This window comes from Streptomyces sp. NPDC051136, assembly GCF_044455745.1.
Lineage (GTDB): Bacteria > Actinomycetota > Actinomycetes > Streptomycetales > Streptomycetaceae > Streptomyces.
Window position 1 is genome coordinate 1 of the sequence record NZ_JBITFE010000012.1, and the last position, 57671, is coordinate 57671.

General features: G+C 73.5%; 48 protein-coding genes and 1 rRNA gene (1 of these 49 running past the window's edge). 38 read left to right on the plus strand and 11 right to left on the minus strand.

All coding sequences use genetic code 11. From position 1 onward, the window contains the following. From rrf to ACIBCJ_RS30165, 3 genes are all read left to right on the plus strand, one after another. Positions 1–86: ribosomal RNA gene (gene rrf / locus ACIBCJ_RS30155) — 5S ribosomal RNA — on the plus strand; the annotation flags it as partial. Positions 87–508: 422 nt separating this feature from the next. Then, entirely contained in the window at positions 509–1456 is a 948-nt protein-coding gene (locus ACIBCJ_RS30160; protein ID WP_365980679.1) for a hypothetical protein, read from the plus strand. Further along, the gene (locus ACIBCJ_RS30165) at positions 1348–2133 is read left to right on the plus strand and encodes a hypothetical protein (protein WP_365980677.1); all 786 of its coding nucleotides are present in this window, start codon (positions 1348–1350) and stop codon (positions 2131–2133) included. The genes ACIBCJ_RS30160 and ACIBCJ_RS30165 overlap by 109 nt, the downstream gene beginning before the upstream one ends. Before the next feature lie 68 nt (positions 2134–2201). On the opposite strand, the gene ACIBCJ_RS30170 is transcribed toward ACIBCJ_RS30165, so the two are convergent. Beyond that, positions 2202–3494, minus strand: a complete 1293-nt coding sequence (locus ACIBCJ_RS30170; protein ID WP_365980667.1) for a DUF1015 domain-containing protein — start codon at positions 3492–3494, stop codon at positions 2202–2204. A 72-nt stretch (positions 3495–3566) separates the two neighbouring features. Here ACIBCJ_RS30170 and ACIBCJ_RS30175 point away from each other — a divergent pair, with 72 nt between their 5' ends. From ACIBCJ_RS30175 to ACIBCJ_RS30190, 4 genes are all read left to right on the plus strand, one after another. Next, a complete protein-coding gene (locus tag ACIBCJ_RS30175; protein ID WP_365980666.1) occupies positions 3567–4598 on the plus strand; it encodes an HAD hydrolase-like protein in 1032 nt (343 codons plus the stop codon). Positions 4599–4718: 120 nt separating this feature from the next. After that, a complete protein-coding gene (locus tag ACIBCJ_RS30180; protein WP_133887886.1) occupies positions 4719–5765 on the plus strand; it encodes an iron ABC transporter permease in 1047 nt (348 codons plus the stop codon). 5 nt (positions 5766–5770) lie between these two features. After that, on the plus strand, positions 5771–6808 hold the full coding sequence (locus ACIBCJ_RS30185; protein WP_362107402.1) for an iron chelate uptake ABC transporter family permease subunit: 1038 nt from the start codon (positions 5771–5773) through the stop codon (positions 6806–6808). Further along, positions 6805–7680 (plus strand): ABC transporter ATP-binding protein, encoded by an 876-nt coding sequence (locus ACIBCJ_RS30190; RefSeq protein ID WP_365980665.1) that lies wholly within the window; start codon positions 6805–6807, stop codon positions 7678–7680. Before ACIBCJ_RS30185 ends, ACIBCJ_RS30190 begins: the two co-directional genes overlap by 4 nt. On the opposite strand, the gene ACIBCJ_RS30195 is transcribed toward ACIBCJ_RS30190, so the two are convergent. Then, on the minus strand, positions 7664–8011 hold the full coding sequence (locus tag ACIBCJ_RS30195; RefSeq protein ID WP_133887888.1) for a sterol-binding protein: 348 nt from the start codon (positions 8009–8011) through the stop codon (positions 7664–7666). The two genes, ACIBCJ_RS30190 and ACIBCJ_RS30195, sit on opposite strands and share 17 nt — an antisense overlap. A 42-nt stretch (positions 8012–8053) precedes the next feature. Here ACIBCJ_RS30195 and ACIBCJ_RS30200 point away from each other — a divergent pair, with 42 nt between their 5' ends. From ACIBCJ_RS30200 to ACIBCJ_RS30220, 5 genes are all read left to right on the plus strand, one after another. Beyond that, positions 8054–8365, plus strand: a complete 312-nt coding sequence (locus tag ACIBCJ_RS30200) for a hypothetical protein (protein ID WP_362107387.1) — start codon at positions 8054–8056, stop codon at positions 8363–8365. 7 nt (positions 8366–8372) lie between these two features. After that, complete coding sequence (locus ACIBCJ_RS30205; protein WP_362107384.1) at positions 8373–9188, plus strand: hemolysin; 816 nt, start codon at positions 8373–8375, stop codon at positions 9186–9188. Continuing rightward, positions 9185–10090: an NAD kinase gene (locus ACIBCJ_RS30210; RefSeq protein WP_362107381.1), complete on the plus strand. Its 906-nt coding sequence runs from the start codon at positions 9185–9187 to the stop codon at positions 10088–10090. Before ACIBCJ_RS30205 ends, ACIBCJ_RS30210 begins: the two co-directional genes overlap by 4 nt. A 188-nt stretch (positions 10091–10278) precedes the next feature. Further along, positions 10279–11997 (plus strand): DNA repair protein RecN, encoded by a 1719-nt coding sequence (recN, locus tag ACIBCJ_RS30215; RefSeq protein ID WP_133888208.1) that lies wholly within the window; start codon positions 10279–10281, stop codon positions 11995–11997. Between the two features lie 624 nt (positions 11998–12621). Next, positions 12622–13770, plus strand: coding sequence for a glycosyltransferase family 4 protein (locus tag ACIBCJ_RS30220; RefSeq protein ID WP_365980664.1), 1149 nt, complete (start codon positions 12622–12624; stop codon positions 13768–13770). A 32-nt stretch (positions 13771–13802) separates the two neighbouring features. Here ACIBCJ_RS30220 and ACIBCJ_RS30225 read toward each other — a convergent pair whose 3' ends face one another. Beyond that, on the minus strand, positions 13803–15449 hold the full coding sequence (locus ACIBCJ_RS30225) for a PucR family transcriptional regulator (RefSeq protein ID WP_365980663.1): 1647 nt from the start codon (positions 15447–15449) through the stop codon (positions 13803–13805). Between the two features lie 135 nt (positions 15450–15584). Next, complete coding sequence (locus ACIBCJ_RS30230; protein ID WP_362107372.1) at positions 15585–17411, minus strand: glycoside hydrolase family 15 protein; 1827 nt, start codon at positions 17409–17411, stop codon at positions 15585–15587. Between the two features lie 575 nt (positions 17412–17986). Between ACIBCJ_RS30230 and ACIBCJ_RS30235 the strand changes: the two genes are divergently transcribed. The 11 genes from ACIBCJ_RS30235 (at position 17987) to ACIBCJ_RS30285 (ending at position 30998) form a co-directional block, all read left to right on the plus strand. Next, positions 17987–19636: a CTP synthase gene (locus ACIBCJ_RS30235; RefSeq protein WP_362107369.1), complete on the plus strand. Its 1650-nt coding sequence runs from the start codon at positions 17987–17989 to the stop codon at positions 19634–19636. 86 nt (positions 19637–19722) lie between these two features. Beyond that, positions 19723–20358: an NUDIX hydrolase gene (locus ACIBCJ_RS30240; RefSeq protein WP_133887894.1), complete on the plus strand. Its 636-nt coding sequence runs from the start codon at positions 19723–19725 to the stop codon at positions 20356–20358. 166 nt (positions 20359–20524) lie between these two features. Continuing rightward, positions 20525–22552, plus strand: coding sequence for a tetratricopeptide repeat protein (locus tag ACIBCJ_RS30245; RefSeq protein ID WP_365980662.1), 2028 nt, complete (start codon positions 20525–20527; stop codon positions 22550–22552). 133 nt (positions 22553–22685) lie between these two features. Continuing rightward, a complete protein-coding gene (gene ald, locus ACIBCJ_RS30250; RefSeq protein WP_362107363.1) occupies positions 22686–23810 on the plus strand; it encodes an alanine dehydrogenase in 1125 nt (374 codons plus the stop codon). 438 nt (positions 23811–24248) lie between these two features. Then, positions 24249–25379: a ParA family protein gene (locus tag ACIBCJ_RS30255; protein ID WP_166661864.1), complete on the plus strand. Its 1131-nt coding sequence runs from the start codon at positions 24249–24251 to the stop codon at positions 25377–25379. Beyond that, complete coding sequence (locus ACIBCJ_RS30260; RefSeq protein ID WP_362107358.1) at positions 25364–25942, plus strand: hypothetical protein; 579 nt, start codon at positions 25364–25366, stop codon at positions 25940–25942. Before ACIBCJ_RS30255 ends, ACIBCJ_RS30260 begins: the two co-directional genes overlap by 16 nt. Positions 25943–25960: 18 nt before the next feature. After that, entirely contained in the window at positions 25961–27352 is a 1392-nt protein-coding gene (locus tag ACIBCJ_RS30265) for a segregation/condensation protein A (protein WP_399283819.1), read from the plus strand. Between the two features lie 134 nt (positions 27353–27486). Then, a complete protein-coding gene (scpB, locus tag ACIBCJ_RS30270; RefSeq protein WP_243860100.1) occupies positions 27487–28056 on the plus strand; it encodes an SMC-Scp complex subunit ScpB in 570 nt (189 codons plus the stop codon). Then, positions 28056–29171, plus strand: coding sequence for a pseudouridine synthase (locus tag ACIBCJ_RS30275; RefSeq protein ID WP_365980661.1), 1116 nt, complete (start codon positions 28056–28058; stop codon positions 29169–29171). Before scpB ends, ACIBCJ_RS30275 begins: the two co-directional genes overlap by 1 nt. Positions 29172–29259: 88 nt before the next feature. Continuing rightward, positions 29260–29979 (plus strand): NUDIX domain-containing protein, encoded by a 720-nt coding sequence (locus tag ACIBCJ_RS30280; protein ID WP_362107349.1) that lies wholly within the window; start codon positions 29260–29262, stop codon positions 29977–29979. Continuing rightward, complete coding sequence (locus ACIBCJ_RS30285) at positions 29976–30998, plus strand: ADP-ribosylglycohydrolase family protein (protein ID WP_365980660.1); 1023 nt, start codon at positions 29976–29978, stop codon at positions 30996–30998. The genes ACIBCJ_RS30280 and ACIBCJ_RS30285 overlap by 4 nt, the downstream gene beginning before the upstream one ends. A 13-nt stretch (positions 30999–31011) precedes the next feature. Here ACIBCJ_RS30285 and ACIBCJ_RS30290 read toward each other — a convergent pair whose 3' ends face one another. Next, on the minus strand, positions 31012–31755 hold the full coding sequence (locus ACIBCJ_RS30290) for a DNA polymerase beta superfamily protein (RefSeq protein ID WP_365980659.1): 744 nt from the start codon (positions 31753–31755) through the stop codon (positions 31012–31014). A 152-nt stretch (positions 31756–31907) separates the two neighbouring features. Here ACIBCJ_RS30290 and aroH point away from each other — a divergent pair, with 152 nt between their 5' ends. The 5 genes from aroH to der all read left to right on the plus strand — a co-directional run bounded on the left by aroH (position 31908) and on the right by der (position 36436). Next, positions 31908–32270 carry a chorismate mutase gene (gene aroH / locus ACIBCJ_RS30295; protein ID WP_061445536.1) on the plus strand — a complete coding sequence of 121 codons (363 nt, stop codon included), beginning with the start codon at positions 31908–31910 and terminating at the stop codon, positions 32268–32270. After that, positions 32267–33352: a prephenate dehydrogenase gene (locus ACIBCJ_RS30300; RefSeq protein WP_133887901.1), complete on the plus strand. Its 1086-nt coding sequence runs from the start codon at positions 32267–32269 to the stop codon at positions 33350–33352. Before aroH ends, ACIBCJ_RS30300 begins: the two co-directional genes overlap by 4 nt. Before the next feature lie 176 nt (positions 33353–33528). Beyond that, entirely contained in the window at positions 33529–34224 is a 696-nt protein-coding gene (gene cmk / locus ACIBCJ_RS30305) for a (d)CMP kinase (protein ID WP_133887902.1), read from the plus strand. Continuing rightward, entirely contained in the window at positions 34221–34883 is a 663-nt protein-coding gene (locus ACIBCJ_RS30310) for a lysophospholipid acyltransferase family protein (RefSeq protein WP_362511788.1), read from the plus strand. Before cmk ends, ACIBCJ_RS30310 begins: the two co-directional genes overlap by 4 nt. A 74-nt stretch (positions 34884–34957) precedes the next feature. Then, positions 34958–36436, plus strand: a complete 1479-nt coding sequence (gene der, locus ACIBCJ_RS30315) for a ribosome biogenesis GTPase Der (RefSeq protein WP_362107333.1) — start codon at positions 34958–34960, stop codon at positions 36434–36436. A 66-nt stretch (positions 36437–36502) separates the two neighbouring features. On the opposite strand, the gene ACIBCJ_RS30320 is transcribed toward der, so the two are convergent. Together ACIBCJ_RS30320 and ACIBCJ_RS30325 are read right to left on the minus strand one after the other, a co-directional pair. Beyond that, positions 36503–36796 (minus strand): hypothetical protein, encoded by a 294-nt coding sequence (locus tag ACIBCJ_RS30320; protein ID WP_362104233.1) that lies wholly within the window; start codon positions 36794–36796, stop codon positions 36503–36505. 73 nt (positions 36797–36869) lie between these two features. Beyond that, complete coding sequence (locus ACIBCJ_RS30325; RefSeq protein WP_362104235.1) at positions 36870–37667, minus strand: hypothetical protein; 798 nt, start codon at positions 37665–37667, stop codon at positions 36870–36872. A gap of 409 nt (positions 37668–38076) precedes the next feature. Between ACIBCJ_RS30325 and ACIBCJ_RS30330 the strand changes: the two genes are divergently transcribed. Beyond that, entirely contained in the window at positions 38077–38910 is an 834-nt protein-coding gene (locus tag ACIBCJ_RS30330) for a hypothetical protein (protein WP_362512196.1), read from the plus strand. 346 nt (positions 38911–39256) lie between these two features. Further along, the gene (locus ACIBCJ_RS30335) at positions 39257–39472 is read left to right on the plus strand and encodes an I78 family peptidase inhibitor (protein ID WP_362104239.1); all 216 of its coding nucleotides are present in this window, start codon (positions 39257–39259) and stop codon (positions 39470–39472) included. A 9-nt stretch (positions 39473–39481) separates the two neighbouring features. Here the strand turns inward: ACIBCJ_RS30335 and ACIBCJ_RS30340 are convergent, their stop codons facing one another. Further along, the gene (locus ACIBCJ_RS30340; RefSeq protein ID WP_362512199.1) at positions 39482–40501 is read right to left on the minus strand and encodes a phosphatase PAP2 family protein; all 1020 of its coding nucleotides are present in this window, start codon (positions 40499–40501) and stop codon (positions 39482–39484) included. 274 nt (positions 40502–40775) lie between these two features. Further along, positions 40776–41957: a mannosyltransferase family protein gene (locus tag ACIBCJ_RS30345; RefSeq protein WP_365980658.1), complete on the minus strand. Its 1182-nt coding sequence runs from the start codon at positions 41955–41957 to the stop codon at positions 40776–40778. A gap of 259 nt (positions 41958–42216) precedes the next feature. On the opposite strand from ACIBCJ_RS30345, the gene ACIBCJ_RS30350 reads away from it, so the two are divergent. Together ACIBCJ_RS30350 and ACIBCJ_RS30355 are read left to right on the plus strand one after the other, a co-directional pair. Continuing rightward, positions 42217–43821: an MFS transporter gene (locus ACIBCJ_RS30350; protein WP_362512205.1), complete on the plus strand. Its 1605-nt coding sequence runs from the start codon at positions 42217–42219 to the stop codon at positions 43819–43821. 167 nt (positions 43822–43988) lie between these two features. Further along, the gene (locus ACIBCJ_RS30355) at positions 43989–45182 is read left to right on the plus strand and encodes an acyl-CoA dehydrogenase family protein (RefSeq protein ID WP_362104248.1); all 1194 of its coding nucleotides are present in this window, start codon (positions 43989–43991) and stop codon (positions 45180–45182) included. Positions 45183–45229: 47 nt separating this feature from the next. Here the strand turns inward: ACIBCJ_RS30355 and ACIBCJ_RS30360 are convergent, their stop codons facing one another. Continuing rightward, the gene (locus ACIBCJ_RS30360; RefSeq protein WP_365980657.1) at positions 45230–45667 is read right to left on the minus strand and encodes a cell division protein SepF; all 438 of its coding nucleotides are present in this window, start codon (positions 45665–45667) and stop codon (positions 45230–45232) included. 289 nt (positions 45668–45956) lie between these two features. On the opposite strand from ACIBCJ_RS30360, the gene ACIBCJ_RS30365 reads away from it, so the two are divergent. The 5 genes from ACIBCJ_RS30365 to ACIBCJ_RS30385 all read left to right on the plus strand — a co-directional run bounded on the left by ACIBCJ_RS30365 (position 45957) and on the right by ACIBCJ_RS30385 (position 53407). Further along, complete coding sequence (locus ACIBCJ_RS30365; RefSeq protein ID WP_365980656.1) at positions 45957–47141, plus strand: DUF5685 family protein; 1185 nt, start codon at positions 45957–45959, stop codon at positions 47139–47141. Between the two features lie 929 nt (positions 47142–48070). After that, positions 48071–49150 (plus strand): LLM class flavin-dependent oxidoreductase, encoded by a 1080-nt coding sequence (locus ACIBCJ_RS30370; protein WP_362512215.1) that lies wholly within the window; start codon positions 48071–48073, stop codon positions 49148–49150. Positions 49151–49248: 98 nt separating this feature from the next. Beyond that, on the plus strand, positions 49249–50622 hold the full coding sequence (locus tag ACIBCJ_RS30375) for an NtaA/DmoA family FMN-dependent monooxygenase (protein WP_365980674.1): 1374 nt from the start codon (positions 49249–49251) through the stop codon (positions 50620–50622). A gap of 514 nt (positions 50623–51136) precedes the next feature. Further along, positions 51137–52039: a S1 family peptidase gene (locus ACIBCJ_RS30380; protein WP_362104255.1), complete on the plus strand. Its 903-nt coding sequence runs from the start codon at positions 51137–51139 to the stop codon at positions 52037–52039. Between the two features lie 285 nt (positions 52040–52324). Beyond that, positions 52325–53407: a S1 family peptidase gene (locus ACIBCJ_RS30385; RefSeq protein ID WP_362512221.1), complete on the plus strand. Its 1083-nt coding sequence runs from the start codon at positions 52325–52327 to the stop codon at positions 53405–53407. Positions 53408–53497: 90 nt separating this feature from the next. Here the strand turns inward: ACIBCJ_RS30385 and ACIBCJ_RS30390 are convergent, their stop codons facing one another. Next, positions 53498–54562, minus strand: coding sequence for a DUF3533 domain-containing protein (locus ACIBCJ_RS30390; protein ID WP_362512224.1), 1065 nt, complete (start codon positions 54560–54562; stop codon positions 53498–53500). 173 nt (positions 54563–54735) lie between these two features. On the opposite strand from ACIBCJ_RS30390, the gene ACIBCJ_RS30395 reads away from it, so the two are divergent. Continuing rightward, positions 54736–57671, plus strand: partial view of a DNA polymerase III subunit alpha gene (locus ACIBCJ_RS30395; RefSeq protein WP_365980654.1) — the 5' portion only. It continues 613 nt past the right edge of the window; 2936 of the gene's 3549 nt are visible here — the first part of the coding sequence; its start codon is at positions 54736–54738; its stop codon lies off the right edge, out of view.

The following is a 57671-nucleotide window of genomic DNA, read 5'->3' on the forward strand; positions in this document are numbered from 1 at the left end:
GTTACATTTCGAACCCGGAAGCTAAGCCTTACAGCGCCGATGGTACTGCAGGGGGGACCCTGTGGGAGAGTAGGACGCCGCCGAACAATCTTTGGGAAGGACCCCTGGTCCCCAGCGTTCAGCTGGGGACCAGGGGTCCTTTCGTTTTTCCAAGGCGCACCGGGTACCCGGCTGCGTGAGAATGACTTGCGGTACCGAAGACAGGAGTCACCGATGTCCACCAACTCTCCCGACGATCGACCGGAGCGCGACCAGCGGCGACGGGACAGTGGCGACCGCGGGGGTCAGCGCGGGGACCGTGGTGGGTTCCGACGCGACGACCGCCGGGGCGATGACCGGGGCGGACCGCGTGGTGGCTTCCGCCGGGACGACCGCGACCGCGGGCCCCGTCGGGACGACCGCGATCGCGGTGGTGACCGGGGCTTCCGTCGGGACGACCGGGGCGGCGACCGTCCTTCGTTCCGTCGCGACGATCGTGGCGACCGCGGTGACCGGCCGTCCTTCCGCCGTGACGACCGCGGTGACCGTCCCGCGTACCGCCGTGACGACCGTCCCTCCTTCCGTCGCGACGACCGTCGTGACGACCGGCGTGACGATCGCGGTGGATTCGGGCGTCGTGATGACAGCCGGCGCGACGACAGCCGTCGTGACGACCGGGGTGGGCAGCGCGGTGGTTTCCGTCGGGACGACCGGCGGGATGACCGGCGTGACGGTCGTCGCGAGGACAACCGCGGTGCCGGTTACGGGCGTCGGGACGATCGTGGCGATGACCGGGGCTTCCGTCGGGACGACCGGGGCGGCGACCGTCCTTCGTTCCGTCGCGACGATCGTGGCGACCGCGGTGACCGGCCGTCCTTCCGCCGTGACGACCGCGGTGACCGTCCCGCGTACCGCCGTGACGACCGTCCCCCCTTCCGTCGCGACGACCGCCGTGACGACCGCCGTGACGACCGTCCCTCGTTCCGGCGTGACGAGCGTCGGGACGACCGACGCGACGACCGCCGTGACGACCGTCCCCCCTTCCGCCGTGACGACCGTCGTGACGACAACCGCGGTGATCGTGGCGGGTTCCGTCGTGACGACCGCGGTGATCGTGGTGGGTTCCGCCGTGACGACAACCGTGGCGAGCGGGGCGGGTTCGGTCGGCGTGACGACCGGCGCGACGACGGCCGGGGCGGCGACCGCGGTGGGTTCCGTGGGCGTGACGACCGCGGGGGCCGTGGTCCCCGGCGCGACGACCGGGGTGGGCGGCCCGGTGGCTTCCGTGGACGTGACGACCGGAACGCCGGCGGTGGCCGCTTCCGTGACGAGCGGGACCGTGACCGCGACCGCGAGCCGATCAAGCGTCTGCCGATCCCCGAGGAGGTCACGGGCGACGAGATCGACAAGGACGTACGGCAGGAGCTGCAGAGCCTGCCCAAGACGCTCGCGGAGGACGTCGCCAGGAACCTGGTGATGGTCGCGCGCCTGCTCGACGAGGACCCGGAGGCCGCGTACGGCTACTCCAGGGTGGCTCTGCGTCTCGCGTCCCGTGTCGCTGCCGTACGGGAGGCGGCCGGGTTCGCCGCGTACGCCAGCCAGAAGTACAGCGAGGCGCTGGCGGAGTTCCGGGCCGCGCGGCGCATGACCGGGTCGGTGGAGCTGTGGCCGGTGATGGCCGACTGCGAGCGTGGGCTCGGCCGGCCGGAGAAGGCGCTGGACATGGCCGGTGCCCCCGAGGTGCACAAGCTGGACAAGGCCGGCCAGGTCGAGATGCGCCTCGTCGCGGCCGGCGCCCGGCGGGACATGGGGCAGCTGGACGCGGCGATCGTGACGCTGCAGAGCCCCGAGCTGGCCTCCAACTCCGTGCAGCCGTGGACCGCGCGACTGCGGTACGCCTACGCCGACGCGCTGCTGGCCGCGGGCCGGGAGCGGGAGGCGCGGGAGTGGTTCGCGAAGGCCGTCGAGTCGGACCGGGACGGCAGCACGGACGCTTCCGACCGGCTCGCCGAGCTGGACGGTGTGGAGTTCATGGACGCCCTGGACGAGCACGAGGGCGAGGCCGGGTCCGGCGGTGACGTGGAGAGCGCGTCCACCGAGGACGGCGACAAGGACCGCGACAACGACCGCGACCAGGACGGCGACGAGGACTGACGCGTCGCGCACGGCGAGGGGGCGGGCCCGTGGACAGGGCCCGCCCCCTCGCCGTGTCGTGGGCCGGGTCAGGTGTCGAGGGCGCGCAGTACCAGGCCGGTGGCGGGTTTCGGGCCGAAGGACGTCGACTTGCGGGGCATCGTGACGCCCTGTCGGGCCAGGTCGCGCACGACCTCCTCACGGACCGGGTGCATGAGCACCGCCGTACCGCCGTCGCGTTCGGCCTTCTCGACGGTGGCCGCCGTGTCGTGGATGTAGGAGATGTGGGCCGCCGAGTCGTCGGGGACGTGCCAGACGTGGGCGAGGAGCGTGGCGTGCAGGACGGTGGCGTCCAGGGTGCGCCAGGCCTCGGGCCGGTCGGTGGGGACCGTGCGGGCCAGCAGTACGGGGTCCGGCAGGTCGACGAGATGGAAGGCGCCGTCGCCGGCGAGGAGGAAGGCGTTGCCCGCCTCGGCCGCCTTCGCCAGCGTCTTCAGGGACTCGGACAGCGGGGTGTCCAGGCGGCGCACGCGGAAGTGCCCGTCCAGGGCGGCGATCGCGTCGTGCACCGGGACGCCGTGCAGCAGACGGTGGATGGCGCGGACCCGGAGCGGATAGCGGGCCGTGTCGACCAGAAGGACGAGGCCATGGTCCCAGGGGCTGGGGGAGGGGTGCTCCGCGCGGAGCGTGCGGTACGTGGCCCAGCGGTGGTGGCCGTCGGCGATGAGGGCCTGCTGCCGTGACAGTTCGGCTTGGACGCGGGCCACGGCGGCCTGGTCGGTGACCGACCACAGGCGGTGACGGAAACCGTCCTCCGTGGTCGTCGCGAGCAGCGGCGGCTGGGCGGCGGTGCATTCCACGAGCTCGCTGGTGGCCGGGGTCTCGCCGTCGCCGCGGTAGGTCAGGAGCAGGGGTTCGAGGTTGGCCCAGGTGGCCCGCATCAGTGCGGCGCGGTCGGCGACGACGTGGGGCATGACGTCCTCGTGCGGCAGGACCACCCGCTCCGCGGGGTCCGTCACCCGCAGGGCGCCGATGACGCCGCGCTGGAGCAGGCCGGCGTCGTCGCGTTGCTCATAGACGTACAGGCCCGGTTCGGGGTCGGTGGTCAGGACGCCCTCCGCCGTCCAGCGGCGCAGGGTGCGGGCCGCCTGCTCGTTGCGTGCCTCGGGGGTGGCGGCCTGGGGCAGGATCAGCCGGACGATGTTGTGCGGGTCGGCGGACTCGAGGTGGAGCAGGCCGTCGGGGCGGACCACGACGTCGTAGGGCGGGGAGGTCACGGCGGCCAGGCTGCCGACCCGGTCGGGGTCGTAGCGGAGGCCTCGGAACGGGGTGAGTTCCAGGCCCCGGCGCGCCGTTGCTTCCGGGTGACCTGCAGTATTCATCCCGGCATCGTACGTGTGTCAGCGGCATGGGGGATGATCGGGGGAAAGGCGACGAACGAGGAGCGATGCGCGATGAGCCGGAGCGTCAGGACAAGGCCCGAGGGCAGTGGGCAGGGCCTGAACGAGGCCTATGACACGGCGCTGCTCGACCTGGACGGCGTGGTGTACACCGGGGGGAACGCGATCGCTCACGCCGTCGAGTCCCTCGGCGCCGCCCGCGACGGGGGCATGCACCTGGCGTACGTCACCAACAACGCGCTGCGGACCCCGGAGACGGTGGCCGCGCACCTGACCGAGCTGGGGATAGCGACGGACGGCGCCGACGTCATCACCTCGGCGCAGGCGGTGGCCCGGCTGATCGCCGAGCAGGTGCCCGCGGGTGCGCGGGTGCTGGTGATCGGCGGTGAGGGGCTGCGGGTGGCGCTGCGCGAGCGCGGTCTCGAGCCCGTGGAGTCGGCCGAGGACGATCCGGCGGCCGTCGTGCAGGGGTTCGGCGGTCCCGAGCTGCCGTGGGGCCGGTTCGCCGAAGCCTGTTACGCCATCGCGCGGGGCGTGCCCTGGTACGCCTCCAACACCGACCTGACCATCCCGAGCGCCCGGGGGATCGCCCCGGGCAACGGCGCCGCGGTGGAGGTCGTGCGCATCGCGACCGGCGCCGACCCGCAGGTCGCGGGGAAGCCGCTGCCCCCCATGCACCGGGAGACGATCCTGCGGACCGGCGCCGAGCGGCCGTTGGTGGTGGGCGACCGGCTGGACACGGACATCGAGGGGGCGTTCAACGGGGAGGTCGACTCGCTGCTCGTGCTGACCGGCGTGACCGACGGCGCGCAGCTGCTGGCGGCGCCGCCGCAGCACCGGCCGACGTACGTGGACGCCGACCTGCGCGGGCTGCTCACCGGCCAGCCGGACGTCACCGGCGATGCGGAGGGAGGCTTCCGCTGCGGCGGCTGGACGGCGACGGCCGGCCGGGAGCGGCTGGAGCTGGCGGGTGACGGCGCGGCGCTGGACGGGCTCCGTGCCCTGTGCGCGGCGGCCTGGACGGCGGGCGGGGAGCAGGGCTGCGGGCTGGACTCGGGGAAGGCGCTGGCGCGGCTTGGGTTGTGAGGCGACGCACCGGGAAGGCGCCCCTTCGCGGAGCGGAGCGTTCCGGGGTGTGCCGGACCGGGAGGCTCCCGGGCACCTCGGGGATCGTGATCGGTTAGCAGGGTAGGCTAACCTAACTGCGTGTTGGTCGACAGTCCCCCCGAACAGCGCGCGGAGACCGCTCCCGCGCCGCCCTCCAAGCGCCGCGTCCTGCGTGCCGCGGGGCTGCCCGTCGCCGTGGCGGTCCTGGTGCTCGTCGCGATGGCGAGCATCGCGATCGGCGCCAAGGACCTTTCCCTGGGGGAGGTCTGGCACGGCCTCTTCCACGACTCGGGCACCTACGGCGACGTCGTCGTGGGCGAGCGGCTGTCGCGGACCGCGCTCGGCCTGCTGGCCGGGGCCGCCCTCGGACTCGCGGGGGCGGTACTGCAGGCGCTCACCCGCAACCCGCTGGCCGATCCCGGGCTGCTCGGCATCAACGCGGGCGCCTCGGCGGCCGTCGTCACGGGCATCACCTTCTTCGGCGTCACCTCGCTGACCGGGTACGTCTGGTTCGCCTTCGCCGGTGCGGCGGGGGTCGGCGCGCTCGTCTGGTTCCTGGGCGGCAGCCGGGGGGCCACACCGGTGCGGCTGGTGCTGGCCGGCACGGCGATCAGCGCCGCGCTCTTCGGCTACCTCCAGGCCGTGATGATCATGGACGACGCGGCGCTGGGCCGGATGCGCTTCTGGACGGTCGGTTCACTGGCCTCGGCGACGAACGGCACCATCCGCGAAGTGCTGCCCTTCTTCGTGACGGGCACCGTCCTCGCCCTCGCGCTCGCCCGGCCGCTCAACGCCATGGAGATGGGCGACGACACCGCCAGGGCCCTCGGCGCCAACCTGAACCGCACCCGGGCGCTGTCCATGCTCGCGGCGACCGTGCTGTGCGGGGCCGCGACCGCCGCCTGCGGTCCGATCGTGTTCGTCGGGCTGATGATCCCGCACATCGTCCGCTCCTTCACCGGGCCCGACATGCGCTGGATCCTGCCCTACGCGGCGATCCTGTCGCCGGTGCTGCTGCTCGGCGCGGACGTGCTCGGCCGGATCGTCGCACGGCCCTCGGAACTCCAGGTCGGCATCGTCACCGCCGTCCTGGGCGGGCCGGTCTTCATCTTTCTCGTACGACGGCGGAGGACGGCCCAGCTGTGAAGACCGTGAAGACCAACCGTGCCGTGCGCAGCCGGGGCGGGCTGTCCTTCCGCCTGGACGTGCGGGCCGCCGTCGTGGTCGCCCTGCTGCTGGTCCTCGCGCTCGCCGCGAGCGTGCTGCTGATCGGCACCGGCGACTTCGACATACCGCCCGCCGACGTGCTGAGGACCCTGTTCGGCCAGGGCGACGCGGGCCAGGAGTTCATCGTCAACGAACTGCGGCTGCCGCGGGTCCTGGTCGGGCTGCTGGTCGGCGGCGCGCTCGGTGTCGGCGGCGCCCTCTTCCAGGCCATCTCCCGCAACCCGCTGGGCAGTCCCGACGTCCTCGGCCTCGGGCAAGGGGCGACGGCCGGTGCGCTCATCATGATCGTGCTGTTCTCCGGCAGCTCGGCCCAGGTCACCGTCGGCGCGCTCGTCGGCGGCCTGGTGACCGGGCTTGCCATCTATCTGCTCGCCTGGAAGCGGGGCGTGCACGGATACCGGCTGGTCCTGGTCGGTATCGGCGTGTCCGCGATCGTCACGGCGGTCAACGGCTACCTGCTCACCCGCGCCGACATCGTCGACGCGTCCCGCGCCGTCGTCTGGATGACCGGTTCCCTCAACGGCCGCGACTGGGACCAGGTCTGGCCCCTGCTCGCGCTGTGCGCCGTACTCGTCCCGCTCGTGCTCACCAACGGCCGGGCGCTGCGGATGATGGAGATGGGCGACGACGTCTCGTACGCCCTCGGGGTGCGCGTAGAGCGGGTGCGGGCGCTGCTGATGGTCGCCGCCGTCCTGCTCACCGCCGCCGCGACCGCCGCCGCGGGACCGGTCAGCTTCGTCGCCCTCACGGCACCGCAGCTCGCCCGGCGCCTGACCCGTTCGCCCGGCCCCAACCTCGTGCCGTCCCTGTGCATGGGCGCCGCCCTGCTGGTCGGCGCGGACTGGATCTCGCAGCGGGTCTTCGGCGCCGACCAGCTGCCCGTGGGCGTCGTCACCGGCGTCCTGGGCGGCGTCTACCTGCTGTGGCTGCTGGTCACCGAGCGCAAGGCGGGCCGGATATGAGGGCCGGCACCGGTGACCACAGCGGGCTGAACAACCGAAGGAGCAACGTGAACCGCCTGACCGCCGAGAACGTCACCCTCGCCTACGACCAGCGGGTCATCGCTGAGAAGCTGTCGGTGGCGATACCCGACAACTCCTTCACGGTGATCGTCGGTCCGAACGCGTGCGGCAAGTCCACCCTGCTGCGGGCCCTGTCACGGATGCTCAAGCCCAGCGAGGGCCGGGTGCTGCTCGACGGGTCGGTCATCCAGTCGATGCCCGCCAAGCAGGTCGCCCGGACCCTCGGCCTGCTGCCGCAGTCGTCCATCGCGCCCGACGGCATCACCGTCGGCGACCTCGTCGGCCGCGGCCGCTACCCGCACCAGGGCATCCTGCGGCAGTGGTCGGCCGAGGACGAACGGGTGGTCCAGGAGTCGATGGCCCAGACCGGCATCGCCGAGCTGGCCGACCGCTACGTCGACGAACTCTCCGGCGGACAGCGCCAGCGCGTGTGGATCGCCATGGCGCTCGCCCAGCAGACCCCGCTGCTGCTCCTGGACGAGCCGACGACGTACCTGGACATCCAGCACCAGATCGACGTCCTCGACCTGTGCGCGGAGCTGCACGAGGAGCAGGGCCGCACCCTGGTGGCCGTGCTGCACGACCTCAACCACGCCGCCCGCTACGCCACCCACCTCATCGCGCTGCGCGGCGGGGAGGTCGTCGCCGAGGGCGCGCCGAAGGACATCGTCACCGCCGACCTCGTCGAGCGGGTATTCGGGCTGCGCTGCCAGGTCATCGACGACCCGGAGACGGGCACACCGCTGGTGGTGCCGGCCGCGCGCAAGCGGCGTACCGAGCCGGTGAAGACGGCCGCTACAGGAGCTTCCTGAGCCGGAACAGGTCGCGCAGCCCCGCCTCCAGCCTCACCCGACCCGAGCCCCAGGCCCTGGCGAAGTTCAGCTCGCCCGCCACCAGGGCCACCAGGTCGTCCCCGGTCATCGCCAGCCTGATCTCGGCCCTCTCGCGCGGCGGGCCCTCCAGGGTCTCGCGCACGTCGATGCGGCCGTCCGTCATGCGTCCGGCGAAGGTGACGTCCAGGTCGGTGATGTGGCAGCTCACCGAGCGGTCCAGCTCCGTGGCCGCCCGCACGTCCCCTTCGGCGCCGCGCATGCTGTCCGAAAGCTTGTCGAGTGCGGCACGGCACTCCTCAGTCGTCGCCATCGGGACCGACCGTACCCCAGTGCCACGCGGTAGCGTCGGGGCATGAGCGACGCAGCACCCGAGCCGGAGCCCCGGCCGGGACCCGAAGAGGCGCAGCACGGGGACCGTCCGGAGCCGGGGCACGAGCCGGCCGCCCCCGCCCCGCTGGAGGTCCCCCGCGCGCCCACCGGGAACGCCGAGGTCGACGCCCGGCTGGCGCGGCTGGCCGATGCCGACCACCTGGCCACCGACGGACACGTCGAGGTGTACGAGGATGTACACCGGGGGCTGCGCGACGCGCTCACCGCGCTGGACGCCCGCCCGGGACCACCGGCGCCCCCGCCGCCGCCATCACCGTACGACCGCAGGAGCTGAACCGAACGTGGCAGGAGTCGCACGCCGCCGTCTCGACGCGGAGCTGGTGCGCCGCAAGCTGGCGCGCTCGCGCGAGCACGCGAGCCAGCTGATCGCCGCCGGGCGGGTCACCGTCGGCAAGACCGTCGCGACCAAACCCGCCACGCAGGTCGAGACCGCCGCCGCGATCGTGGTGACCGCCGACGACGACGACCCCGACTACGTCTCGCGCGGCGGCCACAAGCTCGCCGGCGCCCTCGCCGCCTTCGGGCCGCAGGGCCTCGTCGTCGAGGGCCGCCGGGCCCTGGACGCGGGCGCCTCCACCGGGGGCTTCACCGACGTACTGCTGCGGGCGGGCGCCGCGCACGTCGTCGCCGTGGACGTCGGGTACGGACAGCTCGCGTGGAGTCTCCGGCAGGATGAACGCGTCACCGTCAAGGACCGTACGAACGTACGCGAGTTGACGCCGGAAGCGATCGATGGGGAGCCCGTGGACCTGGTCGTGGGGGATCTGTCCTTCATCCCGCTCGGGCTGGTACTGCCCGCACTGGTGCGGTGCACCCGGCCGGACGCCGATCTGGTGATGATGGTGAAGCCGCAGTTCGAGGTGGGGAAGGAACGGCTGGGCAGCGGGGGAGTGGTACGCAGTGCGCAGCTGCGCGCCGAGGCGGTGCGCGGCGTCGCGCAGAAGGCCTGGGAACTGGGGCTCGGCGTGAAGGGGGTCACCGCCAGTCCGCTGCCGGGTCCCTCCGGGAACGTCGAGTACTTTCTGTGGCTGCGGGCCGGGGCCGGTGCACTGGACCCGGCCGATGTCGATCGTGCAGTGGCGGAGGGGCCGCGTTGACACAGAACCGAGCGCGAACTGTTTTCCTGCTCGCCCACACCGGGCGTCCGGCGGCCATCCGCAGCGCGGAGCTGGTCGTCAAGGGGCTGCTGCGGGCCGGGATCGGCGTGCGGGTCCTGGAGGCCGAGGCGCGGGACCTGCCGCTGCCGAGCGAGGTGCAGCTGGTCGGCGAGGCCACCCCGCAGTGCCTCGACGGATGCGAGCTGCTGATCGTCCTCGGCGGTGACGGCACGCTGCTGCGCGGCGCCGAGTTCGCCCGCGCCTCCGGGGTGCCGATGCTCGGCGTCAACCTCGGGCGGGTCGGCTTCCTCGCCGAGGCCGAGCGGGACGACCTCGACAAGGTCGTCGACCGGGTGGTGAACCGGGCGTACGAGGTCGAGGAGCGGATGACCGTCGACGTCGTCGTGCACCGCAACGGCGACATCGTGCACACCGACTGGGCGCTGAACGAGGCCGCCGTGCAGAAGGCCGGTGCCGAGAAGCTGCTGGAAGTCGTCCTGGAGATCGACGGGCGACCGGTGACCGGGTTCGGCTGCGACGGCATCGTGCTGTCCACGCCGACCGGGTCGACGGCGTACGCTTTCTCGGCCGGCGGGCCGGTGGTGTGGCCCGAGGTGGAGGCGCTGCTGATGGTGCCGATCAGCGCGCACGCGCTGTTCGCCAAGCCCCTGGTGACCTCGCCGGACTCGGTGCTCGCGGTGGAGGTGCTGCCGCACGTCCCGCCGGGGGTGCTGTGGTGCGACGGGCGCCGGACGGTGGAGCTGCCGCCGGGCGCGCGGGTCGAGGTGCGGCGGGGGGCGGTGCCGGTGCGGCTGGCCCGGTTGCACCACGCTTCGTTCACCGACCGGTTGGTCGCGAAGTTCGCGTTGCCGGTTTCCGGATGGCGCGGGGCGCCGCACTAGAGGTCTCGAAGGGGTGGTTCTGGTCGTGACCAGGCCGCGGGCGGTCCGTGGCTGGTCGCGCCCCGCGGCGCAGCCGCCACCAGCACAGTCCCGCCCCCCTGAGGGACGTGCGCTCCCCGGTGTCGCACGGGCGGCCTGTGTGCGCTTCCCGCCCTCGACCTCGTAAGGTCGTGTCCGTGCTTGAGGAGATGCGGATACGGTCGCTCGGGGTCATCGACGACGCGGTGGTCGAGCTGTCGCCCGGGTTCACCGCTGTCACCGGTGAGACGGGTGCGGGCAAGACCATGGTGGTCACCAGCCTCGGGCTGCTCCTGGGCGGCCGCGCGGACGCGGCGCTGGTGCGGATCGGGGCGAAGAACGCGGTCGTCGAGGGGCGCATCGCGGTGCCCGGCGACGCCGCGGCAGCCGTCCGGGCCGAGGAGGCCGGGGCCGAGCTGGACGACGGGGCGCTGCTGATCAGCCGTACCGTTTCCGCCGAGGGGCGCTCGCGGGCGCACCTGGGCGGGCGGTCGGTGCCGGTGGGGATGCTCGCCGAGCTGGCCGACGAGCTGGTGGCGGTGCACGGGCAGACCGACCAGCAGGGGCTGCTCAAGCTGTCCCGGCAGCGGCAGGCCCTCGACCGCTACGCGGGCGACGCGGTCGCCGGGCCGCTCGCCAAGTACACCGAGGCCTACCGGAGGCTGCGGGCCGTCGCCGCCGAGCTGGACGAGATCACCACCCGCGCGCGGGAACGCGCCCAGGAGGCCGACCTGCTGCGCTACGGCCTCGACGAGATCGCCGCGGTCGAGCCGCGCGCCGGGGAGGACGCCGAGCTGGCGGAGGAGGCGGAGCGGCTGGGCCACGCCGAGGCGCTCGCGTCGGCCGCCACGGCCGCCCATGCCGCCCTCGCGGGCAACCCGGAGGACCCCGAGGGCGTGGACGGTGCGACGCTCGTCGCGGGCGCCCAGCGGGCCCTGGACGCCGTACGGTCGCACGACCCGGCGCTGGCCGGGCTCGCCGAGCGGATCGGTGAGGTCGGCATCCTGCTGCGCGACGTGGCCGGGGAGCTAGCCGGGTACGCCGACGACCTGGACGCCGACCCGCTGCGGCTGGCGGCGGTCGAGGAGCGCCGGGCCGCGCTCACCGCGCTGACCCGGAAGTACGGCGAGGACATCGACGCCGTGCTGAGCTGGGCCGAGCAGAGCGCGGCGCGGCTGACCGAGCTGGACGGCGACGACGAGCGGATCGGCGAGCTGACCGCCGAGCGGGACGCGCTGCGGGCGGAACTGGGCGGCCTCGCCCAGGCGCTGACCGACGCGCGCACCGAGGCGGCCGAGCGGTTCGCCGCCGCCGTGACCGCCGAGCTGGCGTCGCTCGCCATGCCCCACGCGCGCGTGTCGTTCGAGATCCGGCAGACCGAGGACCCCGAGGGCGTCGAGGTCGGCGGGCGGACGGTCGCCTACGGGTCGTCGGGCGCCGACGAGGTGGAGCTGCTGCTGGCCCCGCACCCCGGCGCGCCGCCCCGCCCGATCGCCAAGGGCGCGTCCGGCGGTGAGCTGTCGCGTGTGATGCTGGCCGTGGAGGTCGTCTTCGCGGGCACGGATCCGGTGCCGACGTACCTCTTCGACGAGGTCGACGCGGGGGTCGGCGGCAAGGCGGCGGTGGAGATCGGCCGTCGTCTCGCCCGACTGGCGAAGAAGGCGCAGGTCGTGGTCGTCACGCACCTGCCGCAGGTGGCGGCGTTCGCCGACCGGCAGCTGCTGGTGGAGAAGACGAACGACGGCTCCGTGACCCGCTCCGGCGTGAAGGTCCTGGAGGGCGAGGACCGCGTCCGGGAGCTGTCCCGGATGCTCGCCGGCCAGGAGGACTCGGAGACGGCCCGCGCCCACGCTGAGGAACTCCTGGAGACGGCCCGGTCGGACCAGTAGCAGCACACGGCCGCCCGCCCCCGGAACGCGGGGAACGCGCCCGGCCCGGTGACGGACCGCGCAGGCGGCCCGGCCCCTGCCCTTGCCTTTGCCTTTGCCGCCGGCAGCGGCGTGCCGGAGCCGCCCGGCGTCCCGGTGGGGCGTGCCGGAGGACGGCCTCGGTGGCCTGCCGGGACGGGTGCCGGGTGGCTGCCGGGCGGGTGGGGTCTGGGCGGGCGGCGTCCGTGGGCGCACGAGGGGGTGACGTCCGGGCGGCCGGGGGTGTCGCGGGGCGGTATCGGGGCATGCGCGGAGTTGGAGTCGTCCGGTGGTCCGGTGCCGGGCAGCGTGCGCCGGAGGCGCCCCGGATCTCCGCGGGAGGTCCGGCCGCGGGCGTGGTGTCGGAGGGCCGGTGCGTCGGCCCGCCCGGGGTGTACGCGTCGCATTCACTCGTACGAGTGAGGTGGTTCGGTGTCGTTGTCCCGTCGGTCCGCCGTTCGTGGCGCTCGTCGTTCCCGGAACACCCGTGCGGCCTGGCATCCTTGACGGAGCGGCGCACGGGAATCCGCCCGGCGCACCCCGTCCGCACCATCCTTCTGTACGTTCTTCGTGACCGTCCCCGCCGAACCCAGGAGCCCCGGCCAGGTGACCCCCGTGAGCAGCCACTCACCGCACGGCCAGTCGCCCCTGCGCACCGTGCAGGTGCTGGGCGGCGGCAACGCCCGCAGCAGCACGCACGTGCGCTCGCTGGCCGCGGGGCTCGTCGCGCGGGGCGTGAAGGTGACGGTGTGCGCCCCCTCCGAGGCGGAGCGCACCTACGACTTCACGGGTGCCGGAGCCGACCACGTCCACGTGCCGCGCAGCAGCGACCCCGTGTCGGTGGCCGCGCTGCGGACGGTGTGCGCGGACGCCGACCTGGTGCACGCGCACGGACTGCACGCCTCCTTCCGGGCCGTACTGGCCCTCGGCGGGCGGCGCGTGCGGACGCCGCTCGTCGTCACCTGGCACGACCGGGTGCACGCCGAGGGAGCCCGCGCCCAACTGCTGCGCGTGCTGGAGCGGCGGGTGATGAAGGCCGCCACCGTGGTGCTCGGCGCCACCTCGGAGCTGGTCGACGGGGCACGGCGGGCCGGCGCGCGGGACGCCCGGCTCGGCCCCGTCGCCCTCCCCGCCCGGCCGGCCCGCCCGCCCGGGCCGGAGGACCCCGACCGGCTGCGCGCCAAGGTACGGGCCGAACTCGGCGCCGTCGAACGGCCGTTGCTGATCGCCGTCGGTTCCCTCGACCGGCACCGGGGATACGACGTCCTGCTCGACGCGGCCCGCGCGTGGCGCCGCCTCGACCCGGCGCCGCTGGTCGTCGTCGCCGGACAGGGGCCGCTGCGCGGGGAGTTGCAGACGCGGATCGAGGACGAGGAACTGCCGGTGCTGCTCCTCGGCAGCCGCGACGACGTGCCCGACCTGCTGGCGGCGGCCGACCTCGCGCTGCTGCCGAGCCGCCGGGAGCCGGGACGGTCCGTCCTCGCCCAGGAGGCCCTCCACGCGCGCGTGCCGCTCGTCGCGGGCGCCGTCGGCGGCATCCCCGAACTCGTCGGCGACGCCGCCGAACTCGTGCCGCCCGGGAACGCGAAGGCGCTCGCCGACGCCGTCGTCCGCCTGCTCGGCGACCCGGTACGGCGGGCCGGGCTGCGCGAGCGCGGCGTACGGCAGGCGGCCGGCTGGCCGACCGAGGACGAGACCGTCGCCCAGGTGCTGAGCGTCTACGACGAGTTGACGCAGCCCACGCCGTTGCTCTAGGCACCCGCCCGCGGGCGAGGGCCGGGCCGCGGCTACGGCACGTGGCGGCGGGCGCGCAGGGCGAGGCTCAACGCCAGCACGGTCTGCGGGTCGTCGAGGTCCGTGCCGAGCAACTCCCCGATCCGGGCCAGCCGGTTGTAGAGCGTCTGCCGGTTCAGATGGAGTTCCCGCGCCGTCTCCGCCTTGCGCCCGGCGTGCGCCAAGTACGTCTGGAGCGTGGGCAGCAGGGGTGGCTTCGAGCGGTCGTCGTGCTCACGCAGCGGCCCGATCGCCCGGTCGACGAACGCCGCCAGGTCCGGGTGGTCGCGCAACCGCCACAGCAGCAGGTCGATGTCCAGGCGCCGGGCGTCGTACCAGAGTCGGCCGGTCAGGCCCTGCGCCGCGGTCGCCGTCTCCGCCGCGTGCCTGAGACCCGCCGACGCCGCCGCCCAGCCGCCGGACACCCCGACGACCACCACCGGCGGCTGCGCCCCCGGACGCTGCATCCCGGCCCGCTCCGCGCCCGTCCGCAGCGCAGCCGCGACCCGGTCCGCGACGGTCGTCCGCTCGGACTCCGCGCGCAGCCCCAGCAGCAGCGGCACCCGGCCCTCCACCGGACGTACGCCCAGCAGCACCGGAACCCCCACCGACGCCAGCTCCTCGGCGACCGCGCGCGCCAGCACCGCCCAGCCGCCGCCCGCCGGGGACAGGGCGTCGCCGAGCCGCATCACCACCGGCAGCAGCGGTCCCGAGCCCGGCTTGAAGCCCAGGACCCGGGCCTGCGCCGGCGCGTCCTCGGCGGTGATCCGGCCCTCGGCGAGGTCGGTGAGGAAGTCGCCCCGCCCGCGCGCCGCCAGCTCCTCCTCCTGCCGCGCCTGCATCAGCACCACGGCGAGGATGCCGGCCGCCCGCTCCGCCGCCATCCGGTGCACCGGCGCCAGCGGGGACCGCACCGGCAGCAGCACGAGGCGGGCCCGGACCGACCCGGCACCGGGCCCGCCGCCGGGCACGTCCACCAGGACCGAGCCCGCCGGAGGCGGCGCGTCCTTGTGCGGGCCCCGCAGCCCTTCCCAGACCTGGAGGGGATCGGCGCCCTCGGGCCCGGAACCGGCGGCGTACAGCAGGCGGCCGTCGGTGGTCTCGAGGAAGACCGGGTTGCCGGCGAAGTCGGCCAGGATCCCCAGCACCTGGGGCACCCCGCCGCCGCCCAGCAGGGCCTCGGTGCAGCGGCGGTGCACCTCCTCGGCCCGCTGGAGCAGCGCGTAGTGACCGTTGACGATCTCGGTGTGGATCTCCTCGGTGACCGTCACGAACGGCACCTCGCGATGCAGCTGGACCAGCGGCAGACCGGCCGCGCGGGCCGTGTCGACCAAGGCGGCCGGCAGCCGGGCGAAGCGCGGCCCCAGCTCCATCACGAGGGCCGCGATGCCCCGCTCGGCCAGCGTGCGGACGAACGCCCGCTGCTCGGCGGGGCGGGTGCCCAGGCCGTACCCCGTGGTCAGCAGCAGCTCTCCGCCCTTGAGGAGCGAGGCGATGTTGGGCACCTCACCGGCGTGCACCCAGCGCACCGTGCGGTGCAGCCGGTCGACGCCCGCGAGGATCTCCGGCAGACCACTGCGCAGCCCGGGCAGCTCCAGTGCCCGCCGCACCGTGATCCCGGCGCCCTGGGTGTCGAATCCGCTGTTCATGCCGCTGTCCATGAGCCGGACGCTACCCGGCGCGGCCGTCCGGGACATCCACCCGGTGCCCCCGGGGAGATGCGGTCACCGCCGGCGCGGCAGGCCGCCCCGGTCGCACGGGCGGGTGCGGCCGGGGCGGTCGGTGATGCCGGGTGTTCAGCCGCCGTAGGCGCCGCTGGCCGTCAGCCTGAGGGCGGTGTCGATCAGGGGCACGTGGCTGAAGGCCTGCGGGAAGTTGCCGACCTGGCGCTGCAGGCGGGGGTCCCACTCCTCGGCGAGCAGACCGAGGTCGTTGCGCAGGGACAGCAGCTTCTCGAAGAGCTTCCTCGCCTCGTCCACCCGGCCGATCATCGCCAGGTCGTCCGCCATCCAGAACGAGCAGGCCAGGAACGCGCCCTCGTCGCCCGGCAGGCCGTCGACGCCCTCCGCCTCGCCGTCCGTCGGGTAGCGCAGGATGAAACCGTCCGAGGTGGACAGCTCGCGCTGGATGGCCTCGATGGTGCCGATGACCCGCTTGTCGTCCGGCGGCAGAAAGCCCATCTGCGGGATCAGCAGCAGCGAGGCGTCCAGCGCCTGCGAGCCGTAGGACTGCGTGAAGGTGTTGCGTTCCTTGTCGTAGCCCTTCTCGCACACGTCCCGGTGGATGTCGTCACGCAGCTGCTTCCAGCGCTCCAGCGGGCCGTCGGCGTCGCCGGACTCGATCAGCTTGATGGTGCGGTCGACGGCGACCCAGGCCATCACCTTGGAGTGCACGAAGTGGCGGCGCGGGCCGCGCACCTCCCAGATGCCCTCGTCCGGCTCGTGCCAGTGGGACTCCAGGTAGCGGATCAGCTTGAGCTGGAGCACCGAGGCGTAGTCGTTGCGGGCCAGGCCCGTCATGTGGCCCAGGTGCAGGGCCTCGGTCACCTCGCCGTAGACGTCCAGCTGGAGCTGGTGGGCCGCGCCGTTGCCCACCCGGACCGGGGTGGAGTTCTCGTAGCCCGGCAGCCAGTCCAGCTCCGCCTCGCCCAGCTCCCGCTCACCGGCGATGCCGTACATGATCTGCAGGTTCTCCGGGTCGCCCGCGACCGCGCGCAGCAGCCACTCGCGCCAGGCGCGGGCCTCCTCCCGGTAGCCGGTGCGCAGCAGCGACGACAGCGTGATCGCGGCGTCGCGCAGCCACGTGTAGCGGTAGTCCCAGTTGCGGACGCCGCCGATGTCCTCCGGCAGGGAGGTGGTGGGCGCGGCGACGATGCCGCCGGTGGGGGCGTACGTCAGGGCCTTCAGCGTGATCAGGGAGCGGACCACGGCCTCCCGGTAGGGACCGTGGTACGTACAGTGCTCGACCCAGTCGCGCCAGAAGTCCTCGGTGGCCACCAGCGACTGCTCCGGCTCCGGAAGCGCCGGCGGCTCCTTGTGCGAGGGCTCCCACGAGATCGTGAACGCGATCCGGTCACCCGGGGCGACCGTGAAGTCCGCGTACGTGGTCAGCGCCTTGCCGTAGGTCTCCGCCTCGGTGTCGAACCACACGGAGTCCGGGCCCGCGACGGCCACCGTGCGGCCCTCCTGCTTGTGCACCCAGGGCACCACCCGGCCGTAGCTGAACCGCATCCGCAGCTCCGAGCGCATCGGCACCCGGCCGGAGACGCCCTCCACGATCCGGATCAGCTGCGGCGCGCCGTCGCGCGGCGGCATGAAATCGATCACGCGCACGGTGCCGCGCGGGGTGTCCCACTCGGACTCCAGGATCAGCGAGTCGCCGCGGTAGGTCCGCCGGGCCGAGGTGGGCGGCTCGGCGCCGGGGGCATAGGCGGGGCCGAGCCGCCAGAAGCCGTGCTCCCCGGTGCCCAGCAGGCCGGCGAAGATGGCATGCGAGTCGAAGCGGGGCAGGCACAGCCAGTCGACTGTGCCGTCCCGGCAGACCAGGGCAGCGGTCTGCATGTCTCCGATGAGTGCGTAGTCTTCGATGCGCCCGGCCACGTGCAACTCCAGTCGAACGGCCACGTCACCCCGCGTGGGGGCGGTCGCTAATACGGTCAGCGGTCAAGGGTGGGGTCAGAGGAATGGGTCGGGGATGTGCTTCGGGGGATGTGTTCCGAGGGACGGGTGCCCCGCGTGTCATGCCTCATTGAGCCATGAAGCAAAGCAGCCGTCCGGCCGTGAAGCCAAACGTGGTACCCCGGACAACCATTGTTGCGCAGCGAACTGACGAGCTCCCGTGGTCCGGTTGCCGACCGGCGAGGGGTGGTGCCGTGTCGCCGGGCCTGCTCGGCAGCGAACGTCCGAGCAGGATACGACGCACGTAGATGATCTGTGTGCCGCTCCGGGCAACCCGGGTCCGCCGAACGAGTGACCGTGCGGTGAGGAAACTGTGACCGTCCCACCTGCGTGTCCGGCCGTACGCGGAGGGTGGCCGGAAGCCATCGCCCCGAGGCGCTGTTACGCTGGTAGCCCGTGGACCGGTGGGAGAAGAACCCCGGAACCGCAGCGACGGCGCCGCCGCCGACCCCCGGTACGACCGGGGCGGAGGACGAACGCACCGCACCCCAGACCGCGACCACGGGAGCCCCCTCTTGGCCATGCCGCCCAAATCCTCGACGACCAAGCACATCTTCGTCACCGGGGGTGTCGCCTCCTCGCTGGGCAAGGGGCTGACCGCCTCCAGCCTCGGCATGCTGCTCAAGGCCCGGGGCCTGCGCGTCGTGATGCAGAAGCTCGACCCGTACCTCAACGTCGACCCCGGCACGATGAACCCCTTCCAGCACGGTGAGGTCTTCGTCACCAACGACGGGGCCGAGACCGACCTGGACATCGGCCACTACGAGCGCTTCCTCGACCGCGACCTGGACGGCACCGCCAACGTGACCACCGGCCAGGTGTACTCGGCCGTGATCGCCAAGGAGCGGCGCGGCGAGTACCTGGGCGACACCGTGCAGGTCATCCCGCACATCACCAACGAGATCAAGCACCGCATCCGCCGCATGGCGACGGACGAGGTCGACGTCGTGATCACCGAGGTCGGCGGCACCGTCGGCGACATCGAGTCGCTGCCGTTCCTGGAGACCGTCCGCCAGGTCCGGCACGAGGTCGGCCGCGACAACGTGTTCGTCGTCCACATCTCGCTGCTGCCCTACATCGGCCCGTCGGGCGAGCTGAAGACCAAGCCGACCCAGCACAGCGTCGCCGCCCTGCGCAACATCGGTATCCAGCCGGACGCGATCGTGCTGCGCTGCGACCGCGAGGTGCCCACCGCGATCAAGCGCAAGATCTCGCTGATGTGCGACGTCGACGAGGCCGCCGTGGTGGCCTGCCCCGACGCCCGCTCCATCTACGACATCCCCAAGGTCGTCCACACCGAGGGCCTGGACGCCTACGTGGTCCGCAAGCTGGACCTGCCCTTCCGCGACGTGGACTGGACGACCTGGGACGACCTGCTCGACCGCGTGCACAAGCCCGAGCACGAGATCGTCATGGCCCTGGTCGGCAAGTACATCGACCTGCCCGACGCCTACCTCTCGGTCACCGAGGCGCTGCGGGCCGGCGGCTTCGCCAACCGGGCCCGCGTCAAGATCAAATGGGTCACGTCCGACGACTGCAAGACCCCGGCCGGCGCCAAGGCGCAGCTCGGCGACGTCGACGCGATCTGCATCCCGGGCGGCTTCGGCGAGCGCGGTGTGACCGGCAAGGTCGGCGCGATCGAGTACGCCCGCGAGAACAAGATCCCGCTGCTCGGCCTCTGCCTGGGCCTGCAGTGCATCGTGGTCGAGGCCGCCCGCAACCTGGCGGGCGTCGGGGACGCCAACTCCACCGAGTTCGACCCCGCCACCGCCCACCCGGTCATCTCCACCATGGCCGAGCAGCTGGACATCGTGGCCGGCGAGGGCGACCTGGGCGGCACCATGCGGCTGGGCATGTACCCGGCGAAGCTGGCCGAGGGCTCGATCGTGCGCGAGGTCTACGACGGCAAGGAGTACGTCGAGGAGCGGCACCGCCACCGCTACGAGGTGAACAACGCCTACCGCGCGGAGCTGGAGAAGAAGGCCGGCATCGTCTTCTCGGGCACCTCCCCGGACGGCAAGCTCGTCGAGTACGTCGAGTACCCGCGCGAGGTGCACCCCTACCTGGTGGCCACCCAGGCCCACCCGGAGCTGCGCTCCAGGCCGACCCGTCCGCACCCGCTCTTCGCCGGGCTGGTCAAGGCCGCGGTCGAGCGGAAGACGTCGAAGTAACACACCAGTTGTACGGTTGGCCGGGGCACGCGCACTCAACGGCGCGGGCCCCGGCTTTCGCGTACGTCTGGAAGGGCAGGTCACCGATGACGGGCAGCACGATCAAGGACGTCCCCGAGGAGTGGGAGATCCGGGGCAGCCGGACGCCCTTCCGGGGCAAGAAGACTTCGGTGCGCACGGACGACGTGGTCATGCCCGACGGCTCCGTGACCTCCCGCGACTACCAGGTCCACCCCGGTTCCGTGGCCGTCCTCGCCCTGGACGGCGAGGGCCGGGTGCTGGTCATCCGCCAGTACCGGCACCCCGTGCGGGAGCGGCTGTGGGAGATCCCGGCCGGCCTGCTCGACGTCCCCGGCGAGAACCCGCTGCACGCCGCGCAGCGCGAACTGTACGAGGAGGCGCACGTCAAGGCCGAGGACTGGCGGGTGCTGACCGACGTCTACACCACCCCCGGCGGCTGCGACGAGGCCGTACGGATCTTCCTGGCCCGGGACCTGTCGGAGGCCGCGGGCGAGCGCTTCGAGGTCGAGGACGAAGAGGCCGACATGGAGCTGGAGCGGGTGCCCGTCGCGGACCTGGTCCGGGGCGTGCTGGCGGGGGAGCTGCACAACAACTGCCTGGTCGTGGGCGTGCTGTCGCTGGTCGCGGCGCAGCAGGGCGACGGCCTCGACGCGCTCCGCCCGGCCGGGGCACCGTGGCCGGCCCGCCCCTTCGAGGCCTGAGCGGTGCCTGAACCGTCGCTGACCGGTGTGACGATCGGTTGATCCGATCGGGGGATCCGTCCGCCGCGCTCCGCCGGGAACGTCGCAGAGCGTGAACTAGGCTCGGAAACGCCCGAACCGGGCTTCCGGCGGGCACCGGCGTGCGGTGGGATCGGGAGTGTGGCCCGTGACGGATCAGGCGGTGGACACGGACGGCGTACGACTGTCTCAGGAGCCTGCTGAGGGGCGCGGGTTCCTGGGCCGCACCCGCGAGTTGAAGGAGCTGCGCGCCGACATCGAGCGCGCGGGCCTCGACACCCTCTCCGGCCGCAAGGCCCCTCGCGCGCGCGTCCTGCTCATCGCCGGCCGGCCCGGCTCGGGGCGCACCGCGCTCGCCGAGGAACTGGCCGCCCAGGTCGCGGACGACTACCCGGACGGGGTGCTGCGGGCCCGGCTGAGCGAGCCGGACGGCACCCGGGTGCCCGTCGACCGCCTCGCCCGGGACCTGCTCGCCGAGCTGGACCGCACCGCGCCGCCCGGGGCCGACGAGGACGACCTCACCGAGGCCCTGCGCACCGCGCTCGCCGAGCGCAGGGCCCTGCTCCTGCTCGACGCCGTCGCGGACGCCGAACAGGTCGACGCGCTGCTGCCGGACACCCCGGGCTGCCTGGCCGTCGCCGTGGCCGAGGGGCCGCTGACCGGCATCTCGGACGTCCGCCCGTGCACGCTGGGCGGACTCGACACCAAGTCGGCCGTGGAGCTGCTGTCCCGCCACACCGGCTCGGTCCGCGTCACCGTCGACCCCCGGGCCGCCGAGCAACTGGTCGAGCTGTGCCAGGCGCAGCCCGCCGCGCTGACCCTGGCCGGCGGCTGGCTCGCGGCCCGCCCCCAGTCGGCCGTCGCCGACCTCGCCAAGCACCTGCACGCCGAGCACGAGGAGGCGGACGCGATCGGCCGCGTCTTCCGGCTCGTGTACGCGTCCCTGCCCAGCACCGCCGCCCGGATGCTGCGGCTGCTGTCCCTCGCCCCGGCCGGCCTGGTCGACCCGCACACCGCCTCCGCGCTCGCCGGCTGCTCCGTGAGCGGCGCCCGCGCCACCCTGGACGACTTCGCCGCCCTCGGTCTGCTGCGGGCCGTCGACTCGCCGCTGCCCGCGTACGAGGTCCCCGGGTGCCTGCACGACCGGCTGGGCCGCCTCGCGCGCAAGCACGACCGGCCCGCCGAGCTCCAGCTGGCCCGCGCCCGGATGCTGGAGCGGACGGTGCGGCTGCTGCAGTCCTGCCGGGCGGTCACCGAGACCGACAGCCCGCAGGCCCGCGAGAAGCTCCTCGCCACGCCGCGCGACCTGCGCTTCCCGCACCCCGGGGCGGCCGCGGACTGGCTGCGCTCCCGGCGCCCCGCCCTGCTCGCCGCGGCCCGCCTCGCGGTCGCCGACGGGGAGCTGGACACCCTCGCCCGCCGCCTGATGTCCCAGCTCGTGCGGGCGATGGTGGCCCACTTCGGCACCCGGGCGGCCGCCCCCGACCTGTACGGCATCCACCGTCTCGTGCTCGACGTGGCCGAGCGCCGTGAGCTGCCCCGGGAGAAGGCGGCGGCCCTGCTGAACCTGGCCGACCTGGACGCCCGCACCGGCCGCACCGCCGAAGCCCTGGTGCGCTACCGGGCCGCGCTGGACGCCGGACGCGAGGCGAACGACCCGTACGCGACCGGCCGCGCGATGGAATCCGTGGGCGGCGCCCATCTGGAGCTCGGGGACTACGACCGCGCCGCCGACTGGTTCGGCCGGGCCCTCGCCCAGCGCCTCGCCCGGGACGAGCGCGCCGACGCCGCCCGCGTCTGGGGCCGGGTCGCCACCGCCCACACCTACGCCGGACGCTACGGCGAGGCGGTGCGGTCCTGGCGGGCGGCCGTCTCCGGGTACCGCAGGACCGGCGACGTGGCCGCGCACGCGCGGGCGCTGTCCGAGCTGGCCCGGGTCCAGGAGTACGCAGGGCGCCCCGAGGAGTCGCTGCGCACCTGCCGGGAGGCCGTCGACTGGGCCCGCCGGGCCGAGGACGTACGGCTCCAGGCCGCTCTCCACCTGCGGCTCGCCGACACGCTCGACCGGCTCGGCGACCCCACCGCGGCGGGCCTGGAACGGGGGGCGGCCGAACGGATGCTGAGGGAGGATCCCGCAGACGCCTGCGAAATCCGCAGCGCAGAGTCTGAAGATTAATGCTTTGAAAGGCTAGACAGAGAGAACGCCTTCATTAGACTGGCTGTGCCGCACGTTCTCCTGCGGTCTCTCCCGGTGTGCCCGCGCTTGAGTGGGTATGCCTTGTAATAGCCCATTCTCTGAGCCAAGGACCGTGATCCACGTGAAGGTCGGCATCCCCCGCGAGGTCAAGAACAACGAGTTCCGGGTGGCCATCACCCCCGCCGGCGTGCACGAGCTGGTGCGCCACGGTCACCAGGTCGTCGTCGAGCGCGACGCCGGCGTCGGCTCCTCGATCCCCAACGAGGAGTACGTCGCGGCCGGTGCGCGGATCCTCGACACCGCCGACGAGGTCTGGGCCACCGCGGACCTGCTCCTGAAGGTCAAGGAGCCGATCGCGGAGGAGTACCACCGCCTGCGCAAGGACCAGACGCTCTTCACCTACCTGCACCTGGCCGCGTCCAAGGAGTGCACGGACGCCCTCATCGAGTCCGGCACCACCGCCATCGCCTACGAGACCGTCGAGCTGCCCAGCCGCGCCCTGCCGCTGCTGGCCCCGATGTCCGAGGTCGCGGGCCGGCTGGCCCCCCAGGTCGGCGCCTACCACCTGATGGCGGCCAACGGCGGCCGCGGTGTGCTCCCGGGCGGGGTCCCCGGTGTGCTCGCGGGACGGGCCGTCGTCATCGGCGGCGGCGTCTCCGGCTGGAACGCCGCGCAGATCGCCATCGGCATGGGCTTCCACGTGACCCTGCTCGACAAGGACATCAACAAGCTCAAGGAAGCCGACAAGATCTTCGGCACGAAGATCCAGACCGTCGTCTCCAACGCCTTCGAGCTGGAGAAGGCCTGCCTGGAGGCCGACCTCGTGATCGGCGCCGTGCTGATCCCGGGCGCCAAGGCCCCGAAGCTGGTCACCAACGAGCTGGTGTCCCGGATGAAGCCCGGGAGTGTCCTTGTCGACATCGCGATCGACCAGGGCGGCTGCTTCGAGGACTCCCACCCGACCACCCACGCCGAGCCGACCTTCCCGGTCCACAACTCGGTCTTCTACTGCGTCGCCAACATGCCCGGCGCGGTGCCCAACACCTCCACCTACGCGCTGACCAACGCCACGCTGCCGTACATCGTGGAGCTCGCCAACCGTGGCTGGGCCGAGGCGCTGCGGCGCGATGCCGCGCTGGCCAAGGGCCTCAACACCCATGACGGCAAGGTCGTTTACAAGGAGGTCGCCGAGGCGCACGGCCTGGAGCACGTCGAGCTGGCCTCGCTGCTCGCCTGACCTGCCCGGCCCGCCGGCCCGGCCGCCCCGCGCGACCGGTAAGTCGGCTAAGTCATCAACCGGGAAAGGCGATACGTCAACAGTCGTCGTCAACCCCGCACACCCGGCCGGACCTTGCCCGACAAGGTCCGGCCGGGTGTGTGTATGGTCACTTTGCGATTCTCGGTCAACTCGCCTCGAACGTAACGCTTCAACCGATTCGCGCACCGGTGAAACCTGCTGTGCGACGGTCGTACGCCCTTGACAGAGGGATGTTTCATTGCCGACACATCGGGCCGGGTCCGGCGGATTGTGTTGCTGCGGACGGCCGACACGCCATAGAGTCGCCGAACGTCGGCATGGTGCCACGCTGACCTGTCTAGAAGTTCCCTGGTCACCAAGGAGGTAAGACGACTTGTGAATGAGTCGACATTTACTCCCGGGGGTGGTCAACCAGGAATGCCGGCACGAACCCACGGTCCCGGGCAACTCGAGGCTGTCGGCTCCGTAGCTGTACGCACCTCCGCAGCCGACCACCAGAGTCCGCAGGCAACTCGGACAGCACACATGAGTATGGATGGCCAACACGTGAACGCCATGGCCGGCGACGGAAGTGGCGCGCCCCGCAACCACTTCGCCGACTACGACGAACTGCCCGAGGGGCACTTCTACGACCCGGACGCGGAGTACGAGCCGGATCCCGAGTACGCCGCCACGCTCGCGCCCGACGCGGCCCGCCAGCGCCGTGAGCGCATCGGCCCGACCGGACGCCCGCTGCCGTACTTCCCGATCCCCGGCCCGCTGACCGAGCACGGCCCCGCCAAGATCATCGCGATGTGCAACCAGAAGGGCGGCGTCGGCAAGACCACGTCGACCATCAACCTGGGTGCCGCGCTCGCCGAGTACGGGCGCCGGGTGCTGCTCGTCGACTTCGACCCGCAGGGCGCGCTGTCGGTCGGACTCGGCGTCAACCCGATGGAGCTCGACCTCACCGTCTACAACCTGCTCATGGAGCGGGGCATGGCGGCCGACGAGGTGCTGCTGAAGACCGCGGTCCCCAACATGGACCTGCTGCCCAGCAACATCGACCTGTCGGCGGCCGAGGTGCAGCTGGTGAGCGAGGTCGCGCGCGAGTCCACGCTGCAGCGGGCGCTCAAGCCGCTGATGGACGACTACGACTACATCGTGATCGACTGCCAGCCCTCGCTGGGCCTGCTCACGGTCAACGCGCTGACCGCCGCGCACAAGGTGATCGTGCCGCTGGAGTGCGAGTTCTTCGCGCTGCGCGGGGTGGCGCTGCTGACCGAGACGATCGAGAAGGTCCAGGAGCGGCTCAACCCCGACCTGGAGCTCGACGGCATCCTCGCCACGATGTACGACTCGCGCACGGTGCACAGCCGTGAGGTGCTCGCGCGGGTCGTCGAGGCGTTCGACGACCACGTCTACCACACGGTCATCGGGCGCACGGTCCGCTTCCCGGAGACCACGGTCGCCGGTGAGCCGATTACCACGTACGCGTCCAACTCCGTCGGTGCCGCCGCCTACCGCCAGCTCGCCAGGGAGGTGCTCGCCCGGTGTCACGCCGAGTGAGTCTGCCGGGGGCCGACGAACTCTTCCGTACGACAGGGGGAACGGCGCTCCAGGCGTCCACCCCGCGGCGACCGGCGGGCGGCGAGGCCCGGGTGCCGGCCCCGGCGGGGGAGAGCGACCAGGCCGCCGCCGAGGACGCACCGCAGTCGGTGCCCGCACAGGGCGGTGACGGCGAGGGCGCGGAGCACGCCGCGGCGGACGCGGAACCGGGTCCGGCGGGCGAGTCGCGCACCCGGGGCACGGAGCGCTCCGCACGGGGCTCCGACCCGGGAACGGCGGCGCAGGAAGGTTCTGCCGCCCAGGGCGGCGACCGGTCACGCAAGCGCGGCAGGGCCGCCGCACGCCGCCCCAGCGGGCGGGAGCGTCACGACGAGAAGATCACCGTGTACGTCTCCGCCGAGGAGCTGATGGACCTGGAGCACGCCCGCCTGGTGCTCCGGGGCGAGCACGGCCTGGCCGTCGACCGCGGCCGCATCGTCCGCGAAGCGGTCGCCGTGGTCCTCGCCGACCTGGAGAGCCGCGGGGACGCCAGCATCCTCGTACGACGGCTGCGCGGTCGGTAGCGGTAGCCTGCGGGGGCCATGACCTCGAACGACGCTCCCACCCCCGGCAGCGGCCCGCGTGCCGGCCGCCGGCGTGCGCTGGGCAGGGGCCCCGGGGAGCGGGTGGCTCCGCCGGTCACCGGGGAACCGCTCGCGGACGCCGACCCGCCGGCTTCCGCCGACGCGCAGGCTCCCGCCGACGCGCAGGCTTCCGCCGGGCCGTCGGCTTCCGCCGTACCGGAGACGTCCGCCCTGCCAGTGGTGTCGGCCGTACCTGAGGCTTCCGCCGGGCCTGAGGCTTCCGCCGTACCGGAGACGTCCGTCCTGCCGGTGGTGTCGGCCGTACCTGAGGTTTCCGCCGTACGGGAGGCGCACGCTCTGCCGGAGGCGCCCGCAGTACCTGAGGCGTCGGCCGTACCGGAGACGTCCGTCGTGCTGGAGGCCGGGCGCTCCGGCCGCCTGGCCGTACCGGCTCCGGGGGGCGCGGTGGTGCCCCCCGCGGGCCCCGAGCCGTCGCGGACCCCGGCCGCCCCCCGGCCCGGGACTCCTCCGCGAGCGCCCGCCGCCCCGGCGGAGACGGAACCGCAGGGGGAGCCGGAGCCCCTGGAGCCGGAGCACGGCGACGGTGTGTTCAAGGTGCGGCTCGCCAACTTCGAGGGACCGTTCGACCTGCTCCTCCAGCTGATCTCCAAGCACAAGCTGGACGTCACCGAGGTCGCGCTGTCGAAGGTGACCGACGAGTTCATGGCGCACATCCGGGCGATGGGGCCGGACTGGGACCTCGACCAGACCACCGAGTTCCTGGTGGTCGCGGCGACCCTGCTCGACCTCAAGGCGGCCCGGCTGCTGCCCGCCGCCGAAGTCGAGGACGAGGCCGACCTGGCCCTGCTCGAAGCCCGCGACCTGCTCTTCGCCCGCCTGCTCCAGTACCGCGCGTACAAGCGGATCGCGGACATCTTCAACGAGCGCCTCGACGCCGAGGCCCGCCGCTACCCCCGTACCGTCGGCCTGGAGCCGCACCACGCCGAGCTGCTGCCCGAGGTCGTCATCAGCATCGGCCCCGAAGGCTTCGCCAGGCTCGCCGTCAAGGCGATGCAGCCGAAGCCCAAGCCGCAGGTGTACGTCGAGCACATCCACGCGCCCCTGGTCAGCGTGCAGGAGCAGGCCGGGATCGTCGTCGCCCGCCTGAAGGAACTGGGAGAGGCCAGCTTCCGCGTGCTGGTCCAGGACACCGAGGACACCCTGACCGTCGTCGCCCGCTTCCTCGCCCTGCTGGAGCTTTACCGGGAGAAGGCCGTCGAGCTGGACCAGGAGACCGCGCTCGGCGACCTGCTGGTGCGCTGGACCGGCGGCGACGGGGACGTCCAGCCGGCGGTCACCGACGAGTTCGACCGGCCGCCCGAGGTGCCGAAGGAGGAGCAGAAGGCGTGAGTGAGCAGACCGCGCGGCGGAACACGGAACCGGCCGCGGACGCCACGGAAGGCGCGCAGCCGGCCACGGAGGGCGCGGGCGGCCCGGACGGTGTCGCCGGGCTCGACCTGAAGCCCGCGCTGGAGGCCGTCCTCATGGTCGTCGACGAACCCGCGACCGAGGAACAGCTGGCGAAGATACTGCAACGGCCCCGGCGGCGGATCGCCGACGCCCTGCGCGAGCTGGCCGACGAGTACGCCGCCCAGGGCCGCGGCTTCGAGCTGCGCCTGGTCGCGGGCGGCTGGCGCTTCTACAGCCGGGCCGAGTACGCCGCCGCCGTCGAGGGCTTCGTCCTGGACGGCCAGCACGCCCGCCTCACCCAGGCCGCGCTGGAGACCCTCGCGGTCGTCGCCTACCGCCAGCCGGTCAGCCGCAGCCGCGTCTCGGCGGTGCGCGGGGTGAACTGCGACGGCGTGATGCGCACCCTCCTGCAACGGGGCCTGGTCGGGGAGGCGGGCACGGAACCCGAAACAGGTGCGATCCTGTACGTGACGACGAACTACTTCCTGGAGCGGATGGGCCTGCGCGGCCTGGACGAGCTCCCGGAGCTCGCGCCCTTCCTCCCGGAGGCGGAGGCGATCGAGGCCGAGACGCTGGAAGGGGTCCCGTCGTTCGATCCGGACGCCCCGGAAGCCGGGGACGCAGACGACAAGACGGAATTTTGATGCGAAGCAGCAGCGGCAGGAACAGCAGCGGAAACAACGGCGGGAGCCGTGGTGGCAACAGCGGCGGCCGCGGCGGGAGTGGCGGTGGCCGCGGCAACTACCGCGGCGCCGGCAACGACCGCGACGACAAGCAGGGGGGCCGTCCCAAGAAGCCGCGCCCGGAGGAGCGGCGCTATGACGTGGGCCCCGGCGCGACCAAGGACGGCCCGAAGTCCGGCCGCGGCCCCGCGGCCCGCGGTGGTGCGAAGGGCGGCCCGAAGCGGCCCCAGCAGCGCGGCCGCAGCGCCCCCGCCACGTCCCGCGAGTACGAGACGCGGGCCGAGGAGCGCAACCGCGAGCGGTACGCGGGCAAGAAGGACGTCAAGCTGCCCAAGACCTTCCCCGGCGCCGAGCAGGAGGGCGAGCGGCTGCAGAAGGTCCTCGCGCGCGCGGGCTACGGCTCCCGGCGTGCCTGCGAGGAGCTGATCGAGCAGGCCAGGGTCGAGATCAACGGCGAGATCGTGCTGGAGCAGGGGCGCCGCGTCGACCCGGAGAAGGACGAGGTCAAGGTCGACGGCCTGACCGTGGCCACGCAGTCGTACCAGTTCTTCTCGCTGAACAAGCCCGCCGGTGTCGTCTCCACCATGGAGGACCCGGAGGGCCGCCAGTGCCTCGGTGACTACGTCACCAACCGCGAGACCCGTCTCTTCCACGTCGGCCGGCTCGACACCGAGACCGAGGGCGTCATCCTGCTCACCAACCACGGCGAGCTGGCCCACCGCCTGACCCACCCCCGGTACGGCGTGAAGAAGACCTACCTCGCGCACATCGTGGGCCCGATCCCGCGCGACCTCGGCAAGCGCCTCAAGGACGGCATCCAGCTGGAGGACGGGTACGCGCGCGCCGACCACTTCCGGGTCGTCGAGCAGACCGGCAAGAACTACCTGGTCGAGGTGACCCTGCACGAGGGCCGCAAGCACATCGTCCGCCGGATGCTGGCCGAGGCGGGCTTCCCGGTCGACAAGCTGGTGCGCACCGCGTTCGGGCCGATCACCCTGGGCGACCAGAAGTCGGGGTGGCTGCGACGCCTGTCCAACACGGAGGTCGGGATGCTCATGCAGGAGGTCGAGCTCTAGGGGTTCCGGGAGCCGCGAGGCTCCGGGGGTTGTCCCACGCACCCACCTCTCTTTATAGTCCTGGTGACTATTAAGGGGGTGGGTGTTCGTGCGCGGCTACGACAAGCACGCCTTCGAGCCCTTCGCGGTGACCGTGGACCTCGCCGTCCTCACGCTCCGCGCGGGCGCGCTGCACGCGCTGCTCGTCGAGCGGGGCCAGGAGCCGTACGCGGGCCGCTGGGCACTGCCCGGCGGCTTCCTGCTGCCCGACGAGTCCGCGGAGCAGGCGGCCCGCCGTGAGCTGGCCGAGGAGACCGGCCTGGCGGACGTGACCGGGCTGCACCTGGAGCAGCTGCGGACCTACAGCGACCCCGGCCGCGACCCCCGGATGCGGGTCGTGTCCGTCGCCTTCGCAGCCCTGCTGCCCCGTCCCCCCGAGCCGTACGGCGGCGGTGACGCGGCCGAGGCCCGCTGGATGCCGTACGAGAGGGCCGAGGGCCTCGCCTTCGATCACGACCGGATCCTGGCCGACGCCCGGGAGCGGGTCGGCGCCAAGCTGGAGTACACCTGCCTGGCCACCGCCTTCTGCCCGGACGAGTTCACCCTCGGCGAGCTGCAGCAGGTCTACGAGACGGTGTGGGGCACGGCCCTGGACCGGCCCAACTTCCGCCGCAAGGTCCTCGCCACCCCCGGCTTCGTCGAGCCCGTCCCGGGCGCCGCCCGCCTCACCGGAGGCCGCGGCAAGCCCGCCGCCGTCTACCGCGCGGGACCGGCCACAGCACTGCACCCACCGCTGCTCCGCACCCCTCGGGAAGGACGCCCCGCATGACCACGACCACCGGCACCGAGCGCGCCGCCACCGGAGCGCTCACCGGCCTCGCCCTCGGCGACGCACTGGGCTTCCCCACCGAGTTCGACGACGTCCCGGCCATCCTCGCCAAGTGCGGCCCCTGGCGGGAGATGACGCTGCCCCGGCCCGCGATCGTCACCGACGACACGCAGATGACGCTCGCGCTGGGCAAGGGGCTGCGGACGGCAATGGACCGGGGCGTCCTGGCACCCGAAGGGATGACCGAGCCGGTGCGGCAGGGGTTCATCGCCTGGAACCGCTCACCGGAGAACAACCGGGCCCCCGGCAACACCTGCCTCAGGGCCTGCGGTCTCCTGGAGCGAGGAGACCGCCCCTGGCAGGACGCCAGCCAGATCCACTCCAAGGGCTGCGGCGCCAACATGCGCGTCGCGCCGGTCGGCCTCATACCCGGACTGAGCGACGAACAGCGTGCGGGCGCCGCCCAGTTGCAGTCCGCGCTCACCCACGGGCACCCCACCGCGCTCGCCGCCTCCGACCTCACCGCGCACGCCGTACGGCTGCTGGCCGAGGGCGCCGAGCCGACCGGGCTGGTCGGGCGGCTGCGCTCGTACGCCTACGACAACCGCACCCGCTACCACGAGCGCTGGCTCGGCGACCTGTGGACCCGCACCCAGGACCCGACGCCCGAGCGCTTCATCGCCCGCGGCTGGGACGAGTGCCTGGCGGCGCTCGACCGGCTCCGGGACGCGGTGCGCACCGTGTCGCCCGAGACCGACCCCTGCCTCGCCGTCGGCGAGGGCTGGATCGCGGAGGAGGCCCTGGCCGCGGGACTGCTCTGCTTCCTGCTCTTCGTCGACGAGCCGCTGACCGCCCTGCGCCGCGGCGCCTGCACCTCCGGCGACTCCGACTCCATCGCCTGCCTCGCGGGCGCCTTCGCGGGCGCCCACCTGGGCCCCGACGCCTGGCCGGCCGACTGGGCGGACCGCATCGAGTACCGCAGCGACCTGCTGGCCCTCGGAGCGCTCTGGGACGCCTGAGGCGCGGGCCGCGTCAGTGCTCCCCGGCGCCCCGGCCGCGTACGACGCCCTGCACGACTTCGTCGTACGGACCCGGCCGGAGCGCCGAGGCGCGGCGGGCGCGGTACAGGAAGTCCTCGACGCGGCGCCGGTCCGGTCCGGCCGGCAGCGGGCTGCGCCGGGCGGCTTCCTCGCCCTCCCGCGCCAGTCGGGTCATCCGCGCCTCCACCTCCGGCCAGGGCACCTCGCCGCGCTTCACCGCGAGCAGCGACTCCCGCTCCTCGCCGACGTCGATCGTCAGGGCGCCCGTGCGCAGCAGGTCGCGGGCGCTGGTCAGCAGCCGCAGCAGGTGCATCGCGTGCTTCCAGCGCGGGGCGCCGTGGACGCGCACGTCGGCGTCCAGCTTGTGGCGCTGGCCGTGCGCGTACCGGGTGAACGTGTCGTGGGCCCGGCGGGACAGGAACGCCTCGCGCAGCGCCAGCAGTTCGAGGCCCGTGTCGTCCACGTACTCCACGAGCGGGGAGTGCAGGCACTCCAGGATGTTCGGGTTCGCCCGCAGCGCCAGCTCGCAGAAGCGCTCCAGCTCCCAGCTGAACCGCTCCTCCCCGGGGCCCTCCACGTGCGTCGGCGGCTTCTCGAAGCGCCAGTACAGCTCCGTGGGCGCGAGGAAGACACCGCGGCGGTCCGTGTCGCTGTCCCGCGTCGCCAGACCGAAGGCGCGCGAGCCCATGACACAGGCGTAGATCGTGTGGTCGCGGACCAGGGTCTCGGGGTGCATGGCGGGAGCGTACGCGGGCCGGTCACGCCGGGCGGAGCGAATTACCGGCGTCTCAGAGGACGGGCGCCGCGGGCCGGAGCCAGGGGGGCTGACTAGGCTGGACGGACCAAGAGGCCAAACACGCGTCAGCAACGTCAGCAAGGAGCATCGCCGTGGCGGTACGAGCGGTCCGGGGCGCCGTCCAACTGGAACGGGACGAGGCGGGGCACATGGACGAGCAGGTCGCGGCCCTGCTGACCGCCCTCATGGAGCGCAACGGCCTGACGGTCGACGACCTGATCAGCCTGTGGTTCACCGCCACCCCCGACCTGCACAGCGACTTCCCGGCCGCCGCCGCCCGCGGGCTCGGCATCACCGACGTGCCGCTGATCTGCGCCCAGGAGCTGGACGTCGAGGGCGCCATGCCGCGCGTCGTCCGGGTCCTCGCCCACATCGAGTCCGACCGGCCCCGCGCCGAGATCGCCCACGTCTACCTCGGCGCCGCCGCGGCCCTGCGCAAGGACATCGCCCAGTGAGAACCGCACTCGTCATCGGCACCGGCCTGATCGGCACCTCCGCCGCGCTCGCCCTCACCGCGCGCGGCGTCACCGTCCACCTCGCCGACCACGACCCCGGTCAGGCCCGCACCGCCGCCGCGCTCGGCGCCGGCACCGACGAGACCCCGGACGGGCCGGTCGACCTCGCGATCGTCGCCGCACCGCCCGCCCTGGTCGCCGACGTGCTCGCCGACGCCATGGCCCGCGGCGCCGCCCGCGGCTACATCGACGTGGCCAGCGTCAAGGGCGGCCCCCGGCGGGAACTGGAGGCACGCGGACTCGACCTGTCCGCCTACATCGGCACGCACCCGATGTCCGGCCGCGAGAAGTCCGGGCCGCTGGCCGCCACCGCCGACCTCTTCGAGGGCCGCCCCTGGGTGCTCACCCCGACCCGGGACACCGACACCGAGGTGCTGAACCTCGCCCTGGAGCTGGTCTCGCACTGCCGCGCGGTGCCCGTGGTGATGGACGCCGACGCCCACGACCGTGCCGTGGCCCTCGTCTCCCACATGCCCCACCTGGTCTCCAGCATGGTCGCCGCGCGCCTGGAGCACGCCGAGGAGGCCGCCGTACGACTGTGCGGCCAGGGCATCCGCGACGTGACCCGGATCGCCGCCTCCGACCCCCGGATGTGGATCGACATCCTGTCCGCCAACCCGGGTCCGGTCGCCGACCTGCTCACCGACGTCGCCGCCGACCTGGAGGAGACCGTACGAGCCCTGCGCGCCCTGCAGTCCGCCGACGAGGACAAGCGCCGCGAGGGCGGCAGCGGCATCGCCGAGGTGCTGCGGCGCGGCAACGCCGGGCAGGTCCGCGTACCCGGCAAGCACGGCTCGGCCCCGCGGGCCTACGAGACGGTGGCCGTCCTCATCGACGACCAGCCCGGCCAGCTGGCCCGCATCTTCGCGGACGCGGGACGGGCCGGGGTCAACATCGAGGACGTACGCATCGAGCACGCGACCGGACAGCAGGCGGGTCTGGTGCAGCTCATGGTGGAGCCGAAGGCCGCCGCCGTCCTCACCGCGGCCCTGAAGGAGCGGGGCTGGGCGATCCGCCAGTGATCGCGGCCCCGGACGCCTGTCGGAGGGGCCCCGGCGGCCCGGTAACCTAGAGCCTGTCCGACGATTCCCGCCTGCCCGGCCGGGCGGACGACGGAAGATCGTCGGACAGGCCCTGTCCGGGACGCGCTCGCGTCCCGCACACCACCCACCGCACCGCACCAGGAAGGTGTCCCCTCGTGGAAAACGGCGCCGCCCCGACCGTCCCGGCCGTGATTGTCGCCATCGACGGTCCCTCCGGCACGGGCAAGTCGAGCACGTCGAAGGCCGTGGCCGCACAGCTCGGCCTGAGCTACCTGGACACCGGTGCGCAGTACCGGGCGATCACGTGGTGGATGGTCAGCAACGGCATCGACACCGACGACCCGCACGCCGTCGCCGCCGCGGCCGGCAAGCCCGAGATCGTCTCCGGCACCGACCCGGCCGGCCCGACCATCACGGTCGACGGCGTGGACGTGGCCGGCCCGATCCGCACCCAGGAGGTCACCTCCAAGGTCAGCGCGGTCAGCGCCGTGCCCGAGATCCGCGCCCGGATCACGGAGCTGCAGCGCTCCATCGCCGCCGCCGCGCCGCTCGGCATCGTCGTCGAGGGCCGCGACATCGGCACCACCGTGCTGCCGGACGCCGACCTCAAGATCTTCCTCACCGCCTCGGCGGAGGCCCGCGCCGCCCGCCGCAGCGGCGAGCTGAAGGGCGCCGACGTCAACGCCACCCGCGAGGCCCTGATCAAGCGGGACGCGGCCGACTCCAGCCGCAAGACCTCCCCGCTGGCCAAGGCCGGCGACGCGGTCGAGGTGGACACCACCGCCCTCACCCTGCCGCAGGTCATCGAGTGCGTCGTCACCCTCGTCGAGGAGAAGCGGGCGGGGAAGTGACCGCGTCCTCCGCAGCGCCCGTCCCCTCGGAGAAGGGCGCCGAGGTCGGCCGGCGCATCGGCGTCGGCCTGATGTACGGGCTGTGGAAGCCGCGCGTGCTCGGCGCCTGGCGGGTGCCCGCCACCGGCCCGGTGATCTACGCCGTCAACCACGCGCACAACATCGACGGCCCTATGGTCATGGGCGTGGCGCCCCGGCCGACGCACTTCCTGATCAAGAAGGAGGCGTTCGTCGGCCCGCTCGGGCGCTTCCTGACCGGCATCGGCCAGCTGAAGGTCGACCGCCACTCCGCCGACCGCGCGGCCATAGGGCAGGCGCTCGGCGTGCTGGCCGACGGCGGCGTGCTGGGCATCTTCCCGGAGGGCACCCGGGGCGAGGGCGACTTCGCCTCGCTGCGGGCCGGGCTCGCCTACTTCGCGGTGCGCAGCGGTGCCCCGATCGTCCCGGTCGCGGTACTGGGAAGCACGGACCGTCCCGGACGGTTGATAAAGGCGCTGCCCCCGCTGCGCACCCGCGTCGACGTCGTCTTCGGCGACCCGTTCGACGCGGGCGACGGCAGCGGGCGGCGCACCCGCAAGGCGCTGGACGAGGCCACCGAACGCATCCAGAAGCAGCTCACCGCGCACCTGGAAAACGCCAGGCGCCTCACCGGGCGCTGAGTGACACTTGAGTAGTGGATCACCCGGTACAGGGGTGCACCACCGATCACCACGATGAACGAGGTACGGACTTCATGAACGACCACATCCACTCCGAGGGCTCGGGCGAGGAGCACGACCACGGGGCGCTCGGCGACGCCGAGTACGCGCAGTTCATGGAGCTGGCCGCCGAAGAGGGCTTCGACATCCAGGAGGTCGAGGGCGCGATCGAGGAGGCCGGGCACGGCCCGCTGCCCGTCCTCGCCGTCGTCGGCCGCCCCAACGTCGGCAAGTCGACCCTCGTGAACCGCATCATCGGCCGCCGCGAGGCCGTCGTCGAGGACAAGCCCGGCGTCACCCGCGACCGCGTCACCTACGAGGCCGAGTGGGCCGGCCGCCGCTTCAAGGTCGTCGACACCGGCGGCTGGGAGCAGGACGTCCTCGGCATCGACGCCTCCGTGGCCGCGCAGGCCGAGTACGCGATCGAGGCCGCCGACGCGGTGGTCTTCGTCGTGGACGCCAAGGTCGGCGCCACCGACACCGACGAGGCGGTCGTCCGGCTGCTGCGCAAGGCCGGCAAGCCCGTCGTGCTGTGCGCCAACAAGGTCGACGGCCCGAGCGGCGAGGCCGACGCCTCCTACCTGTGGTCGCTGGGCCTGGGCGAGCCGCACCCGGTCTCCGCGCTGCACGGCCGCGGCACCGGCGACATGCTGGACCGCGTCCTGGAGGCGCTGCCCGAGGCCCCGGCGCAGACCTTCGGCACCGCCGTCGGCGGCCCCCGCCGCATCGCGCTGATCGGCCGCCCCAACGTCGGCAAGTCCTCGCTGCTGAACAAGGTGGCGGGCGAGGAGCGCGTCGTCGTCAACGAGCTGGCCGGCACCACCCGCGACCCGGTCGACGAGCTGATCGAGCTGGGCGGCGTCACCTGGAAGTTCGTCGACACGGCGGGCATCCGCAAGCGCGTCCACCTCCAGCAGGGCGCCGACTACTACGCCTCGCTGCGCACCGCCGCCGCCGTCGAGAAGGCGGAGGTCGCGGTCATCCTGATCGACGCGTCCGAGTCGATCTCGGTGCAGGACCAGCGGATCGTCACCATGGCCGTCGAGGCGGGCCGCGCGGTCGTCGTCGCCTACAACAAGTGGGACACCCTCGACGAGGAGCGCCGCTACTACCTGGAGCGGGAGATCGAGACCGAGCTGGGCCAGGTGGCGTGGGCGCCGCGGGTCAACGTCTCGGCCCAGACCGGCCGCCACATGGAGAAGCTGGTTCCCGCGATCGAGACCGCCCTGGCCGGCTGGGAGACCCGGGTCCCGACGGGCCGGCTCAACGCCTTCCTCGGCGAGCTGGTCGCCGCCCACCCGCACCCCGTGCGGGGCGGCAAGCAGCCGCGCATCCTCTTCGGCACCCAGGCGGGCACCAAGCCCCCGCGGTTCGTGCTCTTCGCCTCGGGCTTCATCGAGGCGGGCTACCGGCGCTTCATCGAGCGCCGGCTGCGCGAGGAGTTCTCCTTCGAGGGGACGCCGATCCACATCTCCGTGCGGGTGCGCGAGAAGCGCGGCGCGAAGAAGAAGTAGGACCCACCGCCACGCGAGAGGGCGCCCCCGGCCGGGGGGCGCCCTCTCGCGTCACTCGTCCTGCCCTCAGGTGCCGGACCGCGGGGCCGGTGGCAGCGCGGCCGGAACGTGGTGCGTGCCGCTGACGCGCTGCCACACCGACTGCTGGCCGACGCGGGCGCTCTGGGCCCCCGCGCTGTAGGCGCTGTAGGCACTTCTGCCGCGCGGGATGCTCCGGAAGGCCGTGAACCCCAGCTCCTCCTCACCGCTGCGATCGCCCGGCAGCGATCGGAAGGACCGGACGTACTCGGCGTAGAGCGCGTCGTAGATCGGCGTGGCCGAGGGGCCGCCGTGGCGGTGGAAGGCGTCGTATGCGTACACGTATGTCCAAACGACCTCGCGCGGGAAGGGATGCGGCCGGGGCGACGGCCGTCCGGAAGCCGCGTGAACGGGCTCAGGTGCCGGCCAGCGGCAGCGCCGCCGCGACCAGCTGGCCGTTCGCCGCCGCCTTGTCCAGCGCGTCCCGCAGCAGGTCCTCGCGCGGCTGCCGGCCGATCGACCCGACGGGCGCGGCGAACATCAGCACCTGCTGGTGCTTGTTGGCCGCCGTGCGCCAGCCCTCGGTGACCTGGAGCGGCTGGTGCGCCTGCCACCAGGCCACCGGCCGCCCGCCGGCCGCCCCGGGTTGCAGCACCGCGTGCAGCTGGCCCATCGCCAGCAGGACGGACCAGCCGTGCAGCACGGCCGGCGCGGTCACCAGTTCGGTGACCGGCATGAAGCCCTGCTCGATCAGCAGCGGCAGGAAGTCGTCGCCCGCACCGGCCGTGCCGGGCCGTGCGATGGGAGCGGTCGGTTCCACCACGAGGGCGGGGTGCAGCTCTCCGGCGATCAGGATCAGCCCGCTGGTCACACCGAGCACGGCCTGCTCGGGCGAGGACTTCTGGGGCGCGGCGGCAGCGGACTCGGAGCGGGCCTGGTCGGCGCTGATGGACCGCACGGCCCCCTGCAACTGCTCCTCGGTGACCTTGACGACCTGCGAGGGCAGGCAGCCCGCGTGGGCGAAGGCGAGCACGGCGGTCTCGTCGCCGATGAACAGGACGGTGCTGGTGCGCTCCTGCTCACAGTCGCCCGGGGTGCGGCAGGACGTGCAGTCGTAGCTGCCCGGGGCGGACTCCCCGGCCAGCAGGCGGTCGGCTTCTTCGTCGCCGATCTCGGCGCGTACGTCGTCGCTGACGTCGAGCATGCGCGGCACGGGTGGCTCCCTCGGGATGCGGTGCGTGGCCGGACCGGGTGGCTCCCGGGCCGTGGTCCGGGCGGGTCCCCGGCTCATGCATGGACAACGGGGGACCGGTGGCGGGAGTCACGCCCCATGGCCAACGGAATCGAACCATGCGACGCCCGCGACCGCTCCGGGGCCGCAGCCGTCCCGTCCGGCCCAAGTCAGCTGCTGCGTACAGGGATTGGGGCGGAGGGGCGAGCGGCATCCTCGTGGTCACGAGTCGACAAATCAGGAAATCAGCGAATGAACCGGGTGACCGGAAAGCGCCGTCCCCGGGCGTTCGCACGGGTCGTGACCACATCGCAATCGGACACGGACAACCAGGAGGCGGGGTCCCGGGTCTCACTGGGCGACGAGAAGCCCAGTGGAGGAACCGCACCGCATGATGCCGCCGGCCCCGCCGGCCGCCCCGCTGCGCGCCGACTGCATCGGCGACTCCGCGGGCGGTCTGACCTTCGACGTCGCCGCGCGCGGAAAGACCGGGGCGGCCCTGCTGATCCTGCGCCGCCGCGGGGCCGACGGCGAGGATCCCGCGGACACGGTGAGCCTGCCGCTGGCCCCGGCGGCCGAGGGCCGGCTGCGCGCCGCGCTGCCCAGCAGCGTGTCCCTGCCCGAGGGCCGCTGGGACGCCTACGCCCGCCTGTCCGGCGGCGGGCCGCGCCGCCTGGTGCCCGGTGTGACCGACCTGCGCTCCCTCGCCGAGCGCACCCCCGGCGGGCTGCTCGGCCACGTCGCCGTCCGCATCCCGTACGCCACCCCGCAGGGCAACCTCACTGTCCGCAGCTGGCTGCGCGCCCCGCACGCCGAGGCGGGGGAGCTGGGCCTCGCCGACAGCGGCCTGACGGTGCGCGGGAGGGTGTACGGCACCCGGCTCGCGCCCGGGGCGTACGCCGAGCTGCGCGCCCGGCCCGGGGAGGGCGGGGACGGGGGCGACGGCGTACGCCGGCTGGACGTCGCGGCCGAGCGGACGGAGTTCGTCTTCACCGTGCCCTACGACGGCTTGGCGCCGGGCCTGTGGGACCTGTGGCTGCGGCCCGCCGGCGACTCGGGTCCCGCCGTGCGGCTCGCGCGGCTGCTGGACGACGTCGCCGACAAGAACCCCGTGTTCACCTTCCCCCGCGCACGCGTGCGCACGTCGCGCGGCCCCGGAGAGGCCGGGCCGTACTACACCGGGGACAACGACCTCTCGCTCGTCGTCGCCCCGCTGGAAGCCTGACCGGACTGACCCCGCATGTCCGATGTGGGATTCGCGTAAGCGCCTCACGATCTCTTCCGCAGCGGGCTCGCGAAGGAATGTCCGGGTGCGCTCGGGCCCGGAATGCGGTGTGCCGCCGGTGCGCCCCGCGCGTCTTTTCCGTCCACTTATTCGAACCGCTGCCGCGACGCGCGGAAATTCACCTGGGCCGCGTGCGGAACACGGGTGAATCCGCCCGTTCGGGTGAACGCGTTCCATCAAAACGGCGCGCATGATCCTGTGACAAAGATGTGACCGTAGGTGCATCAGGGGCCGGTGTTACCGGTGCGGGCTTCCCCGCTCCCGGGGCAGGGCATAGCGTGGCGGTATGGCACCGATTCCGACACCACCGGCCGAGCCGCAGGACAGTCCGGACACCTACGTCGGCCTCGATCCCGACGCGGCCGAACGGCGGGCGCGGGAGCGTGGCTGGTCCACGGTGCGGTCCCTGGCGCCCGGCACGGTCATCACCATGGAGTACCGCGTGGGCCGCCTGAACCTCGAGGTGAAGGACGGCCGGGTGTCCCGCGCCTGGAAGGGCTGACGCCCGCCGTCAGCCGCCCGACAGGGGGCGTGCGGCCGGGGCGGAGCCGCGCGGGTGGCGGTCGGCGTGCGGCGGCCGGCGGCCGGCGGCCGGGGTCACCGGCGTACGGTCCGAGCGGGTCGTGTGCGGCCCGGCGGCCAGGTACACCGGAGGCCGGGCGCTGCGGGGCGTGGCGACCGGCTCGCAGGCCGGTGCCTCGGGCCGGCCGGAAGCGGGCGGGGCGGCGGGCGCGGGACTGCCGACCGGCCGCCGTGCGGTCCTCTCGCGGCCGCGAGAGGCGGACCAGCGGTCGCGCAGACCGAGGATCCACGCCTCGGCGCGGGCGATCAGCGGTTCGAACCAGGGGAGCGCCAGCAGGATCAGCAGTCCCGCCGCCCAGCCGAGGACCACGTCGCTGAGCCAGTGCGTACCGAGGTAGACGGTGGACATCCCCACCCCGAGCGAGGTGACCGCGGACAGTGCGGACAGCCAGCGCCTGGCGCGGTGCGTCGCGGCCAGGTAGGCGAGGATGCCCCAGGTGACGACGGCGTTCGCGGTGTGACCGCTCGGAAATATATCGCCGCCGAGCCACATCTCGTTGGCGCCGATCGTGGTCGCGTAGTGCGGTCCCAGCCGGCCCATGCCGTACTTGGCGGCGCCGACGGTGATGTTCAGCAGCAGCAGGGAGACGCCCAGCGCCAGCAGCGGACGCAGGGTGTGCTGCCGCCAGGAGCGCCAGCCGAGCCAGGCCGCGACCATCACGGCGGTGGGGCCGCGCTGGCCGAGCACCACGTAGTAGTCGACGAACGCGTGGATCTGCGGCCACTGCTGGTAGGGCCGGAAGAACATGACCTGCCAGTCGAGCCGGACCAGCCACGAGGTGATCACCACGGCCCACACGATCGCGATGTAGAACGCGAGGGTCGAGGCGAACAGCACGAGCCTGTGCCGGGACATCTCCGGCGCGTCCAGGAGCTCCGGTCGTTCCGGCTCCCGGTCCAGTCTCGCGAACACCCGGTCCAGACGGGTGGGCTTCCGTTCGGTACGCACCCAATCGACGTTACAGCGAGTGAGGAGTGATCCCCGACGAATCAACGGCTTTGTGATGACGATGTGATGTGGGATTCCTCTCAGGCGGGGCCCTATTTCCGGGTAATCCGCAATGGCGGTCGGCTGCGGACTTCAATTCCTTTGATCTGTCCGGCCGGCGATTTTATCCCGCTTATGAATGCGTTCACCGAATGCTGGTACGGAATTGTCCCGGTGGTCATCGTGCGGCGCCGGCGGCCGGCGGGCGGGCGCCGGTCGGGCGGGCGCGGGACGGTCAGGGCGGCCCGGAGCCGTTCAGCCAGAAGGCCCCGTACACCGCCGACGCCGCCGCGACACCGCAGACGAGCAGCGCCGACCTGGCGGTGCGCAGCCGGGCCAGGCCCACGGCCAGGGGAAACAGCAGCGGGAACGCGGGCAGCAGCAGCCGGGGCTTCGAGCCGAAGTAGCTCGACGCGCACAGGGCGAGCACGGTGACGAGCCCCGTGTACACCAGCAGCGGCAGTGGCTGGCGCCGCCGTACGCCCACCAGGTACAGCCACACCAGCAGGGCGACCCCCACCGTCAGTGCGACGCCCGCCAGGGCCCCGGGGAAGGACGTGAACCGGCCGGCGACGAAGCGGGCGAAGGCCACGCCCCCGTCGAAGCCGTTGCGCCAGCCGGCCTGCACGTCGAGATAGCCCAGCGGGCCCTTGCCGGTGCGGTGACCGACCCACAGGACGTAACCGGCGGCGCCCAGGGGAGCCAGCACCGTGCCGAGCACGCAGCGCGCGCCGGGCGAGCCGTCGCCCTCGCCCCCGCTCCGGGCGCGCACCCACGTCGTGATCGCGGCCGCCCACACCGCCGCCGCCACCGCGAGCCCCACCGGGCGGGTCAGCCCGGCCAGCGCGGCCAGCGTCCCCGCGGTCACCCAGCGCCCGGTCAGCACCGCGTACAGCGACCAGGCGGCCAGCGCGGTGAACAGGGACTCGCTGTAGGCCATCGACTGCACGACGCCGACCGGCAGCACCGCCCACAGCAGCACCGCGCACCCGCCCGCGCGGGGGCCGTACACGTGGTCCGCCACCGCGAAGATCCCCCAGGCGGCGGCGAGCGAGGCGACCAGGGAGACGACGAAGCCGACGTCCGCGTACGACAGCGGGGTCACCGCGGCGCCGAGCCGCTCCAGCCAGGGCAGCAGCGGGAAGAAGGCGAGGTCGGAATGCACGTCGCCGCCCGGGAGCCGCACCTCGTAGCCGTACCCCTGCTCCGCCACCCTCGTGTACCAGAGGGAGTCCCACCGGGCCGTGAGCAGCGTGTACGCGCTCTTGTCGCGCGCGGCGCTCCACAGGGCCAGGACGAGCAGGCCCAGGGCGCGTACGGCCGCGTAGCCGAGCAGCGCCGGGGCGGCCCGGCGCAGGGCACCGGACAGGCCCGGGGCGACGGAGCGGCCCACGGTGCGCGTTGCGAGATCGGTCACGGGCTCGATTATCCGCGGGGCACGAGGGCGGTCGCGTCGCCGGGGCGGGCGGGACGGCGACCGCAGTGGCGCATGCCACACGGGTGACGGGGGATGTGTGAGGCCCGCCACGTGTGCGATGCCCGGTCTCGCGTACTCTGGCGAGTCACTCGCGTTCCGTTGCACGGGCCGGAGCCCCCCGCTCCTCTCCGGCCGTGCCGCAGGGGAGTCCCCACCCCACGGCCCGCCGGGCGCGAGGGAACATCTTGGAGGTACGTACATGTCCGGGACGCCCACGGCTGCCGCCGCGCCGCGCCGTCGGACGGCCGGGGCCGGTGCCAACCGCTGGGTGGTCCTGGTCGTCCTCTGCGTGAGCCTGCTGCTCGTCGCCGTCGACGCGACCGTGCTGCACGTCGCGGTGCCCGCCGTCACTGAGGACCTCAGGCCCGGCGCCATCGAACTGCTCTGGATCGTCGACGTCTATCCGCTGGTCTGCGCCTCGCTGCTGATCCTCTTCGGCACGCTGGGCGACCGGGTGGGCCGCAGACGGGTCCTGCTGCTCGGCTACGCCCTCTTCGGCGTCGCCTCCGCGTTCGCGGCCCTCGCCGAGAGCGCCCAGGTGCTGATCGCGGCCCGCGCGCTGCTCGGCGTCGGCGGCGCCATGATCATGCCGGCGACGCTGTCGATCCTGCGGCAGGTCTTCCCCGACCGGCGGGAGCGGGCGCTGGCGATCGGCATCTGGAGCGCCGTGGCCGCGGTCGGCGCGGCGGTCGGCCCGCTGCTGGGCGGCTTCCTCCTCGAGCACTTCTGGTGGGGCTCGGTCTTCCTCGTCAACATCCCGCTGATGCTGGTGAGCCTGCCGGTGGGGCGGCTGCTGCTGCCCGAGTCGAAGGGCGACGGCCGCGGGCCCTGGGACGTGGTCGGCGCGCTGATGGCGGCGGGCGGTCTGTTCGGCGTCGTACTGGGGGTGAAGCGGCTGGGCGGCGGGGAGCCGGTGGCGAGCCTGCTCACCCTGCTGCCGCTGGTGCTCGGCGCGGCCCTGCTGGCCGGCTTCGTACGCCGGCAGCGACGGCGCACGTACCCGCTGGTGGACCTGCGGATGTTCCGGCGGGCGGCGTTCAGCACGTCGGTCGGGTGCATCGTGCTGGCGATGCTGGCGCTGGTGGGTCTTGAGCTGATCGCGGCGCAGTACCTGCAACTGGTGCTCGGGCTGTCGCCGCTGGAGACCGGGCTGCGGCTGCTGCCGCTGACCTTCGCGGCGATGGGCGCGGGCCTCGCGGGAGCGCGGCTGCTGCGGCGCTTCGGCCCGCGGCGGACGGTGTGCGCGGGATTCTGCCTGACCGCCTTCGCGGTGCTGCTGCTGACGGCGATGGGCCGGGCCGACAACACCGCGCTGCTGCTGAGCGGGTTCGTGCTGCTCGGCTTCGGCCTGGAGACGACGCTGTTCGGGGCGTACGAGTCGATGCTGAGCGAGGCGCCGCCGGAACAGTCCGGCGGGGCGGCGGCGATCGGTGAGACCTCCTACCAGCTGGGCGCCGGGATCGGCATCGCCCTGCTGGGCAGCGTGATGAACGCGGCGTACGCGCCGGGGCTGACGGGGGGCGTGCCCGGGGTGCCGTCGGCGGCGTCGGCGGCGGCCGGGCATTCGCTGGGGGAGGCGTACGAGGTCGCCGCGCAGCTCGGGGGACCCGCCGGGGTCGCGTTGCGACGGGCCGCGGGGGACGCGTTCGTGCACGGGCTGCACGTGACGTTGGTGGTGAGCGCGGGGTTGCTGCTGCTCGGGGCGGTGATGGCGTTGCGGTTGCCGCGGGTGATGCAGTGCGACGCGGTGTCGGTGCCGGCGCCCCGGGACTCGGTGGAGTCGCAGTCCCGCGTCTCGGTGTGAGCGGGGGCGTCGCCCTCGGGCGGCCGGGGAGCGGCGACGGACGCGGCTGGTGGGCCGGAGGGGGCGCGTCGGCCCGGGCCATGGTGGACGCGCGGGGCGTCGCATCGTAACGTCGGCACCACAAGCCTGACTAGCGGCGCTAGTTTTGACAGTCCGGAGGGTGTCCCATGGCCGCGTCCACCAAGTTGCCCGCGTTCGACCCCGCCGACCCCCTCGGCATCGACGACCTGCTCGAACCCGAGGACCTGGCGGTCCGGGACACCGTGCGGGGCTGGGCCGCGGACCGGGTGCTGCCGCACGTCGCGGACTGGTACGAGAAGGGCGAACTGCCCGGGATCAGGGAGCTGGCGCGCGAGCTGGGCTCCATCGGCGCGCTCGGGATGTCCCTCGACGGGTACGGCTGCGCCGGGGCGAGCGCCGTCCAGTACGGGCTGGCCTGTCTGGAGCTGGAGGCGGCCGACTCCGGCATCCGCTCCCTCGTCTCCGTGCAGGGCTCCCTCGCCATGTACGCCGTTCACCGCTTCGGCAGCGAGGAGCAGAAGCAGACCTGGCTGCCGCGGATGGCCGCCGGCGAGGTCATCGGGTGCTTCGGCCTCACCGAGCCCGACCACGGGTCCGACCCGGCCCACATGCGTACCCGCGCCAAGCGCGACGCCGGCGGGGACTGGGTGCTCGACGGGCGCAAGATGTGGATCACCAACGGCTCGGTGGCCGGGGTGGCCGTCGTCTGGGCGCAGACCGAGGAGGGCATCCGCGGTTTCCTCGTGCCGACCGACAGTCCCGGGTTCTCCGCGCCGGAGATCAAGCACAAGTGGTCCCTGCGGGCCAGCGTCACCAGCGAGCTGGTCATGGACGGCGTACGGCTGCCCGCCGACGCGGTGCTGCCGGAGGTGACCGGGCTGCGCGGGCCGCTGAGCTGTCTGTCGCACGCCCGTTACGGCATCGTCTGGGGTTCGATGGGCGCGGCCCGCAGTTCCTTCGAGGCGGCGGTGGAGTACGCGAAGTCGCGGGAGCAGTTCGGGCGGCCGATCGGGGGCTTCCAGCTCACCCAGGCCAAGCTCGCCGACATGGCGGTCGAACTGCACAAGGGGATCCTGCTCGCCCACCACCTCGGGCGGCGCATGGACGCCGGCCGCCTGCGTCCCGAGCAGGTCAGCTTCGGCAAGCTCAACAACGTCCGCGAGGCCATCGACATCTGCCGTACGGCCCGCACGATCCTCGGCGCCAACGGGATCTCGCTCGAATATCCCGTGATGCGGCACGCGACGAACCTGGAATCGGTGCTCACCTACGAGGGCACCGTCGAGATGCACCAGTTGGTGCTGGGCAAGGCGCTCACCGGACTCGACGCCTTCCGGTAGGAGCCCGGCGGGGGTGCGGGGGCGGGGCCGTGGTGTGCGGCCCCGCCTCAGCTCTGGTTGAAGAAACCGTCGGAACGGTGCGCGGCGGGCTCGCCGCTGATCACCTGGGTGTCGGCCGGGCTCAGCAGGAACACCCGGGTGGACACCCGCTCGATCGAACCGCGCAGGCCGAAGATGAGCCCGGCCGCGAAGTCGACCACGCGCTTGGCGTCGGTGCCCTCCATGGCCGTCAGGTTCACGATGACGGGGACCCCGTCCCGGAACAGCTCACCGATGGCCCGTGCGTCCCGGAAGCTGTCCGGGGTGACCGTCGCGATGCGGCGGCCCGTCTCCTCGGCCACGTCCGAGGCCACCTTGACCCGGGGGTCCGTGACCCAGGCGTCCCCGGACTCGGTGCCCTCGGAGTAGTCGTCGTCGTAGTAACGCTCGTCATCGTTGTCGTCGACGAGGCCGAGCCACGCACTCGCCTTGCGTACCGATCCCATGGACGCCTCCTCTCACAGCGGTCTTTCGTGCTTCCGCATCCCTATGGTCATCCATGATGCGGACGTCGCGCCAAGTGGATAGACGCCGCGCGGGGGGTTTGTGACGGTACTGGTGCACAGCGGATCCGTCGAGAGTCCTTGTGTCCCAAGGGCCGTTTCCCAAACGGATGCTGACTGTGAGTGAAATATGATTCTTCACGGCACACGGGTGAGGGCGGGTGCGTACGGGTGACGGCGGAGGTCGGTACGATGCCGCAGCTCAGCGTCGTACCAACCTCGGGGGAGCGTCGTGTTCGGAATCGTCAGGCCGTGCAGGCACCGGCTCGGAGAGAGCCTCACCGGTCAGTGGATGGCTCACTTGTGCGGGTTGTGTCTCGCACTGCGCAAGGACCACGGACAGTTCGCGCGGATCGTGACGAACTATGACGGGCTGCTCATATCGGTTCTGACGGAGGCTCAGGCCGGGCGGGGCGGTGCCGGGGCCGGACGGCGCACCGCCGGGCCCTGTCCGCTGCGCGGGATGCGCACCGCCTCCGTCGCGCACGGTGAGGGCGCCCGGCTGGCGGCGGCCGTCTCCCTGGTGCTGGCCTCGGCCAAGGTGCGCGACCACGTGGCCGACGGTGACGGCCTGCTGGCCCGGCGGCCGGTGGCGCTCGCCGCCCGCCGGATCGCCACCGGCTGGGACGCGGCCGGGGCGCGCGGCGGCGGCGCCGTCGGCTTCGACACCGCCGTGCTGGTCGACGCCGTGGACCGGCAGGGCGGTATCGAGGCCCTGGCCGGGCCCGGAACGCCCCTGCTGACCGTCACCGAGCCGACGGAGACCGCGACCGCGGCCGCCTTCGCGCACACCGCGCACCTCGCCGGGCGGCCGGAGAACGCCGCGCCGCTCGCCGAGGCCGGACGGCTCTTCGGCCGGCTCGCGCACCTCCTGGACGCCGTGGAGGACCGGGAGGCCGACGCCGCGTCCGGCGCCTGGAACCCGCTCGCCGCCACCGGGACGCCGCTCACCGAGGCCCGGCGGCTCGCGGACGACGCCGTGCGCGGGATCCGGCTGGCCCTGCGGGAGGCCGAGTTCACCGACGGCCGGCTGGTGCACCGGCTGCTCGTGCACGAGCTGGGCAACTCCGTGGACCGCGCGTTCGGCACCGTCTCGTGCGCCCACGGCAGCCATCCGTACGCCCCTCCCGGCAGCACCCCGGGCGCCCCCGGCGGCCCCGGTGGCCCGACGCCCCCGGAGCCGCCGCGCCGCGACCGGCGCGGGCTGCTCGCGGGCTGCGCCGTGTGGCTCGGGCTGGCCTGCACGTGCCAGATGTGCTGCGGCACCTTCGAGGATCCGTGGAGCCGGCAGCGCCGGGACGGCCTCTGCTCCAACTGTGACTGCGGGGACTGCGGCAACTGCTGCGACTGCTGCAACTGCTGCGGCGACGGGTGCGACTGCGGTTGTGACGGCTGCGACTGCGGTTGCAGCTGCTGAGAAGCCGTCAGTGTCCGTGGGCCGTCGGCCCGTCAGGTCGGAACGGGCGGATTCCTGCGCATCGTCAGGTCTCCTGGAACGGGGGGAGGGGGCGGGGCGAGGGGAGGGGGTGCGTGTGAAGGCGGGACGACAGGCCGAACCCGGGAAGGCCCCGACGGGACCGGCCGCACGGCGGACCGCTCCACCGGCGGATCCGGGGGCCGGGTGGTCGGACGAGCGGGGCGGGCAGGGAGGTCGGCTCAACAGGAACAGGACCACACTCGACCGAAGTCGATGTGGGAGCGCGTGACCAGCCACTGCTGCGGATGCATGGGCCAAGTGGAACAGGCATCCGGTTCCGCGTCAACGCATGGAGATCCCCGGCTCACAGTGTGGACAGCCTTGACAGCGTACGGAAACGCCCCCGTACTCTCGGCGCACGGCCTGCTGAGGGGCTCGGCCGTGTGAAGGCACCATCCACCGCGTCCGACTGACGCGCCGTCACGGAGCCTTCGCATGTCCTGCGACCACCTCGTCCCGTCCGCCGCCGTACCCGAGTCCCCGGACCGGGCGGTCCTCCCGCGGACCTTCCCGCACCGCCGCCCGCCCGGTGGACGGCCGCCGTCGACGTCCTCGTCCCGCTGCGTCCCGCCGCCGGCTCCGTGCCGTGTGCCGGGCGACGGGGGCACGTCCGCGTGTTCCGGTCGCCCCGCGCCCGCGACCCGTAGCGCCCCCGGTGAACCGCCCCGCCTCACCGGCGCCCGCGCCCGTCCCCGGGCCGGCCGGGGGGATCCCCGGCGTCGTGGAGGACCCGGCCCCGGCGGGCAGCGGGCCGCCCGCGGCACGGGCGTCGGCGGCAAGGGCGTCCGCGGCACGGGCGTCCGCGGACGTCCCTCTCCCGGGTCCGGTGCGGACAGGCCCGCCGGCACGGACGGAAGGGGCGTCCCGGTATGAGCTCCGCACCCGGCAGGCGGCGGCTGCACGTGGCCGCCGCCCTGGACCGGCGGTCGGTGTACGACGCGGACGCGTACGTGACGGCCGCCCGGCTCGCCGAACACGGCGCGCTGGACTTCGTGACCCTGGGCGACAGCCTCGCCCGCCCCGGCCCCGACGCGCTCGCCGTCCTGTCGCGGGTGGCACCTGCCACCCGGCGCATCGGCCTGGTCCCCACCGTTTCCACCACGCACACCGAGCCCTTCCACGTCCAGGCGGCGGTGGCGACCCTCGACTGGGTCAGCCGCGGCCGGGCGGGCTGGCGGATCGAGGTGTCCACCACCGAGGGCGAGGCCCGTCTCTTCGGCCGCCGCCACGCGGCACCCGCCGACGTGCTCTGGCGGGAGGCCGGCGAGGTCGCCGAGGTGGCGGCGCGCCTGTGGGACAGCTGGGAGGACGGCGCCGAGATCCGTGACACGGCCACCGGCCGCTTCGTCGACCGGGACAAGCTCCACCACGTCGACTTCACCGGCTCCGCCTTCTCCGTCAAGGGGCCCTCGACCGTGCCGCGGCCCCCGCAGGGGCACCCCGTGCGCGTGGTCGACGCCACCGGTCCCGACGCGCGGGCGGTCGCGGCCCGGTACGCCGACGTGGCCCTGGTGCGCACCGCGCTCCCCGTCCGGGCCGCCGCCGCGCGGGCCGAACTGCGGACGTCCGCCGGGACGCACGGCCGGGACCCGGACGACCTGCGGGTCCTCGCCGCCCTCGACGTCGACCTCGGCGACGGCGAGTACGCGGCCGTACCCGGGCACGGCGGAGGCGGGCCCCGCGTCACGCCGCACGGCCCGCTGTACCGGGGCGGCCCCGTCGACCTGGCCGAACTGATCATCTCCTGGCACCGGGACGGCATCGTCGACGGCTTCCACCTCACGCCGGTCGACCCGCGCCGGGACCTGGAGCGCCTCGTCAACGGCACGGTGCCGCTGCTCCAGCACCGGGGCCTGTTCCGCACCTTCTACCCGGGCAGCACGCTCCGGGACCACCTGGGCCTGAACCGGCCCGCCAACCAGTACGCCGTCGCGCGGGGAGCGTCATGACCGGAGCGGAACGGACGTGGACCCATCCGGTGCCGCCGGTGCTGCCGGAGCCGACGCGGCCCGGTCCGGCGCGCCCGGAGGCGGGGCGGCCCCGGCGGATGCACCTCGCCGTGCGCTTCCCGGAGGCTGACGACACCACGGCCGACGACATGACGGTCTGGCCCCCTCCGGGCTCGGGCTCGCAGATCGACTTCGCCTCCTTCGAGCACCTGGCGCGCACCGCCGAACGCGGCCTGTTCGACTTCTTCGTCGTTTCCGGCGGGTCCGTCGTTTCCGGCGGGTCCGGCGGGTCCGGCGGGCTGCGGCTGCGCGAGCACAAGGGCCGCGTCCACGACCTGGACGTGGCCGGCCGCCCCGAGCCCCTGACCATGCTGAACGCGCTCGCCGGCGTCACCGGACGCCTCGGCCTGGCCGCCGCGGTCGACGCCGCCTTCAACGAGCCCTACGACGTCGCCCGCCGGCTCGCCACCCTGGACCACCTCAGCGACGGCCGGGCGGCCTGGCACGTGGTGGCCTCCTCCGACGCCTTCACCGGCGAGAACTTCCGGTGCGGCGACCGCCCGGAACGGGCCGGCCTCCCCGGCTCCCGGCTTCGCTCCGGCGAGGAGGCCCCTGTGACGCGGGCCGCCGAGTTCGTGGCCGCCGCGCGCGAACTGTGGGACTCCTGGGCCCCGGACGGCACCCCCCGCCCCTTCGCCCACCACGGACCGCACTTCGACATCGCGGGCGAGTTCACCCTGCCCCGTCCACCGCAGGGGCATCCGGTGGTGATCCAGGCGGGTGACCGCGAGGAGGACCGGGAGTTCGCCGCCTCGTCGGCGGACGTGATCCTCACCCGGTACGGCTCCCCGGAAGCGGGCCGCGCCTTCCGCACCGACGTGAACCGCCGCCTGGCGGCGTACGGCCGGAGCCCCGGGGACCTCAAGATCATGCCCGGGGTCGCGGTGGTCCTCGGGGACACCGACGCCGAGGCGCACGAGCGGGCCGGGGAGATCAGGCGGCAGCAGGTGTCCCCGCGGTCCGCGCTGCTCACGCTGGAGCGGATCTGGGGCGTCGACCTGTCCGCGTACGACCCCGAAGGGCCGCTGCCCGACATCGACCCGGTGCCCGGTCCGCAGCTCGGCCGGGGGTGGCCCCGGGACGGCGACAGCGTGGCGACCGCCGAGAAGTGGCGGGCGCTGGCGCAGGAGCGGGGGCTGTCCATCCGGCAGACCGTGATCGAGGCGGGCGCCCGGCGGTCCGTGGTCGGCACCCCGGAGCGGGTCGCGGCCGAACTGACGGAGTCGGTGGCGCGGGACGCCGCGGACGGCTTCGTCCTGACACCGCATCCAGCCCCGGGCGGGCTGGACGAGTTCGTCGACCGGGTGGTCCCGTTGCTTCAGGAGCGCGGCGCGTTCCGTACCGCCTACGAGGGCGCCACCCTGCGCTCCCACCTGGGTCTGGCCGACCCGGCGGCGAGGGCCGCGCCATGACGAAGGGCTCGCCCGGCGACGCGCCGCACCCGCCGGCCGGCGGACCATCCGGAGGGGCGACTTCCGGACACCCCCGGCGCCCGTGACGTCACCCCGCCCGCCCCCGCACGCCGGGGCGTTCCGTGACATCGCGGCCACCGGTTCCCGCGCCCGGCCGCGCCGGACGCCGAGGGCGTACGGCGGTCGGCCGCCACCGGGCGCGATCGTCCCCGTGCGCGGTCGCCGAGCACGGCGCCCGGTCCTTCCAGCCGCCGGAGAACAGGCTGCCGGCCCGGGGTGAGGCGAGGGAGCGTCAACCGCCCGGGGGACCCACGGGAGTTGGTAAAGGCCGGTCAAAGGTTGAAGTCCGAAAGGCACTCTTGCGCCGACCGGACGTTCGGCCGAATACTCCAACTTCAGCGCTTGTCAGGGGCACGACGTATCCGGGAACCCCGGAGGTCCGTCCCTGGCTGCGCCTCACGGGCCCCCGACCCCACAAGCGGGGCCCCCGACTTCCCCTGTGGAGGAACGAAAAGTGAGGATCAAGCGCACCACCCCCCGCAGCGGCATCACGAGACGGACTCGGCTGATCGCCGTATCCACCGGCCTCGTGGCCGCCGCCGCCGTCGCGATCCCCAGCGCGAACGCGGCCCCCGCCCCGGCCACCTTCAGCGCCGCCGAGCTGAGCAGTGCCGGCAACGCGGTGCTCCAGGCCGACGTCCCGGGCACCGCCTGGGCCGTCGACAGCGAGTCCGGCCGGGTGCTGCTCACCGTCGACAGCACCGTCTCCCAGGCGGAGCTCGCGAAGATCAAGAAGCAGGCCGGCGACAAGGCCGACGCGCTCACGATCAAGCGCACCCCGGGCACGTTCAACAAGCTCATCCAGGGCGGCGACGCCATCTACGCGAGCAGCTGGCGCTGCTCCCTCGGCTTCAACGTCCGCACCAGCAGCGGCGCCGAGTACTTCCTGACCGCCGGTCACTGCACCGACGGCGCCGGCGCCTGGCGCGCCAGCTCCGGAGGCACCGTCATCGGACAGACGGCCGGTTCGAGCTTCCCGGGCAACGACTACGGCATCGTGCAGTACACCGGGTCCGTCGCCCGGCCCGGCACCGCCAACGGCGTGGACATCACCCGTGCGGCCACCCCGAGCGTGGGCACCACGGTCATCCGTGACGGGTCCACCAGCGGTACCCACAGCGGCCGGGTCACCGCCCTGAACGCCACCGTCAACTACGGCGGCGGCGACATAGTCTCCGGCCTGATCCAGACCACGGTCTGCGCCGAGCCCGGCGACTCCGGCGGTTCGCTCTACGGCAGCAACGGCACCGCGTACGGTCTGACCTCCGGCGGCAGCGGCAACTGCTCCTCCGGCGGTACGACGTTCTTCCAGCCGGTCGTGGAGGCCCTGAACGCCTACGGCGTCAGCGTCTACTGACCGGTCCGCCCGTCCGGTACCGCGCGGCCGGCGATGCGACCAGCCCCCGTACACCCAGTGGTGTGCGGGGGCTCTCCGCTGTCCGGACCGGGGGCCCGCCAATCCTCTGGGAAGGGATACGAATGGTGAAGGCCGTGTGACCGCCCTGGAGTTGTCGTGCGCACGTCCTGGAGTCGACCTTGTGTGCGGCCTGTGGAATCGGAAGAGTCAACGCTCGTCAACCAGCCTTCCGGTTCACGAGGTCCCCACAACCTCGCGGGCCGACCCCCCACAGGAGGACGTGAGTTGAAGCACCGACGCATATCCAGGCGACGGGCCACCGTGGTAGGTGCGGGCATCACCGCACTGGTCGCCGCGGGAGTCACCTTCCAGAGCGCGAACGCCAGCGAGGCCCCGAAGACCGCCGCACCCGAGACCCTGTCGGTCACGGCGGCCGGGAAGCTCGCCTCCACGCTGCTCGGCGACCTCGGCACCGACGCCGCGGGCACGTACTACGACGCCCAGGCCAAGAGCCTCGTCGTCAACGTGCTCGACCAGGCCGCCGCGCAGACCGTCGAGGAGGCCGGCGCCGAGGCGAGAATCGTCGAGAACTCGCTCGCCGACCTGAAGAGCGCGCGCACCACCCTCACCGAGGACGCGACCATCCCGGGCACGTCCTGGGCGACCGACCCGACCACCAACAAGGTCGTCGTCACCGCCGACCGCACGGTCTCCAAGGCCGAGCTGGCCAAGCTGACCCGGGTGGTCGACGGACTGGGCGCCAAGGCCGAGCTCAAGCGGACCAAGGGCGAGTACAAGGCATTCGTCGCGGGCGGTGACGCCATCACCGGAGGCGGCGGGCGCTGCTCGCTCGGCTTCAACGTGACCAAGGGCGGCGAGCCGTACTTCATCACGGCCGGCCACTGCACCGAGTCCATCTCCAGCTGGTCGGACTCCTCCGGGAACGTCATCGGCGAGAACGAGGCCTCCAGCTTCCCGGACAACGACTACGGGCTGGTCAAGTACACCGCCGACGTGGCCCACCCGAGCGAGGTGAACCTCTACAACGGCTCCTCGCAGGCCATCTCGGGCGCCGCCGAGGCCACCGTCGGCATGCAGGTGACCCGCAGCGGCTCCACCACCCAGGTCCACGACGGGACGGTCACCGGCCTGGACGCCACCGTGAACTACGGCAACGGCGACATCGTCAACGGCCTCATCCAGACGGACGTCTGCGCCGAGCCCGGCGACAGCGGCGGCTCGCTCTTCTCCGGCGACAAGGCCATCGGCCTCACCTCCGGCGGCAGCGGCGACTGCACCTCCGGCGGCGAGACCTTCTTCCAGCCGGTGACGGAGGCCCTGTCGGCCACCGGCACGCAGATCGGCTGAGCGGTACCCGCACCCCGGTGAAGTCCCGTCCCGCGCACGTGGGGCGGGACTTCCGCGTGTCCGGCTGGGGCTGTCGCGTGCGGACGGCGGTCAGCCGGCCGGCTCGGGCGGCAGGTCCGGCTCCCGCCGCCCGCGGCGCGGCAGCGCCGCCGCCAGCATCGTGATCACCGTCCCCGCGACCGCCCACGCCCACAGCACCAGCAGGGAGGCGGTCACGTCGTTCCCCTTGAAGTAGGCGATCGAGCGGGCCGCCCAGGTGCCCGCGCCCGGCGGCAGCGCCGGGCCGATCGCCTTCCAGAACGGCGGCAGCAGCGGCAGCGGGAAGGCGCCTCCCGCGCTCGGGTTGCCCGCGATCACCACCAGCAGGATCGCCAGGCCGATGCCGACGATCCCGAAGACGCCCTGGAGGGCGAGCGTGGCCGCGCCCACCGCGAACGTGATCAGCGCGCCGAGCCCCCACAGGTCCAGCACGCCGCCGGGCAGCGCGCCCAGGACCGGCCCGACGATCACCGCGCCGCCGAGTCCGCCGGTGATCGCGACCAGCGCCATCACGATCAGCCGGATCGCCGCCCGGCGCGGGTCGGCCGGCCGGGCGCCGGTGCTGATCGCCAGGATCGAGGCGCACAGGTAGCCGCCGACGCACCAGCCCACGACCAGGTAGAAGGACGACAGCCCGTCGAAGTCGTGGGGCGAGGCCGGGGCCACGTCGACGACCCGTACGGCGCGCCCCTCGGCCTTCTCCACCCGGCCGGTCACGCCTTCCAGGGTGGTGGCGAGGACGGTGCCGCCGCCGGAGGCGACCAGCAGGGTGTCGGTGCGGCCGGAGGGATCGAGGACCAGGGCGCCGTCGATCTCCCGGTCCATGATCTGCCGCCGGGCGCTCGCCTCGTCGGCCACCGCGCGCGGGTCCAGCGGGGAGCCCGGCAGCCGCTCCAGCCGCTCCACCGTCCGCCCGGCCGCCGCCCCGGGCGCGACCACCCCGAAGGGCACGTCCTTCGGTCTGGGATCGTGCAGCGCTCCCACGTAGGAGGCGATGAACAGCAGCTGGAGCGCGATCACGCCGAGCACGAGCAGGGTGGCCCGCGGGGTGACGGCGTCCTTCACCTCACCGAGGAAGGAGCCGCTTCGCGTGCGGGGGCCCGGTGTGTGTGACATGTCCCCACAGTCCGGGTCGGGGAGTGTTTGCGCAGGTGGGGCGGGGCCGAACGGATGTCGTACATACATTCGAGGATGGGGGTATGGTGGGTGAGGTAGCTGGGAACAGACGTTCGATAATGGCGTTCGGGCCGACATGGTCAGGCGTCGGTTCATGAGTCGGGAGGTGCGTGATGCCGGGTTTCACGCACCTGCACACCGTCTCCGGGTTCTCCGCCCGTTACGGCGCCTCCCACCCGGAGCGGCTGGCCGAGCGCGCCGTCGAGCGGGGCATGGACGCCCTCGCCCTCACCGACCGCGACACCCTCGCGGGCACGGTCCGCTTCGCCAAGGCCTGCGCGAAGGCGGGCGTCCGTCCGCTGTTCGGAGCGGAGCTCGCGGTCGCCGCCCCCGAGCCCGGGGCGGAACGCACGGACACCTCCGTACGCCGGGACCGGCTCCGTACCCCCGTGCGCGGCGGCGCCTTCGTCGACGAGTCGGCCCCGCGGGTGACCTTCCTCGCCCGGGACGGCGCCCGCGGCTGGGCCGACCTGTGCCGCCTCGTCTCCGCCGCCCACACGGCCGAGGGCACCCCGCTGCTGTCCTGGCCCGACAACCACGCCGCCGGCCTGACCGTCCTGCTCGGCCCCGACTCCGACGTCGGCCGCGCCCTCGCCGCCGGCCGCCCCGACCGCGCGGCGAAGCTCCTCGCCCCCTGGCGGGAGGTCTACGGCGACGCCCTGCGCCTGGAGGCCGTCTGGCACGGCCGCAAGGGCACCGGTCACGGCTCCCTGCGCCTGGCCTCCCGAACCGTCGGCTTCGCCGCCGAGCAGGGCGTCCGGCCGGTGCTCACCAACGCCGTCCGCTACGCCGACCCCGGCCAGGGCCCCGTCGCCGACGTCCTGGACGCCGCCCGCCGCCTCGTCCCGATCGACGCCACCAAGGAGCTGGACTCCGGCGAGGCATGGCTCAAGGACGCCGGTGCCATGGGGCAGGCCGCCGAGCGGATCGTCGAGTCCGCGGGCTTCCGGCGCGAGGCCGCCCACCGCCTGCTGGAGCAGACCCGGGCCACGGCCGCCGAGTGCCTGGTGGACCCCGAGGACGACCTCGGCATGGGCGCCGTCCATTTCCCCGAACCGCACCTCGTGGGCGCCGGGCGCCGCACCGCCCAGCGGGCGCTCGCCTCCCGGGCGGCGGCGGGCATGGTGCGTCGCGGCTACGACCGGCGGCCGGGCCACCGGGAGTACTGGGAGCGGATGCACCGCGAGCTGGACATCATCGCCCACCACGGCTTCGCCTCGTACTTCCTCACCGTCGCCCAGGTCGTGGACGACGTACGGCACATGGGCATCCGGGTCGCCGCGCGCGGCTCCGGCGCGGGCTCGCTCGTCAACCACCTCCTCGGCATCGCCCACGCCGACCCGGTCGAGCACGGGCTGCTGATGGAGCGGTTCCTGTCCAAGGAACGGGTGGTGCTGCCCGACATCGACATCGACGTGGAGTCCGCCCGCCGCCTGGAGGTCTACCGCGCGATCATCGGCCGGTTCGGCACCGAGCGGGTCGCCACGGTCGCCATGCCGGAGACGTACCGGGTGCGCCACGCCATCCGCGACGTCGGCGCCGCCCTGTCCATGGACCCGGCCGAGATCGACCGGGTCGCCAAGTCCTTCCCGCACATCCGCGCCCGCGACGCCCGCGCGGCGCTGGAGGAGCTGCCCGAGCTGCGGGAACTGGCGGGGGAGTCCCGGCGGGACGGGGGAGGGCGGTACGGCAGGCTCTGGGAACTGGTCGAGGGCCTCGACGCCCTCCCGCGCGGCATCGCCATGCACCCCTGCGGCGTCCTCCTGTCCGACGCCTCCCTGCTCTCCCGCACGCCGGTCGTGCCGACCAGCGGCGAGGGCTTCCCGATGGCCCAGTTCGACAAGGACGACGTGGAGGACCTCGGGCTGCTCAAGCTGGACGTGCTCGGCGTGCGGATGCAGTCGGCGATGGCGCACGCGGTCGCCGAGGTGGAGCGGGCGACGGGGGAGCGGGTCGACCTGGACGCCGTGCCCGAGGGCGACCCGGCGACGTACCGGATGATCCGGTCCGCCGAGACGCTGGGCTGCTTCCAGATCGAGTCGCCGGGCCAGCGGGACCTGGTGGGCAGGCTCCAGCCGTCGACCTTCCACGACCTCGTGGTCGACATCTCGCTCTTCCGGCCCGGCCCGGTCGCCGCCGACATGGTGCGGCCGTTCATCGAGGCCCGGCACGGACGGGCGCCGGTGCGCTACCCGCACGAGGACCTGGCGGAGCCGCTGGAGGGCACCTACGGGGTCGTCGTCTTCCACGAGCAGGTCATCGACATCGTGGCGATCATGACCGGCTGCGGACGCGGCGAGGCCGACCGGGTGCGGCGCGGCCTGTCCGACCCGGAGTCGCAGGGGCGGATCAAGGTCTGGTTCGCCCAGCACGCGACGGCGAACGGCTACGACGCGGAAACGATCCGGCGCACCTGGGAGATCGTCGAGGCCTTCGGCAGCTACGGCTTCTGCAAGGCGCACGCCGTCGCCTTCGCGGTGCCGACGTACCAGTCGGCGTGGCTGAAGGCCCATCACCCGGCCGCCTTCTACGCGGGCCTGCTCACCCACGACCCCGGCATGTACCCCAAGCGGCTGCTGCTGGCGGACGCGCGACGGCGCGGGGTGCCGATCCTGCCGCTGGACGTGAACAAGTCCGGGGTCGCACACGGGATCGAACTGGTGTCTGAATCAAGGGGCCCGGGGACGTGGGGACTGCGCCTCGCCCTCTCCGACGTGCACGGCATCAGCGAGGCCGAGGCGGAACGGATCGCCGAGGGGCAGCCCTACGCCTCCCTGCTCGACTTCTGGGAACGGGCCCGCCCCAGCAAGCCGCTGGCCGGACGGCTCGCCCAGGTCGGCGCGCTGGACGCGTTCGGCGCCAACCGCCGCGACCTGCAACTGCACCTGACCGAACTGCACCGCGGCGCCCGGGGCGGACGCGGCGACCAGCTCCCCCTCGCCGGTGGCCGCAGGACCGCCTCCGCCGGACTGCCCGACCTCACCTCGGCGGAGAAGCTCAGCGCCGAACTCGGCGTGCTCTCCATGGACGCCTCGCGCAACCTGATGGA

Bases quoted from the DNA above. Each gene is read 5' to 3' on its own strand.
- ACIBCJ_RS30255 (WP_166661864.1), top strand. From the start codon at position 24,249: ATGCCGGCACGAACCCACGGTCCCGGGCAACTCGAGGCTGTCGGCTCC.
- scpB (WP_243860100.1), top strand. From the start codon at position 27,487: ATGGTCGTCGACGAACCCGCGACCGAGGAACAGCTGGCGAAGATACTG.
- ACIBCJ_RS30285 (WP_365980660.1), top strand. From the start codon at position 29,976: ATGACCACGACCACCGGCACCGAGCGCGCCGCCACCGGAGCGCTCACC.
- ACIBCJ_RS30190 (WP_365980665.1), top strand. From the start codon at position 6,805: ATGAGGGCCGGCACCGGTGACCACAGCGGGCTGAACAACCGAAGGAGC.
- ACIBCJ_RS30355 (WP_362104248.1), top strand. From the start codon at position 43,989: ATGGCCGCGTCCACCAAGTTGCCCGCGTTCGACCCCGCCGACCCCCTC.
- ACIBCJ_RS30360 (WP_365980657.1), bottom strand. From the start codon at position 45,667: ATGGGATCGGTACGCAAGGCGAGTGCGTGGCTCGGCCTCGTCGACGAC.
- ACIBCJ_RS30290 (WP_365980659.1), bottom strand. From the start codon at position 31,755: ATGCACCCCGAGACCCTGGTCCGCGACCACACGATCTACGCCTGTGTC.
- ACIBCJ_RS30200 (WP_362107387.1), top strand. From the start codon at position 8,054: ATGAGCGACGCAGCACCCGAGCCGGAGCCCCGGCCGGGACCCGAAGAG.
- ACIBCJ_RS30265 (WP_399283819.1), top strand. From the start codon at position 25,961: ATGACCTCGAACGACGCTCCCACCCCCGGCAGCGGCCCGCGTGCCGGC.
- ACIBCJ_RS30275 (WP_365980661.1), top strand. From the start codon at position 28,056: ATGCGAAGCAGCAGCGGCAGGAACAGCAGCGGAAACAACGGCGGGAGC.
- ACIBCJ_RS30350 (WP_362512205.1), top strand. From the start codon at position 42,217: ATGTCCGGGACGCCCACGGCTGCCGCCGCGCCGCGCCGTCGGACGGCC.
- ACIBCJ_RS30390 (WP_362512224.1), bottom strand. From the start codon at position 54,562: ATGTCACACACACCGGGCCCCCGCACGCGAAGCGGCTCCTTCCTCGGT.
- recN (WP_133888208.1), top strand. From the start codon at position 10,279: ATGCGGATACGGTCGCTCGGGGTCATCGACGACGCGGTGGTCGAGCTG.
- ACIBCJ_RS30195 (WP_133887888.1), bottom strand. From the start codon at position 8,011: ATGGCGACGACTGAGGAGTGCCGTGCCGCACTCGACAAGCTTTCGGAC.
- der (WP_362107333.1), top strand. From the start codon at position 34,958: ATGAACGACCACATCCACTCCGAGGGCTCGGGCGAGGAGCACGACCAC.
- ACIBCJ_RS30235 (WP_362107369.1), top strand. From the start codon at position 17,987: ATGCCGCCCAAATCCTCGACGACCAAGCACATCTTCGTCACCGGGGGT.
- ACIBCJ_RS30330 (WP_362512196.1), top strand. From the start codon at position 38,077: ATGATGCCGCCGGCCCCGCCGGCCGCCCCGCTGCGCGCCGACTGCATC.
- ACIBCJ_RS30375 (WP_365980674.1), top strand. From the start codon at position 49,249: ATGCACCTCGCCGTGCGCTTCCCGGAGGCTGACGACACCACGGCCGAC.
- ACIBCJ_RS30240 (WP_133887894.1), top strand. From the start codon at position 19,723: ATGACGGGCAGCACGATCAAGGACGTCCCCGAGGAGTGGGAGATCCGG.
- ACIBCJ_RS30175 (WP_365980666.1), top strand. From the start codon at position 3,567: ATGAGCCGGAGCGTCAGGACAAGGCCCGAGGGCAGTGGGCAGGGCCTG.
- ACIBCJ_RS30225 (WP_365980663.1), bottom strand. From the start codon at position 15,449: ATGGACAGCGGCATGAACAGCGGATTCGACACCCAGGGCGCCGGGATC.
- ACIBCJ_RS30170 (WP_365980667.1), bottom strand. From the start codon at position 3,494: ATGAATACTGCAGGTCACCCGGAAGCAACGGCGCGCCGGGGCCTGGAA.
- ACIBCJ_RS30370 (WP_362512215.1), top strand. From the start codon at position 48,071: ATGAGCTCCGCACCCGGCAGGCGGCGGCTGCACGTGGCCGCCGCCCTG.
- ACIBCJ_RS30335 (WP_362104239.1), top strand. From the start codon at position 39,257: ATGGCACCGATTCCGACACCACCGGCCGAGCCGCAGGACAGTCCGGAC.